50 protein-coding genes, 1 tRNA gene and 2 pseudogenes (2 of these 53 only partly in view) are annotated in these 56,631 nt (G+C 70.5%); 31 read left to right on the plus strand and 22 right to left on the minus strand.

Annotated features, from left to right (window positions below; genetic code table 11):
• Nucleotides 1-1,317 (minus strand): annotated as a pseudogene (locus tag AB0B29_RS03405) (polymorphic toxin-type HINT domain-containing protein) (its annotated part extends 348 nt beyond the left edge of the window); the annotation flags it as partial.
• 46 nt (nt 1,318-1,363) lie between these two features.
• Here AB0B29_RS03405 and AB0B29_RS03410 point away from each other — a divergent pair.
• The 7 genes from AB0B29_RS03410 (at nt 1,364) to AB0B29_RS03440 (ending at nt 9,688) form a co-directional block, all read left to right on the plus strand.
• Nucleotides 1,364-2,218, plus strand: coding sequence for a hypothetical protein (locus AB0B29_RS03410; protein WP_436845785.1), 855 nt, complete (start codon nt 1,364-1,366; stop codon nt 2,216-2,218).
• Between the two features lie 198 nt (nt 2,219-2,416).
• Nucleotides 2,417-3,460, plus strand: coding sequence for an ABC transporter substrate-binding protein (locus AB0B29_RS03415; RefSeq protein WP_362233320.1), 1,044 nt, complete (start codon nt 2,417-2,419; stop codon nt 3,458-3,460).
• A gap of 174 nt (nt 3,461-3,634) precedes the next feature.
• Nucleotides 3,635-4,489: a siderophore-interacting protein gene (locus tag AB0B29_RS03420; protein ID WP_362233323.1), complete on the plus strand. Its 855-nt coding sequence runs from the start codon at nt 3,635-3,637 to the stop codon at nt 4,487-4,489.
• 157 nt (nt 4,490-4,646) lie between these two features.
• Entirely contained in the window at nt 4,647-6,113 is a 1,467-nt protein-coding gene (gene desA / locus AB0B29_RS03425; protein ID WP_362233325.1) for a lysine decarboxylase DesA, read from the plus strand.
• Nucleotides 6,097-7,374: a lysine N(6)-hydroxylase/L-ornithine N(5)-oxygenase family protein gene (locus AB0B29_RS03430; protein WP_362233328.1), complete on the plus strand. Its 1,278-nt coding sequence runs from the start codon at nt 6,097-6,099 to the stop codon at nt 7,372-7,374. The genes desA and AB0B29_RS03430 overlap by 17 nt, the downstream gene beginning before the upstream one ends.
• Nucleotides 7,371-7,922, plus strand: a complete 552-nt coding sequence (locus AB0B29_RS03435; RefSeq protein WP_362233331.1) for a GNAT family N-acetyltransferase — start codon at nt 7,371-7,373, stop codon at nt 7,920-7,922. Before AB0B29_RS03430 ends, AB0B29_RS03435 begins: the two co-directional genes overlap by 4 nt.
• Entirely contained in the window at nt 7,919-9,688 is a 1,770-nt protein-coding gene (locus AB0B29_RS03440) for an IucA/IucC family protein (protein ID WP_362233333.1), read from the plus strand. Before AB0B29_RS03435 ends, AB0B29_RS03440 begins: the two co-directional genes overlap by 4 nt.
• A gap of 112 nt (nt 9,689-9,800) precedes the next feature.
• On the opposite strand, the gene AB0B29_RS03445 is transcribed toward AB0B29_RS03440, so the two are convergent.
• Nucleotides 9,801-11,366 (minus strand): purple acid phosphatase family protein, encoded by a 1,566-nt coding sequence (locus AB0B29_RS03445; protein ID WP_362233336.1) that lies wholly within the window; start codon nt 11,364-11,366, stop codon nt 9,801-9,803.
• A gap of 186 nt (nt 11,367-11,552) precedes the next feature.
• Here AB0B29_RS03445 and AB0B29_RS03450 point away from each other — a divergent pair, with 186 nt between their 5' ends.
• Together AB0B29_RS03450 and glmS are read left to right on the plus strand one after the other, a co-directional pair.
• Nucleotides 11,553-11,810 carry a hypothetical protein gene (locus tag AB0B29_RS03450; RefSeq protein ID WP_352098058.1) on the plus strand — a complete coding sequence of 86 codons (258 nt, stop codon included), beginning with the start codon at nt 11,553-11,555 and terminating at the stop codon, nt 11,808-11,810.
• A 12-nt stretch (nt 11,811-11,822) separates the two neighbouring features.
• Nucleotides 11,823-13,640 (plus strand): glutamine--fructose-6-phosphate transaminase (isomerizing), encoded by a 1,818-nt coding sequence (glmS, locus tag AB0B29_RS03455; protein ID WP_362233340.1) that lies wholly within the window; start codon nt 11,823-11,825, stop codon nt 13,638-13,640.
• Between the two features lie 176 nt (nt 13,641-13,816).
• Here glmS and AB0B29_RS03460 read toward each other — a convergent pair whose 3' ends face one another.
• Nucleotides 13,817-14,377 carry a GPR1/FUN34/YaaH family transporter gene (locus AB0B29_RS03460; protein ID WP_362233342.1) on the minus strand — a complete coding sequence of 187 codons (561 nt, stop codon included), beginning with the start codon at nt 14,375-14,377 and terminating at the stop codon, nt 13,817-13,819.
• A gap of 115 nt (nt 14,378-14,492) precedes the next feature.
• Nucleotides 14,493-15,020, minus strand: a complete 528-nt coding sequence (locus AB0B29_RS03465) for a universal stress protein (protein ID WP_104779789.1) — start codon at nt 15,018-15,020, stop codon at nt 14,493-14,495.
• A 314-nt stretch (nt 15,021-15,334) separates the two neighbouring features.
• Here AB0B29_RS03465 and AB0B29_RS03470 point away from each other — a divergent pair, with 314 nt between their 5' ends.
• The 6 genes from AB0B29_RS03470 (at nt 15,335) to AB0B29_RS03495 (ending at nt 20,043) form a co-directional block, all read left to right on the plus strand.
• A complete protein-coding gene (locus AB0B29_RS03470) occupies nt 15,335-15,667 on the plus strand; it encodes a hypothetical protein (RefSeq protein WP_189588726.1) in 333 nt (110 codons plus the stop codon).
• 377 nt (nt 15,668-16,044) lie between these two features.
• Nucleotides 16,045-17,289, plus strand: coding sequence for a helix-turn-helix domain-containing protein (locus tag AB0B29_RS03475; protein WP_362233346.1), 1,245 nt, complete (start codon nt 16,045-16,047; stop codon nt 17,287-17,289).
• A 103-nt stretch (nt 17,290-17,392) separates the two neighbouring features.
• Nucleotides 17,393-17,995: an oligoribonuclease gene (gene orn, locus AB0B29_RS03480; protein ID WP_362233349.1), complete on the plus strand. Its 603-nt coding sequence runs from the start codon at nt 17,393-17,395 to the stop codon at nt 17,993-17,995.
• A gap of 138 nt (nt 17,996-18,133) precedes the next feature.
• A tRNA-His gene (locus tag AB0B29_RS03485) sits at nt 18,134-18,206 on the plus strand.
• A 97-nt stretch (nt 18,207-18,303) separates the two neighbouring features.
• Nucleotides 18,304-19,494: an MFS transporter gene (locus AB0B29_RS03490; protein ID WP_362233352.1), complete on the plus strand. Its 1,191-nt coding sequence runs from the start codon at nt 18,304-18,306 to the stop codon at nt 19,492-19,494.
• 21 nt (nt 19,495-19,515) lie between these two features.
• Nucleotides 19,516-20,043: an NUDIX hydrolase gene (locus AB0B29_RS03495; RefSeq protein ID WP_362233354.1), complete on the plus strand. Its 528-nt coding sequence runs from the start codon at nt 19,516-19,518 to the stop codon at nt 20,041-20,043.
• A 126-nt stretch (nt 20,044-20,169) separates the two neighbouring features.
• Here the strand turns inward: AB0B29_RS03495 and AB0B29_RS03500 are convergent, their stop codons facing one another.
• The gene (locus AB0B29_RS03500; RefSeq protein WP_362233356.1) at nt 20,170-21,225 is read right to left on the minus strand and encodes a LacI family DNA-binding transcriptional regulator; all 1,056 of its coding nucleotides are present in this window, start codon (nt 21,223-21,225) and stop codon (nt 20,170-20,172) included.
• Between the two features lie 402 nt (nt 21,226-21,627).
• Between AB0B29_RS03500 and AB0B29_RS03505 the strand changes: the two genes are divergently transcribed.
• From AB0B29_RS03505 to AB0B29_RS03520, 4 genes are all read left to right on the plus strand, one after another.
• Entirely contained in the window at nt 21,628-22,947 is a 1,320-nt protein-coding gene (locus tag AB0B29_RS03505) for an ABC transporter substrate-binding protein (protein WP_362233359.1), read from the plus strand.
• A gap of 5 nt (nt 22,948-22,952) precedes the next feature.
• Nucleotides 22,953-23,969, plus strand: a complete 1,017-nt coding sequence (locus AB0B29_RS03510; RefSeq protein WP_362233362.1) for a carbohydrate ABC transporter permease — start codon at nt 22,953-22,955, stop codon at nt 23,967-23,969.
• 12 nt (nt 23,970-23,981) lie between these two features.
• Nucleotides 23,982-24,887, plus strand: a complete 906-nt coding sequence (locus AB0B29_RS03515) for a carbohydrate ABC transporter permease (protein WP_362233365.1) — start codon at nt 23,982-23,984, stop codon at nt 24,885-24,887.
• Nucleotides 24,888-24,988: 101 nt separating this feature from the next.
• Nucleotides 24,989-26,425: a GH1 family beta-glucosidase gene (locus AB0B29_RS03520; RefSeq protein ID WP_362233368.1), complete on the plus strand. Its 1,437-nt coding sequence runs from the start codon at nt 24,989-24,991 to the stop codon at nt 26,423-26,425.
• Nucleotides 26,426-26,497: 72 nt separating this feature from the next.
• Here the strand turns inward: AB0B29_RS03520 and AB0B29_RS03525 are convergent, their stop codons facing one another.
• From AB0B29_RS03525 to AB0B29_RS03560, 8 genes are all read right to left on the minus strand, one after another.
• Nucleotides 26,498-27,526: an endonuclease/exonuclease/phosphatase family protein gene (locus AB0B29_RS03525; RefSeq protein WP_362233371.1), complete on the minus strand. Its 1,029-nt coding sequence runs from the start codon at nt 27,524-27,526 to the stop codon at nt 26,498-26,500.
• The gene (locus AB0B29_RS03530) at nt 27,523-28,554 is read right to left on the minus strand and encodes a glycosyltransferase family 2 protein (RefSeq protein WP_362233374.1); all 1,032 of its coding nucleotides are present in this window, start codon (nt 28,552-28,554) and stop codon (nt 27,523-27,525) included. The genes AB0B29_RS03525 and AB0B29_RS03530 overlap by 4 nt, the downstream gene beginning before the upstream one ends.
• Complete coding sequence (locus AB0B29_RS03535; protein WP_362233376.1) at nt 28,547-29,659, minus strand: NAD-dependent epimerase/dehydratase family protein; 1,113 nt, start codon at nt 29,657-29,659, stop codon at nt 28,547-28,549. Before AB0B29_RS03535 ends, AB0B29_RS03530 begins: the two co-directional genes overlap by 8 nt.
• Nucleotides 29,659-31,089, minus strand: a complete 1,431-nt coding sequence (locus AB0B29_RS03540) for an aspartate aminotransferase family protein (RefSeq protein WP_362233379.1) — start codon at nt 31,087-31,089, stop codon at nt 29,659-29,661. The genes AB0B29_RS03535 and AB0B29_RS03540 overlap by 1 nt, the downstream gene beginning before the upstream one ends.
• Nucleotides 31,086-32,108, minus strand: coding sequence for a lysylphosphatidylglycerol synthase domain-containing protein (locus AB0B29_RS03545; RefSeq protein ID WP_362233382.1), 1,023 nt, complete (start codon nt 32,106-32,108; stop codon nt 31,086-31,088). Before AB0B29_RS03545 ends, AB0B29_RS03540 begins: the two co-directional genes overlap by 4 nt.
• Nucleotides 32,105-33,124 (minus strand): glycosyltransferase family 2 protein, encoded by a 1,020-nt coding sequence (locus AB0B29_RS03550; protein WP_362233385.1) that lies wholly within the window; start codon nt 33,122-33,124, stop codon nt 32,105-32,107. The genes AB0B29_RS03545 and AB0B29_RS03550 overlap by 4 nt, the downstream gene beginning before the upstream one ends.
• A gap of 35 nt (nt 33,125-33,159) precedes the next feature.
• Nucleotides 33,160-34,113, minus strand: a complete 954-nt coding sequence (locus AB0B29_RS03555) for a UbiA prenyltransferase family protein (protein ID WP_362233387.1) — start codon at nt 34,111-34,113, stop codon at nt 33,160-33,162.
• Nucleotides 34,114-34,757: 644 nt separating this feature from the next.
• Nucleotides 34,758-35,720 (minus strand): aldo/keto reductase, encoded by a 963-nt coding sequence (locus tag AB0B29_RS03560; RefSeq protein WP_362233390.1) that lies wholly within the window; start codon nt 35,718-35,720, stop codon nt 34,758-34,760.
• Nucleotides 35,721-36,355: 635 nt separating this feature from the next.
• On the opposite strand from AB0B29_RS03560, the pseudogene AB0B29_RS03565 reads away from it, so the two are divergent.
• From AB0B29_RS03565 to AB0B29_RS03605, 9 genes and pseudogenes are all read left to right on the plus strand, one after another.
• Nucleotides 36,356-36,520: pseudogene (locus tag AB0B29_RS03565) on the plus strand (winged helix-turn-helix domain-containing protein); the annotation flags it as partial.
• Nucleotides 36,521-37,120, plus strand: a complete 600-nt coding sequence (locus tag AB0B29_RS03570; protein WP_362233910.1) for an AfsR/SARP family transcriptional regulator — start codon at nt 36,521-36,523, stop codon at nt 37,118-37,120. It abuts the pseudogene before it with no gap.
• Nucleotides 37,107-38,051, plus strand: a complete 945-nt coding sequence (locus AB0B29_RS03575; RefSeq protein WP_436845772.1) for a UTP--glucose-1-phosphate uridylyltransferase — start codon at nt 37,107-37,109, stop codon at nt 38,049-38,051. The genes AB0B29_RS03570 and AB0B29_RS03575 overlap by 14 nt, the downstream gene beginning before the upstream one ends.
• 5 nt (nt 38,052-38,056) lie before the next feature.
• Entirely contained in the window at nt 38,057-40,000 is a 1,944-nt protein-coding gene (locus AB0B29_RS03580; protein WP_362233916.1) for a thiamine pyrophosphate-binding protein, read from the plus strand.
• A gap of 20 nt (nt 40,001-40,020) precedes the next feature.
• Nucleotides 40,021-41,223 carry an MFS transporter gene (locus AB0B29_RS03585; RefSeq protein WP_362233393.1) on the plus strand — a complete coding sequence of 401 codons (1,203 nt, stop codon included), beginning with the start codon at nt 40,021-40,023 and terminating at the stop codon, nt 41,221-41,223.
• Nucleotides 41,224-41,245: 22 nt separating this feature from the next.
• Nucleotides 41,246-42,451, plus strand: coding sequence for a glycosyltransferase (locus tag AB0B29_RS03590; protein WP_362233395.1), 1,206 nt, complete (start codon nt 41,246-41,248; stop codon nt 42,449-42,451).
• Nucleotides 42,448-43,326 (plus strand): RNase adapter RapZ, encoded by an 879-nt coding sequence (gene rapZ / locus AB0B29_RS03595; protein ID WP_362233397.1) that lies wholly within the window; start codon nt 42,448-42,450, stop codon nt 43,324-43,326. Before AB0B29_RS03590 ends, rapZ begins: the two co-directional genes overlap by 4 nt.
• Entirely contained in the window at nt 43,323-44,225 is a 903-nt protein-coding gene (locus tag AB0B29_RS03600) for a gluconeogenesis factor YvcK family protein (RefSeq protein WP_362233399.1), read from the plus strand. Before rapZ ends, AB0B29_RS03600 begins: the two co-directional genes overlap by 4 nt.
• 18 nt (nt 44,226-44,243) lie before the next feature.
• On the plus strand, nt 44,244-45,020 hold the full coding sequence (locus AB0B29_RS03605) for a hypothetical protein (RefSeq protein WP_362233402.1): 777 nt from the start codon (nt 44,244-44,246) through the stop codon (nt 45,018-45,020).
• Nucleotides 45,021-45,038: 18 nt separating this feature from the next.
• Here AB0B29_RS03605 and AB0B29_RS03610 read toward each other — a convergent pair whose 3' ends face one another.
• The 6 genes from AB0B29_RS03610 to AB0B29_RS03635 form a co-directional block, all read right to left on the minus strand.
• Nucleotides 45,039-46,139 (minus strand): endonuclease/exonuclease/phosphatase family protein, encoded by a 1,101-nt coding sequence (locus AB0B29_RS03610; RefSeq protein ID WP_362233405.1) that lies wholly within the window; start codon nt 46,137-46,139, stop codon nt 45,039-45,041.
• A 170-nt stretch (nt 46,140-46,309) separates the two neighbouring features.
• Nucleotides 46,310-47,197: a carbohydrate ABC transporter permease gene (locus AB0B29_RS03615; protein ID WP_362233406.1), complete on the minus strand. Its 888-nt coding sequence runs from the start codon at nt 47,195-47,197 to the stop codon at nt 46,310-46,312.
• Entirely contained in the window at nt 47,194-48,177 is a 984-nt protein-coding gene (locus tag AB0B29_RS03620) for a carbohydrate ABC transporter permease (RefSeq protein WP_362233409.1), read from the minus strand. Before AB0B29_RS03620 ends, AB0B29_RS03615 begins: the two co-directional genes overlap by 4 nt.
• Before the next feature lie 32 nt (nt 48,178-48,209).
• Nucleotides 48,210-49,523: an ABC transporter substrate-binding protein gene (locus AB0B29_RS03625; protein WP_362233412.1), complete on the minus strand. Its 1,314-nt coding sequence runs from the start codon at nt 49,521-49,523 to the stop codon at nt 48,210-48,212.
• A gap of 187 nt (nt 49,524-49,710) precedes the next feature.
• Complete coding sequence (locus tag AB0B29_RS03630; protein WP_362233415.1) at nt 49,711-51,108, minus strand: sensor histidine kinase; 1,398 nt, start codon at nt 51,106-51,108, stop codon at nt 49,711-49,713.
• A complete protein-coding gene (locus AB0B29_RS03635; RefSeq protein ID WP_362233418.1) occupies nt 51,105-51,803 on the minus strand; it encodes a response regulator transcription factor in 699 nt (232 codons plus the stop codon). The genes AB0B29_RS03630 and AB0B29_RS03635 overlap by 4 nt, the downstream gene beginning before the upstream one ends.
• 131 nt (nt 51,804-51,934) lie before the next feature.
• On the opposite strand from AB0B29_RS03635, the gene AB0B29_RS03640 reads away from it, so the two are divergent.
• A complete protein-coding gene (locus AB0B29_RS03640) occupies nt 51,935-52,459 on the plus strand; it encodes a hypothetical protein (RefSeq protein ID WP_362233421.1) in 525 nt (174 codons plus the stop codon).
• Between the two features lie 132 nt (nt 52,460-52,591).
• Here the strand turns inward: AB0B29_RS03640 and AB0B29_RS03645 are convergent, their stop codons facing one another.
• Together AB0B29_RS03645 and AB0B29_RS03650 are read right to left on the minus strand one after the other, a co-directional pair.
• Nucleotides 52,592-53,461 (minus strand): spermidine synthase, encoded by an 870-nt coding sequence (locus tag AB0B29_RS03645; RefSeq protein ID WP_362233424.1) that lies wholly within the window; start codon nt 53,459-53,461, stop codon nt 52,592-52,594.
• Between the two features lie 150 nt (nt 53,462-53,611).
• Complete coding sequence (locus AB0B29_RS03650; protein ID WP_362233426.1) at nt 53,612-54,007, minus strand: hypothetical protein; 396 nt, start codon at nt 54,005-54,007, stop codon at nt 53,612-53,614.
• Between the two features lie 297 nt (nt 54,008-54,304).
• Between AB0B29_RS03650 and AB0B29_RS03655 the strand changes: the two genes are divergently transcribed.
• Nucleotides 54,305-55,768 (plus strand): hypothetical protein, encoded by a 1,464-nt coding sequence (locus AB0B29_RS03655; protein WP_362233429.1) that lies wholly within the window; start codon nt 54,305-54,307, stop codon nt 55,766-55,768.
• A gap of 3 nt (nt 55,769-55,771) precedes the next feature.
• Here the strand turns inward: AB0B29_RS03655 and AB0B29_RS03660 are convergent, their stop codons facing one another.
• The gene (locus tag AB0B29_RS03660) at nt 55,772-56,365 is read right to left on the minus strand and encodes a histidine phosphatase family protein (RefSeq protein ID WP_362233432.1); all 594 of its coding nucleotides are present in this window, start codon (nt 56,363-56,365) and stop codon (nt 55,772-55,774) included.
• A 201-nt stretch (nt 56,366-56,566) separates the two neighbouring features.
• Between AB0B29_RS03660 and AB0B29_RS03665 the strand changes: the two genes are divergently transcribed.
• Nucleotides 56,567-56,631 carry the start of a phosphatase PAP2 family protein gene (locus AB0B29_RS03665; RefSeq protein ID WP_362233434.1) on the plus strand. The gene runs 946 nt beyond the window's last position, so 65 of the gene's 1,011 nt are visible here — the first part of the coding sequence; it begins with the start codon at nt 56,567-56,569; its stop codon lies beyond the right edge, outside the window.

A 56,631-nucleotide genomic window follows, 5' to 3' on the forward strand; every position in this document is an offset into this window, starting at 1 on the left:
GTCGGTCGCCAAGACCTTGTCGCCGATGTCGACGTCCTTGATCGGTTTTGTCGAACCGTCGGCCATCAACACCTTGGTACCGGGCGTGAAGCTGTTGCCCACCTTGCAGGTAATGGCCTCCGTCGCCTCGTCCGCCGCCTTGCTGCTCTTGCGCCAGTCCTGGAAGCTGTCCCACAGCCTGCGGCTCAGGCCTCCGATGCGCTTGATCAAGGCCCAGGCCTTGTCCAGCTTGTTCCAGTACTTCGCCGCCAGCCGTGACAGCGGTCCGCCGGCGACGAGTGACGACACCACGTTGAGTGCCGTGGCTCCGCAGGAGCCCAACGCGCCCGTGGTGAAGCAGTCCAGCGCGTCCGTGATGCCCAGCTCGTCCGCGACGATCTTCGCCAGTTCCTTGGCGACGGCGATCGCCCGCTGCTTTGCCGCGTCCGCCTGTGCCCTCTGCTGGCGCGCCCGGTGTTGCGCCGGCGACTCCTTCGGCTTCTTGACCCCGTAGTACGTGTAGTACGTGTCGGTCGCCTTGACCTCCCACCCGCCGTCACGCTCCAGGGTGCAGGTGATGCCGACGTTCACGCAGTCGTCGGGCTTGAGGCCGCTCGGGTCGGAGAAGGTGACCGGGTTGTTGTTGCTGTACGAGTAGCCGTTGATCTGCTGGGGGTCGGTGTAGTCGATGATCGGGTCCGCCGAAATGAAGCGGCCCGTGTCGGAGTCGTATTCGCGTGCCCCGAGAGTGGTCAGGCCCGTGGACTTCTGGACCGTGCCGCCGACGAAGCCCTTGTCGCTCACCCAGGCACGAGACGAGGACGTCGACGTGGACTCGTCACGCGGGTTACCGAAGGGGTCGGTGCGGCGGCGCGTCGTCTCGCCCGTCTTGGCGTTGATCGCCAGTTGGGCCGTCCCCTGGTGGTCCGACGCCAGGAAGTGGACACCGGACGCATCGCGCATGGCGATCTGCATGGCGCCGAACGCGTAGTAACGAGTCGTCGTCACCTTGGACGTCGACTTGTCCAGGTGCAGCTCCATGCCCGGCAGGTAGAACGTCTTCTCCTTGGAGGTGTCCCGCAGGATCCGCTCGCCCGACGCGTCGTACGTGTACTGCGTCGCCGTGCCGTCGGCGTTGGTGACCTTGGTCAGCTCACCCTGCTTGTCCCAGTCCAGGGACTGGGTGTCCCCGTTGAGAACACGGGTCTTGGTGTTGCCGGTCACGTCGTAGGTGTAGGTGTCCTGAGCTGTGACCTCGGGCGTCGTGCTCGTGGCCGCCGTCTTCTCCACGACCGAAGACAGTGTGTGCGGACCGGAGTTCGTGCCGTTGGGACCGGAACTCGGGGTACGGCACCGGGTGACCCGCGCCGAACTGCACGGCACCGTGCTGCATCTTGCCGGACACGGTTACCTGCACCGCGTCGCCACCGAAGACGTGTCCACCGAGCTGGTGCTGCGCGAGCGGGACAGCGGGACCGAGCACCGGCTTGCCGTCACGCACACGGCGACACCCGGGCTGGGCGAGGAAGAGGACGAAGGGCGGTACTGCTACGACACGGCCGGTTTCGAGGCCGCCGTCGACATCACCACCGCCGCCGACGGCGAACCCCTGCCCGACGGCCTCTGGGACGTCTTCCTCGCCGTCGGCGCCCAGGGGGTGTCCCGCGAGGTCCGGATCGGCAGCCGGAGACACAGAGAGGTCTCCGGCGCTCCGGCGACGCACCTCGTGGGCAGTGGTGAGGCGCTCCGGGCCGTGACGCTCTACGCCACCAGACCCCACGGCAACTTCACGCTCGACATCGGCGAGCGCAAGCACGAGGTCCTGCCCCACTTGAGTCTCGACGGCGTCCGGTGGGCTCCCGGCTCCCCCGCGGAACTGGAGGTGACCGGTCGCTGCACACTCGCCGCCCTCCCCGACGGCGCTCTCACCGTCCACCTGGCGGACGACAGCGGCAGGACCGCCGTCTTCGCCGCCGGCCCCGGCTCACCAGCCGGTGGCCCCTTCACCGTGCGCGCGCCGGTCACCGCGCTCACGGCCGGAACGTGGACGGGACGACTGCGCCTCGGGCCGTGGGCGCTGAGCCTGCCACCGCTTCCCCACGATCTTCCGCCCGCCAAGTGGCGCCGCCGTGGCCTCCCTTGGTACGCGAAACCGGCGCCCAGTCGCGGTCAGGACTTCGTGCTGCAGGTCGCCCGCACCGATCTGGTCCGAGCCGTGACCGGCCGTTTCACGTCGTAGGGGACGCGCCGAGCGGAACCTCAGCCCCCTCGTGACTCGGATCACTGCGCGCCTTCGCATCCCCACCATCACCCCTGGGCACACATCCCCCGACCCCCTGGACAAGATCTCAGGTTAGGCTAACCTAAGGTCGATCTCAGCCACGGGGCTGTCGGCCCTGCCCGCAGTGGCTCCGTACGCACGAAAGCAGACCCAGTCATGTCGAACGCCAGAACCGCCCGTTTCTCCCGCCGCGGCCTGCTCGCCGCCGGTGGTGCTCTCGGGCTCGGCGCCCTCGTGACCGCGTGTGGCAGTGAGGACTCCAAGGACAGCGGCTCGGGCGCGAAGGGTGCCGCGGGGTCCGGCCCCTGGTCCTTCAAGGACGACCGCGGCAAGACCGTGAGCCTGGACCACGTCCCCACGAAGATCGTCGCGTTCACCGGCGTCGCCGCCGCCCTGTACGACTACGGCATCGAGGTCAAGGGCGTCTTCGGCCCGACCAAGACCAAGGACGGCAAGGCCGACGTCCAGGCCGGCGACATGGACGTCAGCAAGCTGACCGTCTTCGGCAACCGCTTCGACCAGTTCAACGTCGAGCAGTACGCGGCCTTCCAGCCCGAGGTGCTCCTCACCACCACCTTCGACGCCGCCGGCTCCCTCTGGTACGTCCCCGAGGCGTCCAAGGACAAGATCGCCAAGCTCGCCCCGAGCGTTGCGATCTCGGTCTTCGACCGTCAGCTGCCCAAGCCGCTGCAGCGCATGGCCGAGCTCGCCGAGTCCCTCGGCGCCGACCTGAAGGCCGCGAAGGCCGTCGAGGCGAAGAAGCGTTTCGAGGCCGCCTCCGAGCGGCTGCGCAAGGCCGCCAAGTCGCGCCCCGAGATCAAGGTGCTGGCCGGCTCCGCCTCGGACGCCATCTTCTACGTCTCGGGCTCCAACTTCTCCATCGACCTGGAGTACTTCAAGGCCCTCGGCGTGAACCTCGTCGAGCCCCCGGAGAAGGCCAAGAAGGCCAACGGCGGCTGGTTCGAGAACCTCAGCTGGGAGAACGTCGACAAGTACCCGGCCGACATCATCATGATGGACGACCGCGCCTCGACCATCCAGCCGGCCGACATCACCGAGGCGACCTGGAAGAAGCTCCCCGCGGTCAAGGCCGGCCAGGTCATCGCGCGTTCGCCCGAGCCGATCCTGTCGTACGACAAGTGCACGCCCCTGGTCGAGAACCTCGCCAAGGCGATCGAGAGCGCGAAGAAGGTCTCCTGACGCGCCACCCGCGGAGCGCTCGAGGAGGCGTCGCGGGCGCGGGCCGGATGCGGCCGGCCGCGCCCGCGCGGCGGAGCCATGTGTCGACACGGCCCCGCACTGATGGCCGCCCGGCCCGCCGGTCTCGCCCCCTGAGTGCCTCCACTCACCCCTGACGACGAATCAGGAGTCACCATGACGACCGCCGTAGCCGCCCCGTTCCGTTTCTTCTCCCTCCAGGTCCTGCGGACGAGGCGGCTCGGGCCGTCCCTGGTCCGTGTCACCTTCGGCGGGCCCGATCTGCACGCCTTCCACTCCGACGGGCGCGACCAGTCCCTGTCGCTGTTCCTGCCGCACCCGGGTCAGCCCGAGCCGGTCGTCCCGCTCGAACTCGGGGACGGCTGGTGGCAGGGCTGGCGTGAACTCCCGGACGACGTACGGGCCGTGATGCGCTCCTACACCCTGCGCGACCTGCGCCGGGACCCGGACGAGATCGACATCGACTTCGCCCTGCACGGCATCGGACCGGGCGCCTGCGTCCAGGCCGGCCCGGCCTCCCGCTGGGCCGCCCGGGCCACCGCCGGGGACCGGGTCCTGCTGCTCGGCCCGGCCATCGCCGACAACCGGGCGATCCGGTTCCGGCCGCCCGGGGACACCGACCTCGTCGTCGTCTGGGGCGACGAGACCGCCGTGCCCGCCGCCTCCGCCATCGTCGAGTCGCTTCCCGCCGGCACCCGCGCCCGGGTCTGGCTGGAGGTCCCGCACGCCGACGACATCCAGGACCTGGCGACCGAGGCCGACGCCGAGATCACCTGGCTGGTGAGGGAGGAGGGGAGCGCCGAGGGCTCCCCCATGGCCCTCGACGCCCTCCGCAACGCCCCGCTGCCATCCGCCGAGCGGCCGTACGTCTGGATCGCCGGCGAGTCGGGGTGCGTGAAGGAGCTGCGCCGGCACTTCGTGCGCGAGCTCGGGATCGACCGCCGCAGGGTGACGTTCGTCGGCTACTGGCGGCGTGGTGTGAGCGAGGAACAGTTGCGGGCGGAGGCATGACCGCGGCTCACCGGCACTGACGTGACAGGAGTGACCACCGTCACGGCAGGGGCTGCCCACTCCTCGATCAACTTAGGTTAGGCTTACCTAAGTTCTGGACGCCGGAGACCAGCCCACCCCGTCCCACACCGGACTGTCCCCACCGGAGGACCCCCACATGCGCTCGCACCTGCTCAACGACACCACCGCGGAGCAGTACCGCCGCTCCGTGACCGACGGAGTCGAGCGGGTGGCCGCCAAACTCGCCGCCACCGAACGGCCGTTCACCGGCATCAGCGTCGACGCCCTCTCCCCCCGCATCGACGAGATCGACCTCGACCAGCCGCTGCACGACACCTCCGCGGTGCTCGACGAGCTGGAGGACGTCTACCTCCGGGACGCGATCTACTTCCACCACCCCCGCTACCTGGCCCATCTGAACTGCCCGGTCGTCATCCCGGCCGTGCTCGGCGAGGCCGTCCTGTCCGCCGTGAACTCCTCCCTCGACACCTGGGACCAGTCGGCCGGCGGCACGCTCATCGAGCGGAAACTGATCGACTGGACGACCGAGCGCATCGGCCTCGGCCCCGCCGCCGACGGCGTGTTCACCTCCGGCGGCACCCAGTCCAACCTCCAGGCGCTGCTGCTCGCCCGCGAGGAGGCCAAGCCGGGGCGGAACGGGTGGGAAGGTCCTGCCGGCCTCGCCGACCTGCGCATCTTCGCCTCCGAGGTCAGCCACTTCAGCGTGAAGAAGTCCGCGAAACTCCTCGGGCTCGGCCCGGACGCCGTGGTCTCCATACCCGTCGACCACGACAAGCGCATGCAGACCGTCGCGCTCGCCCGCGAGCTGGAGCGCTGCACGAAGGACGGCCTCGTCCCCATGGCCGTCGTCGCCACCGCCGGCACCACCGACTTCGGCTCCATCGACCCGCTGCCCGAGATCGCCGAGCTGTGCGAGCAGTTCGGCACCTGGATGCACGTCGACGCCGCCTACGGCTGCGGCCTGCTGGCCTCCCTGAAGCACCGGGACCGCATCAGCGGCATCGAGCGCGCCGACTCGGTCACCGTCGACTACCACAAGTCCTTCTTCCAGCCGGTGAGTTCCTCGGCCGTGCTCGTGCGGGACGCCGCCACGCTGCGCCACGCCACCTACCACGCCGAGTACCTCAACCCGCGGCGCATGGTGGAGGAGCGCATCCCCAACCAGGTCGACAAGTCCCTGCAGACCACCCGACGCTTCGACGCCCTGAAGCTGTGGATGACCCTGCGGACCATGGGCGCCGACGGCATCGGTCAGCTCTTCGACGAGGTGTGCGAACTGGCCCGGGAGGGCTGGCGCCTGCTGGCCGCCGACCCGCGCTTCGACGTCGTCGTGGAGCCGAGCCTGTCCACGCTGGTCTTCCGGTACATCCCGGTGGCCGTCACCGACCCCGCCGAGATCGACCGCGCCAACTTCTACGCCCGCAAGGCCCTGTTCGCCTCCGGTGACGCCATCGTCGCGGGCACCAAGGTCGGCGGCCGCCACTACCTGAAGTTCACCCTGCTCAACCCCGAGACGCAGGCGTCCGACATCGCCGCCGTCCTCGACCTGATCGCCGGCCACGCCGAGCAGTACCTGGGAGAGTCCCTTGACCGCGCGTCCTGAACACCCCGCCACACCCCATGACTTCGTGGGCATCGGGCTCGGCCCCTTCAACCTCGGCCTGGCCTGCCTGACCGAGCCGATCGACCAGCTCGACGGCGTCTTCCTGGAGTCGAAGCCCGACTTCGAGTGGCACGCCGGCATGTTCCTGGACGGCGCCCACCTCCAGACCCCGTTCATGTCGGACCTGGTCACCCTCGCCGATCCGACGTCCCCGTACTCCTTCCTGAACTACCTGAAGGAGAAGGGCCGGCTGTACTCGTTCTACATCCGCGAGAACTTCTACCCGCTGCGTGTCGAGTACGACGACTACTGCCGCTGGGCCGCGAACAAACTGAGCAGCATCCGCTTCGGCACGACGGTGGCGGAGGTGACGTACGAGGACGAGCTGTACGTCGTGCGGACCACCGCCGGGGACACCTACCGGGCCCGTCACCTGGTCCTCGGCACCGGCACCCCGCCCCACATACCCGAGGCCTGCCAGGGCCTGGGCGGCGACTTCCTCCACAACTCCCGCTACCTGGACAACAAGGCGGAGCTGCAGAAGAAGGACTCGATCACGCTGGTCGGCTCGGGCCAGTCGGCCGCCGAGATCTACCACGACCTGCTCGGCGAGATCGACGTCCACGGCTACCGGCTGAACTGGGTCACCCGCTCGCCGCGCTTCTTCCCGCTGGAGTACACCAAGCTCACGCTGGAGATGACGTCCCCCGAGTACGTCGACTACTTCCGCGAGCTGCCCGAGGCGACCCGCTACCGCCTCACGGCCGAGCAGAAGGGCCTGTTCAAGGGCATCGACGGCGACCTCATCAACGAGATCTTCGACCTGCTCTACCAGAAGAACCTCGGCGGCCCCGTCCCCACCCGGCTGCTCACCAACTCCTCACTGCGCAGCGCCCGGTACGACAACGGCACCTACACGCTCGGCTTCCGCCAGGAGGAGCAGGGCAAGGACTTCGAGCTTCAGTCGCAGGGCCTGGTCCTGGCGACCGGCTACAAGTACGCCGAGCCGGAGTTCCTGGCCCCCGTCAAGGACCGCCTGGTCTACGACTCGCAGGGCAACTTCGACGTCGCCCGCAACTACGCGATCGACGTCACCGGCCGGGGGATCTTCCTGCAGAACGCGGGGGTCCACACGCACAGCATCACCAGCCCGGACCTCGGCATGGGCCCCTACCGGAACGCGTACATCATCCGTGAGCTGCTCGGCAGCGAGTACTACCCGGTGGAGAAGACGATCGCCTTCCAGGAGTTCGCCGTATGAGCGCCGCCACCGGTATCGGAACGCTCACCGTCCGCCCGCTCGACCCGCTGAAGGACGCCGAGCTGCTGCACTCCTGGGTCACCCACCCCAAGGCGGCCTACTGGATGATGCAGGACGCCGACCTCCAGGACGTCGAGCGCGAGTACATGCGGATCGCCGCGCACGAGCACCACGACGCCTTCATCGGCCTGCACGAGGGCCGGCCGGCGTTCCTGATGGAGAAGTACGACCCCCGGTACGTGGAGCTGGTCGGCCTGTACGACCCGGAGCCCGGCGACGTCGGCATGCACTTCCTGGTCGCGCCGACCGACCGGCCGATCCACGGCTTCACCAGGGCCGTCATCACCACCGTGATGGACGAGCTGTTCGCCGACCCGCGCACCCGCCGGGTCGTGGTGGAGCCCGACGTCGACAACAAGGCAGTACACGCGTTGAACGAGACCGTCGGCTTCGTGGCCGAGCGCGAGATCGACAAGCCGGAGAAGCGCGCGCTGCTCAGCTTCTGCACCCGCGCACAGTTCCTGGCCGCCCGAGGAGTAGCCGTATGACCCTGTCCGACGCCGTGGCGCACCTGTCCCCCCACCGCTGGGCGCGGGCCAACCGCCTCCTGATCCGCAAGGCCCTCGCCGAGTTCGCGCACGAGCGGCTGATCACCCCCGAGCAGGACGGTCAGGGTTACGTCGTCCGCAGCGACGACGGCCTGACGAGCTACCGCTTCACCGCGACCCGCCGGGCCCTGGACCACTGGCAGGTCGACGCCGAGTCGATCACCCGCCACCGGGACGGCACCGAACTCGAGCTCGCCGCGCTGGACTTCTTCATCGAACTGCGGAAGTCCCTGGGCCTGAGCGACGACATCCTGCCGGTCTACCTGGAGGAGATCTCCTCCACGCTGTCCGGCACCTGCTACAAGCTCGCCAAGCCGAGGACCACGGCGGCCGAACTGGCCCGCGGCGACTTCCAGGCCATCGAGACGGGGATGACCGAGGGCCACCCCTGCTTCGTCGCCAACAACGGCCGGCTCGGCTTCGGCATCCACGAGTACCTGTCGTACGCGCCGGAGACCGCGAGCCCGGTCCGCCTGGTCTGGCTCGCCGCCCACCGCTCGCGCGCCGCGTTCACGGCCGGTGTCGGCATCGAGTACGAGTCGTTCCTGCGCGGGGAACTCGGCGCCGAGACCGTCGACCGCTTCCACGGTGTCCTGCGCGATCAGGACCTGGACCCCGCCGACTACCTGCTGATCCCGGTCCACCCCTGGCAGTGGTGGAACAAGCTCAGCGTCACCTTCGCCGCCGAGGTGGCCCGCCGGCACCTGGTGTGCCTGGGTGAGGGCGACGACGAGTACCTCGCCCAGCAGTCCATCCGGACCTTCTTCAACCGCACCAGCCCCGAGAAGCACTACGTCAAAACAGCCCTGTCGGTCATCAACATGGGCTTCATGCGGGGCCTGTCGGCGGCCTACATGGAGGCCACCCCGGCGATCAACGACTGGCTGGCCCGGCTCATCGAGGGCGACCCGGTGCTCAAGGCCACCGGCCTGTCGATCATCCGGGAGCGGGCGGCCGTCGGCTACCGGCACCTGGAGTACGAGCAGGCGACGGACCGCTACTCGCCGTACCGCAAGATGCTCGCCGCGCTGTGGCGGGAGAGCCCGGTGCCGTCCCTGGACGAGGGCGAGTCCCTGGCCACCATGGCGTCCCTGGTGCACGTCGACCACGAGGGCGCGTCCGTCGCGGGCGCACTGATCGAGCGGTCGGGCCTCACCCCGAAGGAGTGGCTGCGCCGCTACCTCCAGGCCTACTTCACGCCCCTCCTGCACAGCTTCTACGCCTACGACCTGGTGTTCATGCCACACGGCGAGAACGTCATCCTGGTGCTGAAGGACGGGGTCGTGCAGCGCGCGATCTACAAGGACATCGCCGAGGAGATCGCGGTCATGGACCCGGACGCGGTGCTGCCGCCCACGGTCGAGCGGCTGCGTGTGGAGGTCCCGGAGGACAAGAAACTCCTGTCGATCTTCACGGACGTCTTCGACTGCTTCTTCCGCTTCCTCGCGGCGAACCTCGCCTCGGAGGGCATCCTGGAGGAGGCCGACTTCTGGCGCACGGTCGCGGAGGTCACCCGCGCTTACCAGGAGTCGACGCCCGAACTCGCCGACAGGTTCAAGCAGTACGACATGTTCGCCCCCGAGTTCGCCCTCTCCTGCCTCAACCGCCTCCAACTCCGCAACAACGAACAGATGGTGGACCTGTCGGACCCGTCGGGCGCCCTCCAGCTGGTGGGCAACCTGAGGAACCCGATCGCGGACTTCTGACCACCCCACATGCAGACGGACACCCCGGAGTACGGTCCTCCGGGGTGCCCGTCATCGTTGCTTCGGGAGGCGCCCCGTCAGGGGCGCGGGGAACCGCGCGACAAGCCCCCACTCACTTCGCCCGGCGCGCCACCGTGAAGTGGTCGACCTGGTCACCGCTCTCGGCGATGCCGCGCACCGTCAGTGTGGCCAGGCGACCCTTCGGCGCGGGGGCGACGTCCACGCGCAGGAACGAGTAGTCGAGGTAGCGCACCCGGGACCAGGCGACGGTCTCGTTCTGCTTGCCGCCCTTGACGTTGACGAACGAGGCGACGGAGTCCACGTCGTGCTCGTTGCCCTCGTACGACAGCGGGGCGCTGAACGCGTAGAGGCTGCGCCCGGCCGCACCGGCCGTCACGTAGACCACGCCCTCGGTCTCGGGGTAGGCCGTGCCGCCGATGGGGAGCTTCTTGGCGACCTTGTTGCCCTTGATCACGTCGGTGCGCTCGTACTGGTGGTTGTGGCCGTTGATGACCAGGTCCACGGTGTACTTCTCGAACAGCGGCACCCACTCCTGCCGGACCCCGCCCTCGGAGGCGTGGGAGGTGGAGGTGCAGTAGGCGCAGTGGTGGAAGAACACCACGATGAAGTCGACGTCGTGGGAGGCCCGGTACTTCTTGAGCTGCGCCTCCAGCCACTTGGTCTGGGTGCCGCCGGAGATGCCGAGGTTGGCCGGGATCTCGAAGGAGATGTCGTTGGCGTCGAGCGAGATGATCGCCGTGTTGCCGTGGACGAAGGAGTAGACGCCCGGCAGGTTCTTCTTGTCGGGGCCGTTGCCGGGCAGGGTCCAGCGGGCCTCCTCGCCGCCGTAGCCGTTGGGCGAGTACCAGGCCTCCATGTCGTGGTTGCCGTAGGCGGGCATCCACGGGACGGACTTGGCGACGGACTCGGTCTGGGCGAGGAACTGGTCCCAGATCCGGGAGTCGAAGCCGGTGTCGGAGGTCTGGCCGGAGCCGGAGGGGTCGGCGTAGGCGATGTCGCCGGCGTGCAGGTGGAAGGCCGGGTTCTGGCCGAGCAGCAGGCTGTTGTTGGCGAGGCCGTGGTAGCTGACGCCCTCGTCGCCGAAGGCCGTGAAGGTGAACGGCGCCTTGTGCGCGGGGGCGGTGGTGAAGGTGCCGAGGGTGCCCAACAGGTGCGGTGCGGCCGGGTCGAAGCCCTGGTGGCCGACGCCGTAGTAGTACGTCCGGCCCGGCTTCAGGTGGCTCAGCTTGGCGTGGACGTAGTACTGGGTGTGGTTGCCGCTCGCGCCGACTCCGGCGGGCGTGAAGAGGGTGCGGACCTCGGCGTCGATCTTGCGGGAGAGGTCCGTGGGGTGGGCGCCGATCCGGATGAAGGGCTTCTTGACGGCGACGGGGACCTGCCAGGAGACGGTCATCTCCGTGCGCGGGTCGGTGCCGTACGCGAGGTGGCGGCCGAAGGGGGCGACGAGGGCGCCGTCGACGGACGCGGTCGCCGGGGCGGTGCGGGCCGTCGGCACGGCGGCCTGTGCGGTGGCGCCGGGCACGAACGCGCCACCCGCGACGGCGCCGAGCGTGACGGCCCCGCCTCTGATCATCGTGCGACGGGAAAACCTGGCGCGCAGGTACTCGTGCTGCTCGGCCATGCTCATGCGCTCGGCGAGCCGCTCCGGTACGCCCATACGAGGAGTGTCCATGGCGTCCAAAAATCGACGCCTCGGGCAACGGGATCCCGGACGTCCGGTGGACGGATCACGAACAGGCACTCATGACACGTTCAACGTTCCCCCAAAAGCTCCCCACCAGGGCTTGCCCGAAATCGGGCAGGATTCTTGCGAAAGCGTCGCCGGTGCCCCAAGATCTAGCGAGTGCACGACGAACTGGTTGATCACCTGACGCGGTCCACCGCCCTCGGCCGGGGCGAGGCGCTGCGCGTGATCCAGGACGTGCTCGCCTACTTCGACGAGACGACCGAGGAATACGTCCGTCGCCGCCACCGCGAGCTCCAGGCCCAGGGCCTGGTCAACGCGGAGATCTTCGAACGGATCGGGGCGGACCTCAAATACCGCGCGGTGGCCCCGCCGGAGCTCTCGCTCCGGCAGCTGCGGCGCATCGTCTACGGCTAGGAATACGTATCCATGTGCGGAATCGTCGGTTACATCGGCAAGCGTGACGTCGCGCCCCTCCTCCTGGAGGGCCTCCAGCGCCTGGAGTACCGCGGCTACGACTCCGCGGGCATCGTCGTCACCACCCCGTCGAGCGGCCGCCTGAAGATGGTCAAGGCCAAGGGGCGGGTCCGCGACCTGGAGGCGAAGGTCCCGGCCCGCTTCAAGGGCACGACCGGCATCGCCCACACCCGCTGGGCCACCCACGGCGCCCCCTCCGACGTCAACGCCCACCCGCACCTGGACGCCGAGGGCAAGGTCGCCGTCGTCCACAACGGCATCATCGACAACGCCTCCGACCTGCGCCGCAAGCTGGAGGCGGACGGCGTCGAGTTCCTCTCCGAGACCGACACCGAGGTCCTGGTCCACCTCATCGCCCGCTCGCAGGCGACCAAGCTGGAGGACAAGGTCCGCGAGACCCTCCGGGTCATCGAGGGCACGTACGGCATCGCCGTCATGCACGCCGACTTCCCCGACCGGATCGTCGTCGCCCGCAACGGCTCCCCGGTCGTCCTGGGCATCGGCGAGAAGGAGATGTTCGTCGCCTCCGACATCGCCGCGCTGGTCTCCCACACCCGCCAGATCGTCACCCTCGACGACGGCGAGATGGCCACCCTCAAGGCCGACGACTTCCGCACCTACACCACCGAGGGCACCCGCACCACCGCCGAGCCCACCACCGTGGAGTGGGAGGCCGCCTCCTACGACATGGGCGGCCACGACACGTACATGCACAAGGAGATCCACGAGCAGGCCGACGCCGTGGACCGCGTGCTGCGCGGCCGCATCGACGACCGCTTCTCCACCGTGCACCTGGGCGGCCTGAACCTGGACGCCCGCGAGGCCCGCCGCATCCGCCGTGTGAAGATCCTCGGCTGCGGCACCTCGTACCACGCGGGCATGATCGGCGCCCAGATGATCGAGCAGCTGGCCCGCATCCCCGCCGACGCCGAGCCGGCCTCGGAGTTCCGCTACCGCAACGCGGTCGTCGACCCCGACACCCTCTACGTCGCCGTCTCCCAGTCCGGTGAGACCTACGACGTGCTGGCCGCCGTGCAGGAGCTCAAGCGCAAGGGCGCGCGCGTCCTGGGCGTGGTGAACGTGGTCGGCTCGGCCATCGCCCGTGAGGCGGACGGCGGCATCTACGTGCACGCCGGCCCCGAGGTCTGCGTCGTCTCCACCAAGTGCTTCACCAACACCACGGTCGCCTTCGCCCTCCTCGCCCTCCACCTCGGCCGCACCCGCGACCTGTCGGTCCGGGACGGCAAGCGGATCATCGAGGGCCTGCGCAAGCTGCCCGCGCAGATCGCCGAGATCATGAAGGGCGAGGAGGACGTCAAGAAGCTGGCCCAGCAGTACGCCGACGCCCGCTCGATGCTCTTCATCGGCCGCGTCCGGGGCTACCCCGTGGCCCGCGAGGCCTCCCTGAAGCTCAAGGAGATCTCCTACATCCACGCCGAGGCCTACCCCGCCTCGGAGCTCAAGCACGGCCCGCTGGCCCTGATCGAGCCGGCCCTGCCGACGGTCGCGATCGTCCCCGACGACGATCTCCTGGAGAAGAACCGCGCCGCCATGGAGGAGATCAAGGCCCGCAGCGGCAAGATCCTCGCCGTGGCCCACCAGCCCCAGGAGAAGGCCGACGAGACGATCGTCGTCCCCAAGAACGAGGACGAGCTGGACCCGATCCTGATGGGCATCCCGCTCCAACTCCTGGCGTACCACGTGGCCCTGGTCCTGGGCCGCGACATCGACAAGCCGAGGAACCTGGCGAAGTCGGTAACGGTGGAATAGGAAAGTCTGACCACCGAAGCGAAGATTGAGGACCCCCGCGGCGAGCAACCACGTCCGCGAGAGCGGCGCCGGTTCAGGCGCAAAAGAGGGACGGACCCCCACGTGCTGCCACCTGCACGGGGGGGTCCGTTTTCATCGCCGGGAAGCCGCCCAACTCCCCGGCATCGGCTGCCGATTCAGCCGGTGGCCGTCACGCCCCGGCCGGCAGCCCGCCGCGAAAGCGCCGCAGGCCAGTGCGCCAGCGCCGCGGTCGCCGCATACCAGGCAACCGCTCCCGCGGCCACGGCGAACCAGCCGCCCACCTTGGTGAGCCCGTCGCCGCCGGCGAACTCGGCCACCGCCATGAGCAACAGGGCGACGAAGAACAGCCCGTACGTCACCTGACCGAGCTGATCTCCGCCCGCGAGCGTCAGAGACAGCGTCACCAGGGCGAACAACAGCAGGAACAGACCTGCCCCGTTGCCGGAGGCGCCGTCGGACACGGCCCACGTGAACCACAGCGCCCCGAGCACCGAGAACGCCGTACCACCGGCGGCGTCACCCTCCCGCAGGGCCACCAGCCCCGCGACGAAGAGCGCGATGCCGCCCACGTACTGGGCGATTGACGCGGCGTCAGCGGCTGACACACCGTCGATCAGAGCGGTGTGCCCCAGCCCGAAGGCCAACAGGGTGATTCCGAGGGCGAGTCGACCGGCCACGGTCGTGATTCCGCTTCCCGCGGAGACGTCTTTGTCCACGGCGGGCTCCCTTCGTGCAGGTGCAGTTGTGCGGTGTTCCGTATATGCCCTTCACAAAGGCACAAACACCTCTGCGCGCGAGGAGATTCGCGCGTGGCACCAAGGGAGTCGGAGCTCAGGGAATGACGATCACGGGCCGCTGCGCCCGCTTGGCGAGGCGCCCGGCGACGGAGCCGAAGATGCGCCCCACGAGACCATGGGTGGAGCCGACGACGATCGCGTCGGCCTCGTACTCCCGGCCGACCTCTTCGAGTTCGTGGCAGATGTCACCGCCGCGCTCGACCAGGATCCAGGGCACCTCGGCGAGATAGTCCGCACAGGCCAGCTCGAGTCCGAGCACCTCGGTGCGGTGGTCCGGCACGTCCACGAACACCGGCGGCTCGCAACCGGCCCACACCGTGGTCGGCAGCCGGTTGGCGACGTGGACGATGATCAGACCCGACCCGGAACGATGCGCCATGCCGATGGCGTAGGCCAGGGCGCGCTCGCTGGACGTGGAGCCGTCGAAGCCGACGACGACCCCGTGCTTGAAGGCGGGATCGCAGGAATGGCGTGGCTCTTTCGCCGCCAGGGGCTCGGCCGCCGTGGGATCGGCGACGGGCCGCTTGCGGTCCGCGGGTTCGAAGAATTCGTGACCGGCCATGGCTGTCTCGGCGTTGTGATCCTTGTATGGGAGGGACAACAGTGTGCGGCGGAGCTGTGTCCGGGAATGGTCTTCCCAACCCCATACCCTCAAGGGTACGGCGCCACGCCTCCTTAGCCCAGATCCCGCTCACGGTGCGTGCGGGTTCCAGGGAGCATGCACGAGGCACCGCCCGTAACGCAATGGTTGCTGCGCTGTACAGGCGGTTTGCACGGGATTCACTGACCCGTGGGGCACGTGGGGCGAAGCGGGCGGCCAGTGACCGACGCCCCGGACGCGCGTTGAACCCCGTGAGTCACGCCACAGGGAGCACCATGTCCGCACCACGCCCCGCCGCCGAGGCGGACCGCGCGACCCCGCCGCCGCGGGACACCGCGACGGATGTGGTTCGCTGGGCTGCCTTCAGCTGCCTGCTCGTCCCGGTGGTGCTCCTCGGCTACGGCGCCTCTCTCGCCGGTGCCGCCGGCACGGCCCTCGGGCTCGCGGCCGTCACGGGCGCCTGCCGCGTCCTGCTGCGCCAGTCCGAGCGCGGCGCGGCCCGGCTGGCGGCCGAGGACCGGGCACCCCACCGGGGCCGGCGGCACCGCACCGGAACGGGGTCGCACCGCGGCGGACGGCACACCGGCGGAGATACACCGGTCGGCTGACCGGTTTCCGCGCACGCACACGGCGCTTTTCAGCCAACTTCCGGTACCTGCCCATCCCCCCGTCCAACCACCCCCCAACCCCCGTTCGACCTGCACGGAAAGGGCCTCAGGGGGTCCGCGCACCCTACGTGGATTGGCCACTGCGACGAGGCGCACTTCCCTGCACGCCCCACGAGTGCAACGCTTCGTGATCGAATGCTTTACGCCAAGTTGCCAAGTCGACAATGTGCCGAGTGGTGAACCGGCCACTTCGGTACGACGGCACACAGTAGATTCGATCTTGACTGTCTACGGCGGGGGACTCGTGCAGGACCGAGGGGAAACGTGCAGGAGCGACACAACCGAGGAGCCGCGACCACCGAGGGGGGCTTAGCAGTATGAGCCACGACTCCACTGCCGCGCCGGAAGCCGCGGCCCGGAAGCTTTCCGGGCGACGCCGCAAGGAGATCGTCGCGGTGCTGCTGTTCAGCGGCGGCCCCATCTTCGAGAGTTCCATACCGTTGTCGGTGTTCGGGGTTGACCGCCAGGACGCCGGCGTACCGCGCTACCGACTACTGGTGTGCGGGGGCGAGGAAGGTCCGCTACGGACCACAGGAGGACTCGAACTCACCGCACCACATGGCCTGGAAGCGATCTCGCGCGCGGGCACGGTCGTCGTACCGGCCTGGCGTTCGATCACTTCTCCGCCACCGGAGGAGGCGCTGGACGCGCTGCGCCGCGCCCACGAGGAGGGCGCCCGCATCGTCGGGCTGTGCACCGGCGCCTTCGTGCTCGCGGCGGCCGGCCTGCTGGACGGCCGTCCCGCGACGACGCACTGGATGTACGCACCGACGTTGGCCAAGCGCTATCCGTCGGTGCACGTGGACCCGCGGGAGCTGTTCGTCGACGACGGCGACGTGCTGACGTCGGCGGGCACCGCGGCGGGCATCGACCTGTGCCTGCACATCGTGCGCACGGACCACGGGAACGAGGCGGCCGGGGCCCTGGCCAGGCGGCTCGTCGTGCCACCGCGCCGCAGTGGCGGGCAGGAGCGCTACCTCGACAGGTCTTTACCCGAGGAGATCGGCGCCGACCCGCTCGCCGAGGTCGTCGCCTGGGCGCTGGAGCACCTCCACGAACAGTTCGACGTGGAGACACTGGCGGCACGCGCGTACATGAGCAGGCGTACGTTCGACCGCCGCTTCCGCTCGCTGACCGGGAGCGCTCCGCTGCAGTGGCTGATCACGCAGCGGGTCCTCCAGGCGCAGCGTCTGCTGGAGACGTCGGACTACTCGGTGGACGAGGTGGCGGGGCGCTGCGGCTTCCGGTCGCCGGTCGCCCTGCGTGGGCACTTCCGCCGCCAGCTGGGTTCGTCCCCGGCCGCGTACCGGGCGGCGTACCGTGCCCGGCGTCCGCAGGGCGAGCGGCCCCAGGAGAGCGAGAGCGCACCGGGCGGCCACGGGTCCGGCATGCCGGGCCATCCGGGCCACGCCGGGCACCCGGGCCAGCCGGGCCAGGCACCGGCCGCACTGCACCCGGAGCACCCGGTGCCGCTGCAGTCGCGTCGTACGGCGGCGGCGAGCGCGGTCGGCCAGTCCCCGGCCCTGTCGGGGAGCCTGCCCGGGCAGCGCAGCGCGCAGTGAACAGGTAGCCGCAGGGCCCGCGAGGAGCATGCCTCCCGCGGGCCCTGCGGCTTTCCCGGTACGGGCGGCCCGGCCGGGGGCGGCGGGCCGTAAGGTTAGACACATGAACGATCGCATGGTGTGGATCGACTGCGAGATGACCGGCCTCTCGCTGTCGGACGACGCGCTCATCGAGGTGGCCGCCCTCGTGACCGACTCCGAGCTGAACGTGCTCGGGGAAGGCGTGGACATCGTCATCCGGCCGCCGGACCGGGCGCTGGAGACGATGCCGGACGTGGTGCGTCAGATGCACACCGCCTCCGGTCTGCTCGAGGAGCTCGCCGCCGGGACCACCCTCGAGGACGCCGAGGACCAGGTCCTGACGTACGTGAGGGAGTTCGTCAAGGAGCCCGGCAAGGCCCCGCTGTGCGGGAACTCCGTCGGCACGGACCGCGGTTTCCTGCTGCGTGACATGCCGACGCTGGAGAACTACCTCCACTACCGGATCGTCGACGTGTCGTCGGTCAAGGAGCTGGCGCGCCGCTGGTACCCGCGGGCCTACTTCAACAGTCCGCAGAAGAACGGCAACCACCGTGCGCTCGCCGACATCCGCGAGTCGATCGCGGAGCTGCGGTACTACCGCGAGGCCGTGTTCGTCCCGCAGCCCGGGCCCGACTCGGACACCGCGAAGACGATCGCGGCGAAGCACGTCCTGCCCGCTCAGTAGGCGGGGCGTGGCCCGTCGGGGGCGGCGCGTGGGCCCCGTCGGCGCGGCGCGGGAAAAGCCGTGCGCGAGCACCCCTTCGGACCCTGTACACTTTTTCTCGGCCGGTCAGGGAAGTCACTGACCTCCAAGCCGGTCATGGTGGGTGTAGCTCAGCTGGTAGAGCACCTGGTTGTGGTCCAGGATGCCGCGGGTTCAAGTCCCGTCACTCACCCTGAGTAATCAGCCGGTGGCTTCGTGAAGAAGCCACCGGCTGAAGCTTTTTGCGCGCCTGCCCGGAGTGGCGCGGCGGGCTGGTTACCGTCGGCGGCATGGACGGTCGACGCCCGGGATGGCTCGCGTGTGTGCTCAGCGGGGCGGTGTTCGCCGTCTGCATGGCCGGCACCACGCTGCCGACTCCCCTCTACCCCCTCTACCAGGACAAGTTCGGCTTCTCCGAGCTGACGGTCACGGTGGTGTACGCCCTGTACGCCTTCGCGGTGATCGGTGTGCTGCTCCTGGTCGGCAACGCCTCGGACGCCGTGGGCAGGCGCCCGGTGCTGCTGTGCGGCCTTGGTTTCGCGGCGTTGAGCGCCGTCTGTTTCCTCAGTGCCACCGGCCTCGGCTGGCTCTACGCCGGGCGGCTGCTGTCGGGGCTGTCCGCCGGGCTGTTCACCGGCGCGGCCACGGCGTACGTGATGGAGCTGGCGCCCGAGGGCGGTGCCGCCCGGGCCACGTTCGTGGCGACCGCCGCCAACATGGGCGGGCTGGGCTGCGGTCCCCTGCTCTCCGGGCTTCTCGCGCAGTACGCACCCTGGCCGCTGTATCTGCCGTTCGTCACCCACCTCGCACTGGTGGCCGCCTCGGCCGCCGTGCTGCTGTGGCTCGCGGAGACGGTAGCGGACCGGCAGCCGCTGAGCGCCGTACGCCCGCAGCGGCCCGCGCTGCCCCCGCAGGTGCGGGCGGTGTTCGGTCCCGCTGCCACCGCCTCCTTCGTCGGATTCGCCCTGTTCGGGGTGTTCACCTCGGTCAGCCCGGCCTTCCTCGTGGAGTCCCTGGACGTGGACGACCACGCCGTGAGCGGGCTGATCGTCGCGCTGGCCTTCTTCTCGTCGACGGCCGGGCAACTCGCGGTCGGCCGGGTCGGCGTACGGCGCTCCCTGCCGCTGGGGTGCGCCGGGCTCCTCGCCGGCCTTGCGCTGCTCGCCGGTGCGCTGCGGTGGGACCGGATGGCCCTGCTCATCGCGAGCGCGCTCATCGGCGGCATCGGCCAGGGCCTGGCGTTCCGCGGCGCTCTGTCCGACGTGGCCGGGGCCTCCCCCGCACACATGCGCGCCGCGGTGATCTCGACCCTGTTCGTGGTGGCCTACGCGGGCATCTCCCTCCCGGTGATCGGCGTCGGTCTGCTGACCGGTCCGATCGGTCTGGAGGGTGCGGGGCTGGTGTTCATCGCGTGCATGGCGGTGCTGGTCGTGACGGCGGCGGTGTACCTGGTGCGCCGGCCGGCCCCGGCGCGGGTATGAGGGCGTGCGATCGTGAGGCCCATGGGCGAGCTGGTGGAACGGGTCGACGAGCAGGACCGGGTCGTCGGGGTGGTCGACCGGGACGAGGCGGTCCGCAAGGGCTGGCTGCACCGGGTCGCGACGACGGTCTGCCGGGACGCGCGGGGGCGGGTCCTGGTGCACCGCAGGCCGGAACATGTGTCCCGCTTCCCGGGCCACCACGACTGGCTGATCGGCGGTGGCGTCGCGGTCGGCGAGTCGTACGAGGAGGCGGCGGTCCGGGAGCTGGCGGAGGAGCTGGGTGTCCGGGCGGGGGTGCGGTTCGTGTTCTCGTTCCTCTGCCGTGGGGCGATCAGCCCCTACTGGCTCGCGGTGCACGAGGCCGTCGTCCCCGAGCGCCTCACCCCCGACCCGTCCGAGATCGCCTGGCACGGCTGGTTCAGCGAAGCGGCATTCCGGGAGGTCAGCCGGGAGCGGCTGTTCGTGCCCGACGGCCTGGACGCCCTGCGACGCCACCCCGGCCTCACGTCACCGACCGCCACGCCGCCACCAACTCCTCCACACCGCTGAACCGTTCACCCGGATCATCCCGAACGGCCCGCCCGACCACCGCCAGTTGCTCCCCTGTGCCGTGCCAGGGGCCCAGGTGGAACGCGCCGAAAGCGAACAGTCGGAGCACGGCGGTCCCGAGTTCGCTCACGACGACGAGCGGGACACCAGTTCCGTGGCCAGGACCATCTGGCGGCGGTCCAGGCCCCGGGACGCCAGCGGGCGGCGGTCGGCGACCTCGGTGAGCAGGAGGTCTATCATCCGGCGGCCCATCTCCTCGATGGGCTGGCGGACGCTGGTCAGGGGCGGCTCCATGTGGCGGGCGATGGCGGAGTCGTCGTAGCCGACGAGCGCCACGTCCTCCGGGATGCGGCGGCCCGCCTCGCGCAGCGCCCGGCGGGCTCCGGACGCGGTGACGTCGGAGGCGGCGAAGACCGCGTCGATGTCGGGGTGGCGCTCCAGCAGGACCTCCATGGCCCGGTGGCCGCCCTCCTCCGTGAAGTCCCCCGCCTCGATCAGCCCCTCGTCCACCCCGAGGCCGGCGTCGCTCATGGCCTCGCGGTAGCCGTCGACTCGGCGCTGGGCACCGTAGACGTCGAGGCGGCCGGTGATGTGGGCCACCCGGCTGCGGCCCCGGGACAGCAGGTGCTCGACGGCCTGGCGGGCACCGCCGTAGTTGTCCGAGTCGACCGAGGGCAGCGTCTCCGCCGCCGAGCGCGGACCGCTGATCACCGCCGGGATCTCCAGCTGGGCCAGCAGGTCGGGCAGGGGGTCGTCGGCGTGCACCGAGACCAGCAGGACGCCGTCCACACGGTGGGCCGCCAGGTACTGGGCGAGGCGGGCGCGTTCGCGGTCACTGCCCGCGAAGATCAGCAGCAGCTGCATCTCCGTGTCGGACAGCGCCGCCCCGACGCCCTTCAGCATGTCCGAGAAGTACGGCTCCGCGAAGAACCGGGCTTCCGGCTCGGGCACGACCAGGGCGATCGAGTCCGTGCGATTGGCGGCCAGGGCCCGGGCGGCCGGGTTCGGTACGTAGCCGAGCTCGGCGACCGCCGCCTCGACGGCGGCGCGGGTCACGTCGCTGACCCGGGGCGAGCCGTTGATCACTCGGGATACCGTGCCGCGGCCGACGCCGGCACGCGCCGCCACCTCCTCGAGGGTGGGCCGGCCCCCGCTCCGGCCCCGCGCTGCGTGGCTTGCCATGGGCTCCGCCTTCCGTCGTATGTCCCGCTGGCTGGAATCTAACAGCCGTGTCAGAGGTGGTGGCCGCTGCCGGAGCGCCGCCGGCCGGGCGCCTCCGCTTCAGCCCCTACGGCACTGCGGGCGAGCACCCACCGGCCGAATCGAGTCATCGCCGGCAGCGGTCCTGCGGCGCCTCAAGTCCAGTTAACAGCCCGATAACTGAACACATCTCTCCGCGTCTCGTCCCTTGACACCCCCGCCCCGACCGGCGAACCTTCAACACATCACCGGTGGGAGCGCTCCCACAGTACCTGACTCATACACAACCCGCACGTTCCCCGCCCGAGCCGAAGCGAGCGAAAACGGGCCCAAGCAGTGCAGTTGGCCGGGGGGTCGGCACGTCAGGGCAACAGGAGGACCTCAATGCGAGCACCTACCCGCGCCGCCCGCAAGGCGGCAGTGCTGGCGGCCGTGACGTCGCTCGGCATCGGGCTGCTGGCCGGCTGTGCCGACGATGGCGGCAAGGACTCGGACTCACCGGGTGGCAGTGACGGCAAGACCGTCGTCAGCCTTGGCCTCTTCGGCACTTTCGGCTACAAGGAGGCCGGTCTCTACGCCGAGTACGAGAAGCTCCACCCGAACATCAAGATCCAGGAGAACGTCACCCAGCGGAACGAGAACTACTACCCGGCGCTGGTCAACCACCTCACCACCAACGCGGGCCTGATGGACATCCAGGCCGTCGAGGTCGGCAACATCGCCGAGGTGGTCAACACGCAGGCGGACAAGCTGGAGGACGTCTCGAAGGCGCCGGGGGTGAAGCCGGACACCTGGCTGGACTGGAAGTGGCAGCAGGCCACCGCGAAGGACGGCCGGACGATAGGTCTCGGCACCGACGTGGGGCCGGTGGCGATCTGCTACCGCAAGGACCTATTCGAGAAGGCCGGGCTGCCGACCGACCCCGAAGAGCTGGCCCAGCGGTGGGCGGGCGACTGGCAGAAGCTGATCGAGGTCGGCAAGGAGTACAAGAAGAAGGCCCCCGAGGGCACCACCTTCATGGACTCCCCCGGTGGTCTGATGGACGCCGTTCTCGGCAGTGAGAAGATCAGGTTCTACGACGAGTCCGGCAAGGTCATCTACAAGACGAACCCGGCCGTCAAGGACTCCTTCATGAAGACCGCGCAGGCCACCAAGGACGGCCTGGTCGGCGCCCAGACCCAGTTCCAGCCGGACTGGAACACCTCGGTCGCCAACAGCAAGTTCGCCGCGATCGCCTGCCCGCCCTGGATGCTCGGCACGCTCAAGGAACACTCGAAGCCGGAGGCCAAGGGCAAGTGGGGCGTCGCCGTCGCACCGAAGTCCGGCAACTGGGGCGGAGCCTTCCTCACCGTCCCCAAGAGCGGCAAGAACGTGCAGGAGGCCCTGAAGCTGGCCGCCTGGCTGACCGCCCCGGAGCAGCAGACGAAGCTGTTCAAGGTGCAGGGCAACTTCCCGAGCGCACCGTCCACGTACACCACGCCCGAGGTGCTGAACTCGAAGAACGAGATGACCGGTGACGCGCCGGTCGGCAAGGTCTTCGCCGAGGCCGCCAAGACGACGCCGGTCCAGGTGATCGGCCCCAAGGACCAGGTCATCCTGTCGGGTCTGAACGACAACGGCCTCATCCTGATGACGAAGGGCAAGTCGCCGGAGGAGGCCTGGAACACGGCGGTCAAGACCATCGACAACAACCTGGACCAGTGACCGGTATGGCCACCCGTCACGACACCGCCGCGCCCCCTTCCGAGGAGGGGGGCGCGGCCCCGGCCCGCCCCGGCTGGGGCGGGGCGTCCGCCTCCGTGGACGAGCGCCGCCGGGCCCGGCTGTCCCGCCGCTGGCAGCGGGACGTGCGCTGGAGCCCGTACGCCTTCGTCTCGCCGTTCTTCTTGCTGTTCATCGCGTTCGGCCTGTTCCCGCTGATCTACACGGGCTGGGCGTCGCTGCACCAGGTCGAACTGACGGCTCCCACCGACATGCACTGGGTGGGGCTGCACAACTACACCCGCATCTTCGACGACGACTTCTTCTGGAACGCCGCGAAGAACACGTTGCTCATCGGGATCATCTCCACCGTTCCGCAGCTGGCGATGGCCATGGGCATCGCCCACATCCTCAATTACAAGCTGCGTGGCTCCACCTTCTACCGGGTCATCATGCTCGCGCCGTACGCCACCTCGATCGCGGCCGCCTCGTTGGTCTTCGTGCTGCTCTTCGGCCGTGACTACGGCATGATCAACTGGGCGCTGGGCCAGGCCGGCATCGACCACGTCGACTGGCAGAACGACACGTGGGCCTCGAAGATCGCCGTCTCGACGATCATCATCTGGCGCTGGACCGGCTACAACGCCCTGATCTACCTGGCGGCGATGCAGGCCATCCCGAGTGACCTGTACGAGTCGGCGGCCCTGGACGGGGCCAACCGCTGGCAGCAGTTCCTCCATGTGACGCTGCCGTCGCTGCGGCCGACGATCCTGTTCACCTGCGTCGTGTCGACCATCGGCGCCAGCCAGGTCTTCGGTGAGCCCCTGCTGTTCGACGCCTCCAAGGGCGCCTCCGGCGGTGCGGAGCACCAGTTCCAGACGCTGGGTCTGTATCTGTACGAGCAGGGCTGGGTGAACCAGCACCTGGGCCGGGCCTCGGCGATCGCGTGGACGATGTTCCTGATCCTGATCGTCATCGGCATCGTCAACTACGTCCTCTCGCGCCGGCTGCGCGCCAGTAGTTAAGGAGTTGTGGCCGTGACGACGACTGTGACACCCCCCGACACGACGTCCGCCAAGGAGCAGAAGCGCTCCCGCCTGCCGAAGTCCGCGCGGGCCGGCGGGACGCTGCACGCCGGGCCGGTCGCCTACGTGATCCTGGCCCTGTTCACCGTCGGCTCGCTGTTCCCGCTGGTGTTCACGGCGATCGCCGCCTCCCGTGACAACAGCCGGCTGGCGCAGTCCCCACCGCCGTTCTGGTTCGGCTCGGGCCTCTTCGACAAACTGGAGATCGCCTGGACGGACGCCAACCTCGGTGAGGCCTTCTTCAACACCACGATCGTGGCGGGTACGTCCGCGGCGACCATCGTGTTCCTCTCGACGGTCGCCGGGTTCGCCTTCGCCAAGCTGCGGTTCAAGGGCCGCAACGCCATGATGCTGATCGTGATCGGCACGATGATGGTGCCGCCACAGCTCAGCGTGATCCCGCTCTACATGATGGTCGCCAAGCTGGACTGGACCGACCAGCTGCAGGCGGTGATCTTCCCTTCGCTGGTCAGCGCGTTCGGCGTGTTCTTCATGCGCCAGTATCTGATCCAGGCGCTGCCGGACGAGATCATCGAGGCCGCCCGCGTGGACGGCGCGAGCAGCTGGCGGGTGATGTGGCATGTGGTCTTCCCCGCCGCGCGGCCCGCGATGGCCGTGCTGGGCATGCTGACGTTCGTGCAGACCTGGAACGACTTCCTGTGGCCGTTCCTCGTCCTCACCCAGATGGGCAACCCGACCGTGCAGGTCGCGATAGCCGGCCTGGGCCGCGGCTACACCCCCGACCAGTCCCTGATCATGGCGGGCGCGCTGCTCGGCACGCTGCCGCTGCTGCTGGTCTTCGCGATCTTCGGCAAGCAGATCGTGGGCGGCATCATGCAGGGCGCCGTCAAGGGCTGACGCCCGGGTCCGTTCTCCCGAGAACCGGGTCACAGCCGCCCCGGCCTCCTTCCTCCTTCCTCCACCACGTCGGTCTCACGACCCCCGACAGGAGCGCTTCCATGCCTGACTCCGAAAAGCCGGCCTCCCCGGTGACCTTTCCTCCCACCTTCCTCTGGGGCGCGGCGACCTCCGCGTACCAGATCGAGGGCGCTGTGCGGGAGGACGGCCGTACCCCGTCCATCTGGGACACCTTCAGCCACACGCCCGGCAAGACGACCGACGGTGACCACGGTGACATCGCTGTCGACCACTACCACCGCTACCGCGACGACGTGGCGCTGATGGCCGAGCTGGGCCTGAGTGCCTACCGCTTCTCCATCTCCTGGTCGCGGGTCCAGCCGACGGGCCGGGGCCCGGCCGTGCAGAAGGGCCTGGACTTCTACCGGCGCCTGGTCGACGAGTTGCTGACCCACGGCATCAAGCCGGCGATCACCCTCTACCACTGGGACCTCCCGCAGCATCTGGAGGACGCGGGCGGCTGGCCGGCGCGCGACACGGCGTACCGCTTCGCCGAGTACGCGCGGATCGTCGGCGAGGCGCTCGGCGACCGGGTGGAGCAGTGGATCACGCTCAACGAGCCGTGGTGCGTGGCCTTCCTGGGCTACGCCTCCGGGGTCCACGCCCCGGGACGCACGGAACCGGAGTCGGCCCTGAAGGCGGCGCACCACCTGAACCTGGCGCACGGCCTCGGCGCCTCGGCGCTGCGGTCGGTGATGCCGGCCCGCAACACGGTCGCGGTGAGCCTCAACTCCTCCGCGGTGCGCACCGTTTCGCAGGATCCGGCGGACCTGGCGGCCGGCCGGAAGATCGACGACCTGGCCAACGGCGTCTTCCACGGCCCGATGCTGCACGGCGCCTACCCGGAGTCGCTGTTCGAGGCGACGGCGTCGGTCACGGACTGGTCGTACGTGCTGGACGGTGACCTGGCGCTGATCAACCAGCCGCTGGACGCGCTGGGCCTCAACTACTACACGCCGGCTCTGGTCTCGGCCGCCGCGAAGGAGGCGTCCGGCCCGCGTGCGGACGGGCACGGGGCGAGCTCGCACTCGCCGTGGCCGGGCGCGGACGACGTGATGTTCCACCAGACGCCCGGGGAGCGCACGCAGATGGGCTGGACGATCGATCCGACCGGCCTGCACGACCTGCTCATGCGCTACACGCGCGAGGCGCCGGGTCTGCCGTTGTACATCACCGAGAACGGCGCGGCCTACGACGACAAGCCCGACCCCGACGGCCGCGTCGTCGACGCGGAGCGGGTCGCCTACCTGCACGGTCACCTGGCGGAGTTGCGCCGTGCCATCGACGACGGCGCGGACGTCCGGGGCTACTTCCTGTGGTCGCTGATGGACAACTTCGAGTGGTCGTTCGGCTACGCCAAGCGGTTCGGCGCGGTGTACGTGGACTACGCCACGCTGGCCCGGACGCCGAAGTCGAGCGCCCACTGGTACGCGCGGATGGCACGCACCGGAACGCTGCCCCCCGTGGCGGAGGACTGACCTCCGCCCCTACGCGGCACGGGGCGCGGCACCCGCAGGGGGTGTCCCGCGCCCCGGGAGCCGAGGGGGTGGTCAGATCGGTTCGCGGACGTCCACGCGCAGCTCCTGGACCGCGTGGTCCGAGAGGTTCTCGGGATCGCGGAAGCGGTAGCGGTGGACGTGGGCGCCCTGGGTGGTGAAGGCCAGGTCGAGGCGCCACCAGCGGAGCCAACGCTTGCCCCGGTGCCAGCTGACGGGGTAGAGGGAGCGGGTGGCGCACAGGGCGTCCGTGGCCACGGCCGACAGGCGCGCGATGTCGCCGAGGGCGCGGCTGAGGTTGAAGTCGCCGGCGACGAGCGCGGGGTGTTCGTTGCCGCGGACGTCCGCGATCAGCTGGTCCAGTTGGCGGTTCCGGCTCAGTACCCGTTCCTTGATCTCCTGGTAGAGACCGAGCCTGAAGGGGTTCTCCAGGAACACGTGCACCGGCAGGTGCACGTTGTACGTGGACAGCACGGGGGAGCCGGGGGCGGAGTCGACGCGCAGGTCCACCCGGAACACCTCGGGGGCCCCGATGTCGGGTGTCGCGACGACGGGGAAGCGGGTCATCGTGACGAACTGCCCCCGGACCAGGACGTGGTGGCCGGGGAACTCACGGATCAGGCGTTGCCGGAAGTCCACCGGGACCGGCGGAGCGTGCACGCCGGCGTCGTAGATGTGCTCCTGGAGGAGGTAGACGTCGGCGTCGAGCCGTCGGAGGAAGGCATAGAAGGCCTCCGTGTCGACGTTCTCGTCCCAGTGCTGCGTGTTCCAGCAGACGAGGCGGACCCCTTCCGCGGAACGGCCGGCGCGCAGGATGTTCCGCGGTGCGCGCGGCGCCAGCCCGGAGTGCCGCAGGCCCAGGGCGAGCGCGAGCACCGCCGCGGCGGCGGTCCACCAGCGCGGACCGCCGCTCGTGGCCGCCGCGCCCGCCAGCAGCATCGCCGGGAGGAGGACCTGGACGGGCGGCGGCAGTACGTCCGTCGTCGCCCACCACCACCGCCGATTGGTCAGCAGCCGGTCCGCCACCTGGAAGAGCAGCCACCCCACGGCACCGGCCGTCAGGACGGCGTCGAGCGTCGTCATGCTGAAGCTGTCACCCCCGAGCCCAGGGCGGCGTCGTAGACCTCACGGAACCGGCGGGAGACCACACACCGCAGGCCGCCGGCCAGTACCCCGACCCCCACGGTGAGGTTCACCAGGACGTTGACCGCCATGAAGTACGGGAGGAAGCCCCACCCCTTGTGCCGCACGACGCAACGGTACAGCCCGCTGTCGCAGGCGAGCCCGGCGCCGAGCAGCAGCAGCGGGGCGACGGCCCAGGCCGCGCCCAGCAGCAGCGGCAGCAGAGTTGCGGCCACGGCCAGCAGGCAGACCGCGCTGGCCCAGGCGCGGGGCCCGGAGGCGTACCCGCCGGGGAGTCCGCGCCGGCGCAGGTACAGCGGCATGGCGAGGTAGATGCGCTGGTAGACCTTGCGGAGCACCAGTCTCAGCGTGTCGTCGTTGTCGTGCCGGCCCACCACGTCCGAGGTGCTGAGCGCCCCGTAGCGCATGGCGAGGCGCAGGCCGAAGTCCTGGTCCTCGGTGTGGCGCAGCAGGGGGTTGAATCCGCCGAGTTCGGCGAAGACGTCGGCGCGGATGGCGAAGGTGTTGGTGTGGACGGTGCTGATCCGCCCTTCGGAGCTGACCAGTGCGTAGTACTGCTGGAGGCAGCGGTACTCCTCGATGCGGCTGTCCCTGATGAGCGGGTCCGGGTCGTAGATCCCGCAGACGGCTCCCAGGCCCGGGTCGGCGCGCAGCAGGCGGACCGACTGCGACACGGCGTCCGGGGCGAGGGCCACGTCGGAGTCGACGAAGAGCAGGATCTCCCCCCGGGCGTGCGCGGCGCCCAGGTTGCGGGCCACCGAGACACCGCCGTTGGTGCCGGTGCTGATGGCCCTGATGCCGAGGCCGGCCGCGACGCTCACGGAGTCGTCGGTGCTGCAGTCGTCGATCAGGACGATCTCGAGGGCGGGGTAGTCCTGTCTCTGGATCGCCTCCAGGCACAGGCCGAGTGACTTGGCGTAGTTGTAGTTCGGCACGATGACCGACACCAGGGGCTGGCGGTCAGACATGGTTTCCCCTTCGGAGCGGCGGCCGGAAGAAGACCTTGGCGAGGGAGAGCGCCCCCTGCCGCCAGGGTTCGACGCTGGTGACACCACCGGCCGCGGGCCGGTGTGCGGTGTGCGCGGCGCGCTGCCGCTGTTCCCGCCACCAGGCGTAGGTGCGCAGGATGGAGTCCTCGTTGGAGTAGCGGGGGGTGAAGCCCAGTTGCTCCCGGGCGCGGTCGGTGCTGACGAAGGAGTCGTCGAGCAGCTTGTGCAGCAGCCGGCCGTAGACGGGGGAGAGCCGGGTGCGCTCCAGCAGGCCCAGGGCGGTGACGGCCGGCCTGGCCGGGACCGACACGACCCGCCGCCCGTGGCCGGCGGCGTCCAGCACGGCCTGGAAGTTCTCCCGGATCGTGCCGAAGGAGGTCGCGCCGAGGTTGAAGGTGCCGTCGGCCTTCTCGGGTGGGGCGTGCAGCGTGGTGATCACGGCGTCGACGAGGTCGTTGACGTCGAACATCTGGATGCGTACGTCGCCCCGGCCCAGCACCGGGAAGTTGCGTCCCTCCTCGGCCCACTCGAAGAGCATCGCGAACAGGCCCATGCGGCCCGGGCCGAGGAAGGTCTTGGGGCGCAGGATGGGCAGGCACGTCGCGCCGCCGCGGTAACGCTCGCAGACCTCCTCCGCCTCGGCCTTGGCGGCGCTGTAGGTGTCCACGGGCCGGCGTGGGTACTCCTCGGTGGTCGGCACGACCGTGGGCAGGCCGTAGACAGCGGTCGAGGAGATGTGCACGAACCGGGGGATCCGGTGGGCCGCGGCGGTATCGAGCATGTTCCGGGTGCCGTCGACGATGACCGAACGTATCTGGTCGGTCGGGTAGCTGGGCAGCGCGGCGGCGCAGTGCACCACCGCGTCGGCGTCGGCGAGCGCCCGTTTCATCGCCGCGCCGTCGCGGACGTCGGCGACGGTGACGTCGAGTCGCTCCGGCCGTTCACCGCCCGGGCGGGAGCCGGTGAAGTGGGCGGGGTCGGGTTCACGGAGGTCCACGCAGTGGACGTGGTGTCCCTCGTCGAGCAGTTTCCCGGTCAGGGTGGAGCCCAGCATTCCGGCTCCGCCCGTCACCACTACGTTCATCACCACAGCGACGACACCTTCTCCGAGACGAACTTGGTGAGCAGCCGCGGGAGTCCCTTGGCCAGGGTGTGGTCCAGCGCGTCCAGGAAGCGCTCGACCTCGGGTTGTTCCACGATCAGGGGCGGGGCGGCGACCAGCGGGTTGCGCCCGTTGAGCGTGTAGTACGCGTAGACGTCGTGGTCGCGGTAGAGCGCGTTCACCACCGACGAGGTGATCAGCTTGGTGAGGAAGCGGGGGTCCTTGGTCATCCCGCCGGGCACCAGCTTGGCCGCGAGTTCCAGCACCTTGGGCCCTTGCCGCAGGAAGACGCCGTGCAGGGCGCCCGCGCCGCGTACCTCCGCGACGGTCTCGGAGTGTTCCTTCGCGATGCGTTCCAGCCCCGGTGCGAGGATCCGCTCGATGGCGCGGGCGCGCGCGGGGTAGTCGTCCTCCACCACGATGTTGACCGCCTCGATGGCGGTGGCCGTCTCCTCGCCGAAGCCGTAGTACGTGGTGCTCGTGCTCTGCAGGAGGGCGTCCATCATGTTGTCGTAGGCCCGGCGGAAGACGGGCCGGCGGGCGACGTAGGCCGAGATGGACGACTTGCCGCCGCCGAAGGACTTGGAGGTCGTCACCACGTCCGGTACGAGGTCCGGGTAGCGCATGAAGTAGAAGAGACTGCCGGTCTTCCCCCAGCCGGTGTAGATCTCGTCGAAGATCAGGACGATGTCCTCCCGCGTGCACAGGTCGCGCAGGCCGCGCAGGAACTCCTCCGAGCACCACTGCATGGTGGAGGCACTGAAGGGTTCGACGAGGATCGCGTAGACGTCGCTCTCGCCCTTCGAGGTACGGGAGTTGGCGACTTCCGCTCGGATGGCGTCGAGATCGCCGTAGGGGTAGGCGACGACTCCGTCGATGCCGGGGAACCGGAACGTCTCCTGTGCCTGGCCGGTGAGGCTTCCCGAGCCGAGCAGCTTGCCGTGGAAGGCGATGTCGGCGCGCAGGACGCGGTTGCGGGAGCCGCCGTGGTACTTGTACGCGAGTTTCACTGCGCCCTCGACCGCCTCCGCGCCGGAGTTCGGGAAGAAGGCCATGTCGAGGTCGCCGGGCAGCAGCTGCGCCAGGTTGTGGCCCAGGGCGGCGACGTAGGGCGAGAAGTAGGTCTTGTGCACCTCCATCCGCTGCTCCTCCTGGAACCGACGACGGGCGGCCAGGATCCTCGGGTGGTTGTGTCCGTGGTTGAGGACGCCGACGCCGCCGGTGAAGTCGAGGATGCGGCGGCCGTCGCGCTGGTACAGGTAGGCGCCCTCGGCCCGGTCGACCAGTTCCCGGCCGAATCCGAAGGACGTCATCAGGGACACCTGGCTCTTGTTGACGTGCTGCCGGTACAGGTCGTGCACCTGCTTCGTCGTCAGGGCCTGGGTGTCGTCGAGGGTCAACAGCTTGGTCATGAGGTGCCCGTCCTAGGTGTGTCGTACGGTGCGGAAGTCGAGCGGGAGGGGGGAGGGGCCGCCTTGCCGGGTCCGCGGGGGGCACCGCGGCGGGCGAGCAGCAGCGCGCCGCCGGCGACCGTGACCTCGCTCGCGGTGCAGACGATGCGGCTGGCCACTGCGACCGCTCCGGCGGCCGGCCAGGGCAGCAGGCTCGAGAGCACCACCATGAGGATCGCCTCGCGGGCACCCCAGCCGTCCGGCAGGACGACGGCCAGGCTGCTGAGGGCGGTGGCCAGCGCGAACCCGCCGACGCACAGCGGCAGCGCCTTCAGCGCGTCGGCACCGAACAGGACCGCCAGCGACCACAGGTGAAGTCCGGACACCAGCCACGAGACGGCGGCCGCCGCCATGCCCCGGCGCAGTCCGGAGGCGGTCGACAGGTGGGTGGGAGGTGACCTGCGGGCCAGCCGGGCCGCTTTCCGCACCATCGCGGTGAGCAGTGCGGGGCGGGCGAGCAGAGCGCCCACGGCAGCGGCCGGCAGCAGCAGCCACGGCGCCCGGCCGCCGAGCAGGCCCGGGCCGCAGACCAGGCCCAGGGCGAGCCCGGTCAGCGTGCCGACCGCGAGGTTGAGCAGGAAGACCCCGGACATGGCCGAGGCCGAGTAGCCGGCTTCCCTGCCCAGGCGGAGCTGGGCGAGCAGGCCGAAGACGCGGCCGGGGACGTACTTGCCGAGGAACGACGTGAAGTAGATCCGGGCGGCGGTACGGCGGTCCACCACGGGCTGGAGCCCGTCCAGGAGGGCCCGCCACGCCACCAGGGAGACGGCCACTCCCACCGCGTTGGCGGCGAAGGCGGCGGCCAGGTAGGGGACCGCCCGGGGGCGCAGCGCGAGGTCCGTGAACGCGCCGGTCCGGCCGTGCAGCGACAGCCACAGTCCGGCCAGCACCGCCAGGGCGAACGCGCCGGACAGTGCTCCGCGCCGGCGGCTGCGCCCCTGCGCCCGGACGTCCGGCGCGGTCCCTGTGCCGGCCGTCACCGCGCCGAGGCCTCGGTGGGAGGCCCGATCCGGCCGGCGTCCGGGCGGCCGAAGCGACGGTCCGTCAGCATCCGCAGGCCGCCCCATGCGGCGCCCACGACGATCGACGCCTGGACCAGGAGGTGCACCCCGGTGAAGTAGGCGAGGAAGCCGGGGCCCCTCTCGCGCAGCACGAAGCGGGAGAGACCGGGGTCCGACGCGGCGGCGACCAGGAGGCACAGCGCCGGGACGAGGGGGGCCAGCGGTATCAGGGGCAGGGTCGCCATGGTCAGGGCGACCGCGAGCACACCGGTCATGCTGTGGGCCCGCACCGCGTTGTGCTGGGCCCGGTGTGCCGCCGCGAACGGGATCAGCAGCTGGGCCCGCCTGGCCTGTTCGCGCAGGAGGGCGCGCAGGCTGTCGGCGTCGTCGTGCCGGCCGGTGATGGTGTCCGTCAGGCGGATGCGGCAGCGGCCGCGCAGCCGGTTGCTGTACTCCAGGTCCTCCGAGTCGCGCAGCCGCTCGTTCAGTGGGCCGACGGTCTCGAAGACCTCGCGCCGGACGGCGCCCAGCGCGAAGAAGGCCGAGGCCACGACGCCGACGCTGCGGCGGTGGAAGTAGTGGGCGTGCAGCACCCGGTAGCGCTCGACGGGGCCGTCGTCGAAGAGCGGCTGGGTGGCCGGAACGCCGTGGACGAAGCCGCAGTCGGGATCGTCGGTGAGGACGCGGACGGCGTTCTCCAGCGCGTCGGGCGCGAGGGCCACGTCGGAGTCGACGAAGAAGAGGATGTCGCCCCGGCTCGCGGCGGCGCCGCGGTTGCGGACCGCCGAGACACCGCTGTTGCCCGGGTTCTCGATCAGTCGGCACGGATAGCCGCGGATGATCTCCCTGGAGCGGTCCGTGCTGGCGTCGTCGACCACGATGACCTCCAGCGGCTGGAGCGTCTGGGCGAAGACGGCGTCCAGGCACGCGGGCAGTGTCTTCTCGTAGTTGTAGTTGGGGATGATGACCGACACGGTCGGTGCGTCAGGTGTCATGCGGCTGTCCTCAGGGGCTTCCCACAGATCGTCGGTCATCGGCTCGGCAGTCCGCTCACGAGTCCCGGATGGCCGGCCAGCACCGAGGTGAAGGCGAGACAGCCCAGGCACAGCAGTGCGCTGGTGACGACCCGCCGGTCGCGCAGCAGGGTCGCCGTGGGGTCCCCGCCGCCCCCTTCCGTGATCAGGATCTGCAGGTAGCGGAACAGGCCGTACAGCACGAACGGCATCGTCAGCAGGAGCGCCACCTGGCCGAAGGGCTGGGCCGCGTCGCTGCGCAGGAACCCGGAGTACGCGAACACCGCGACGACGGCGGTGACGATCACCATCTGGTCGACGAACGGCCGCGAATAGGCCTCGAGCGTGGGACGGTGCCGGTCGGCGACCGCCCCCAGACCGAGCTCCTGCCGCCGCTTGCCCAGACTGATCATGACGGAGGCCGCGTAGACGGCCATGACCAGCCACACCGACAGCGGGATGCCGCCGGCCAGGGACCCCAGGATGACCCGCAGCGCGAAGCCGGCCGCGACGACGAAGACGTCGACCAGGGCGATGTGCTTGAGCAACTGGCTGTAGAACAGGTTGAGCACGAGGTAGACGGCCACAGGCCAGGCGAGCCGCCAAGGCCCCAGTGCGCCCAGTGCGCCCAGCGCCGCGGTGAGCAGCACGGCGCAGCAGACGGCCACCGGGACGGAGACCCGCCCGGAGGCGATCGGCCGGGCGCGTTTCACCGGGTGCAGGCGGTCCCGCTCCCGGTCGGCCATGTCGTTGATCACGTAGACGACCGAGGCGGCGAGGGTGAACAGGACGACCGCCCAGGCCATCCGGGACAGCGTGTGCCAGTTCCAGTGCGCTCCGCCGGCCAGCGAGAGGGGCACGGCCACCAGATTCTTCGGCCACTGGCGGGGCCGTACCAGGAGCAGGAGGTCCTTCGCCCGCAGTCCCGGGGGGACGGAGTGCTCGCGCAGGCGCGGTTCCGTGACCGTCATGTCGTCTCTCCCCCGGGAGCGAGGCTGCGGGGACGGGGACGCCCCGGGCCCGGGTGCCGGCGTCTTCTGCCCTGCGCGGGCGGACGTCCCGTGCCACCTGGGCGCGGGACGGTCGAGAGGGGGCGGTGCGTCGTCATGTCTCTCCTTCAGGTGGCGCAGTGAGACCGGGTGCGACAGTTCGTGATGAACAAAGCGCGCAGGTACGACCGGAGTTGACGCCTTCTGCGGGGGTTCCCGCTCATGTCCCGACAGGCAGGCCGAGAGTGCCCCGTGACGCCAGTGGCGGCAAGGCCGGTATGCCGTACCCGGGTTCCGCCGCACCTTCCGGACCGCACGCCCGCGAAGCCCCACCGGTCCGCACCCGGCGGCGCGAACGCGCCGGTCAGTGCGGTGGTGCCGGGCCGTGCGGCGACCGTGGCACTACCTCGCCCTGAGAGGACTTCTGGCGGTTCTCCTGCCAGGTGCGTGCTGCGGCTCTGGAGAGGTTGCCGCCGGAGTGCACCGTCCCTGCCCACTTCGCCGAGCCCGCCTCTTGCGAGACGCCAGCGATCCTCGGCAGGGCGGCGACCAGGAACAGCGGAGCCCGGCCCCGGTGCCGGGAGGGCATCGGGGCCGGGCTCGTCGGACGGCGCGGCGGCCGCGGGTCAGGCGGTGTTCAGCCGCTCCAGCTGGCCGGCCTCCAGCTCGAGGTCGACCGCGGCCAGGCAGTCCTCCAGCTGCTTCACCGAACTCACCCCGATGACCGGGAGCACGCTGGGTGAGCCGTGCATGTGCCAGGCCAGCGCCACCTGGTTCGGCGAGGCGCCGAGCTCGTCCGCGACCTGGCGCAGCACGGACAGCCGGCCCGGCGTGCCGGGGTGGTCGTACTGCTGCGGGACCTCGCGGTCCGCGCGGCTCAGCGCTCCGCCCAGCAGGGTCGAGTAACCGAGCAGCGTCAGGTCCGGCTCGGAGCGCACGTAGTCGAGGAGTTCGCCGCTGACATGGGGGTTGGCGCCGAAGTCCGCGCCGGGCCTCGGCTGGAGGTAGGTGGCGCGCTGCTGGACACAGGAGTAGCCGGCGACGCCGAGCTGCCGCGCGAGGGCACGAGCCTGTTCGATCCGCCAGGCCGCGTGGTTGCTGCATCCGAGCAGCCGGACGGTGCCGTGCTCGACCAGTTCCCCGAAGGCGGCGACCGTCTCCTCCAGGGGGGTGCGCCGATCCTCGATATGGGCGTAGTACACGTCGATGAGGTCGATGCCCAGCCGGTCCAGGCTGGCCTTGACCTGGCGCTCTATCACCTGCTTCGACAGCCCCTCGGCGGCCTCCGGCCACGGGGCGTCCAGGGGCACGGGAAGTGCTCCCACCTTGGTCGCCAGCTTGACCTGGTCACGTACGCCGCGGCTGCGCAGCCACCGGCCGATCAGCGCCTCGCTCTCCTCGCCCGTGCCGCCCTCGACCCAGAACGCGTACGTGTTCGCGGTGTCGATGAAGGTGCCACCGGCCTCGAGGAACCGGTCGAGGACGGCGAATGCCGTCGCCTCGTCGGTACTGGTGCCGAAGTGCATGGCGCCTAAGCACAGGGCACTGGTGTCGAAGCCGGACGGGCCGCCGATTCGCCGTTGCTTCATTCGATGTTCTCCTTTTGATCATGGTGTGAAACGGTCTGGAGGCGACACCCGGACTCACCCGGCCGATATCCCCGGAGTCGCCGCGAGTGCACCGGCGTCCGGACTGTAGGGGAAGAGTCCGCCCTGGGCGACGTCGCGTTCGCGGCGCAGGGGGAAGGATTCCCTCCGGGGTGGCCGAACCCGATCGGCGCCGCTCGGGCCGCCGGCCGCGCCAGGACGGGCCGGGGAACGGTCGCGTGCCCACACGAAGCCTGCGCGCTGCGGGCCGGGAGGACGGCCGCGGGCATGCCCCGCCATTCGATCGAATAACTGATTCGACATGATCGATCCGGAACCTGATCCGGGTACTCGCATGCCCGGTAATCACAATTCCGGTATCCGTTCCACCTGGAATCGGAATACTGCATTCCGAAGGTGCACCGTCAGGATTGCCCCGCCTTGCACCATTGGCGAGCCTCACAGGCGGGTGCATTTCAGGCCATCCTGTGCCGTCAGGAAGTGAAAGAATATCTGGCTCCGCAGGTCACAGCGTGATACCTTCTGTTCGTTCGTTTTTCGAGCAACGGGGAGAGTGCTTCATGGAAGTCGCTGCAAATACCCTGGGGGACCTGACCCTTCTTGCCGCACAGCGGAACATGACTCCGACCGCCCCAAAACAACGCCAGGTACTGGCTCTCCTTTCAGCCCGCGCAAACCAGCTGATACTCACCGAGGATTTCTACCGTGAACTGTGGGGTGCCCGGCCCCCGCGCACTGCTGCTTCGACCCTGCACACATACGTCGGTCAATTGCGGCGCTCCATGGCCGAGGCCTTGGCGGTCACCCCTCAGGCCGTTTCCGAGCGATTACTGATCACCCAGCCCGGCGGTTACCTCCTGCGGGTCACCCCCGAGCGCTACGACATCGCCCGTTACCACCGGCTGCTGGAGAAGGCGGACGAGGCCCGCCGCACCCAGCGGACGGAGGAGGCCGTGCTGCACTACCGCGCGGCGCTGAGCCTGTGGCGAGGCCCGGCCCTGGCCGACATCAGCTGCGGGCCTGTCCTGCGGGTGTGGGCGGACGGCGCCAACGAGTCCCGCTTGAACGCAACGGAGAAGCTCTTCGCGCTCGAACTGCAGCTCGGCAACCCTCTGGAGGTGCTGAGCGAACTGCGTGAGCTGGCGGCCCGCCATCCGTTGCACGAGAACCTGCACGGACAGCTGATGGTGGCCCTCTCCCAGGCCGGCCGGAGAAATGAGGCCCTGGAGGCATACCACTCCCTGCGGAAGCGGATCGTGGGTGAACTCGGCCTCGAACCGTCCGCGCGTCTGGCACTCCTCCAGCAGCAGATCATCACGTCACAGGTGCACGGACCGGAGCGATTCGACCACCGCGGCGTGAAATCCAGTGCAGCGATCTGAGCCCCTCCAGAAAACAGAATCAGCAAGCTTACCGACCCTGAGCAAAGCCGTCATTCCGGCCGCAGGTCTGGGAACTCGTTTCCTGCCTGCCACCAAGGCTCTTCCCAAGGAAATGCTGCCGGTCATCGACAAGCCGGCCATCCAGTACGTGGTGGAAGAAGCGGTCGCCGCCGGTCTCGATAACATCCTCGTCGTCACCGGTCGCAACAAGAGACTGCTGGAAGACCATTTCGACCGCAATCTCGAAATCGAAGAAGCCCTGGCCCGCAAGGGCGATGAAGCATACGCGGACCAGGTGCGTGAACCCAGTGAGCCCGTGGCACTGCACTACATTCGCCAGGGCACCCCCAAAGGAGTCGGCCACGCCATCCTGTGCGCACGAGCGCATGTGGGGAACGAACCGTTCGCCGTCCTGCTCGGCGACGACCTCATCGACCCCCGTGATCGGCTTCTCGACCGCATGACCGCCGTACAGCGACAGCTGGGCGGCAGCGTCGTGGCGCTCATGGAGGTCGACCCGCACGACATCCACCTGTACGGATGCGCCGCCATCGCCCCCACCGAGGAGGGCGACGTCGTACGCATCACCGGCCTGGTGGAAAAGCCCGGCCCCGGCGAGGCACCCAGCGCCTGCGCCGTCATCGGCCGGTTCGTGCTCCACCCCGGCATATTCGACGTGCTCCACGGCATCCCGCCCGGACACGGCGGAGAGATCCAGCTCACCGACGCGCTGGACAGCCTGGCCCGCAGCCGCTCAGCCCGTGCGCCGGTCCACGGCGTGCTCTTCTCCGGCCGCCGCTACGACACCGGCGACCGGGCCGACTACCTGCGTTCGATCGTCCGTCTGGCCTGCGAGCACGACGATCTCGGACCGGACTTCCGGGCATGGCTGACCGCATTCGTCTCGCACCACCTCCAGGAAACGAGTTGACCGACATGCCCTCCGACTCCGTCCAGGACCCGCGGTTCCCCGACTCCACGCCCGCTTGCGACCCCCTGTCCCTGGCACGGGAGTTACTCGCCGGCCACACCCGGGCAGCAGGGACCCCCGTACCGGCGGCCGCCGGCAACGGCCCCGGGGAGCCGCCGCTGCTGACCGGCGCGGAGGCCGTCGCGGCACTGCTGGCCGACGGCGGCGTCCGCAACGTCTTCGTCTACGCCGGAACCTCGGAACTCGCGCTCTGCGACGCGCTGGACCGCAGCGACGGCATCCAACTGTCCAACGGGCGCGGTGACAAGGAGTCCGCCTTCATGGCGGCGGGCGCCTCCCTGATGTCACCGGGCCGGGGCGCGGCCGTACTGCACGGGGCGCGCGGGCTCACCAACGCCGCCGGAGCAGTCGCCGACGCCCGGCGCAACGAGGCGGGGACCCTGTTCCTCGTCGGCCTGCCTTCCAGCGGGTCCGCCCGCTTCCTCCCGCCGCACGGCGAACACGGCCTGCTCGACGGCATCGGCCGGTTCGCCGACTGGTCCTGGGAGGCCCCCGCGGTGCCCGAGCGGCCCGGCGAACGCCGGGCTGCGGCCGAGCAGTTCGTGGCACGGCTCCGGGAGGCCCTGGCCTTCTGCACCGCCCCGCCGAACCGGCCGGCCGTCCTGGGCATTCCCCAGGACGTCGCCGAGAAGCGCTGGATCCCGCTCGACACGCTGCTCACCGCTCCCCCCGCCACGCGGTCCACCGACCTGAGCCAGCCGGCGCTGGACGCGCTGCTGAGCGATCTGCGGCGGGCCGAACGCCCGCTGTTCCTCGTCGACGACTACGCCCTGCACGACCCCGGGCTGCGCCCCGCGCTCGACCGGCTGAGCGCCCTGGCCGGGGCGGCCGTGGCCCAGCTTCGGTACCGCAGGGGCCCGATGCTCTTCGAGCGGCTGCGCGACGAGGAGGTCTCGAACTTCGTCGGCTGGCTCAACCCCTTCGCTCCGGCGCACCGCGCCCTGCTGGCCGATTGCGACCTCCTGGTGACGGTGGAGGACCGCAACATCTACGAACGCGTCGTCGGCCCCTTGCCCGGCTGTCGCAGAGCTGCCGTCAACACCGACGCCTCCAAGGTCCTCAAGAACGAGTACCTGCGCGAGGACGAGCCGCTGGTCGTCGGTGAGCCGGCCCTGATCCTCGCGGAGCTGGCCGACCGGCTCGAAACCTCCGGGGAACCGGCGCGCGAGCCCTGGTTCCCGGCCGCGGCCCGCGCCGGGCACCTGGTGAGTCCCGAGCGGGCCACCGCCGCCGTCGAGGACGGACGCCGTGCCGTCGCCCAGGCGCTCGCGGACACGCTCGCGTCCTGGGAGCGGCCGGCGCTCGTGGACGACAGCCAGATGTTCGGCGGTCTGCTGTCCGAGCACTACGACGGCTTCCCCCCGGGGCTCAGGGTCTTCGGTGACCACGGGGCGTTCGTCGGCGGCGGGCTGGCGTACGCGACGGGTCTGGCCGTGGGGGAGCCGGACGCCCGGGTGATGTGCACGCTGGGCGACCAGGCGTTCACCAACTCCTTCCAGGGGCTGGTGGCCGCCGTGCAGGACCAGGCGCGGGTGCTCTTCGTCGTGTGCAACAACGGTGAGTCCGTCTCGCTGAAGAAGCAGGCCGCCGCCTCCTACGGCGCCACGGACCGCGCGTACCTCGCGAACGTCACCCGCCTGTCCTACCACCAGGTCGCCGACGCGCTCGGCGTGCCCGCCCAGCAGGTCGTCGTCCCCGTCGGCGACGATCCCGCGACGGTCCAGGCGGCGGTGTCCCAGCTGGCGACCGCGCTGGAGAAGAGCGCCGCCGAGGAGGGGCCCAGCCTGGTCGAGGTCGTCCTGCCGTCCGACCCCGACGTGTGGAAGGGCATCTGGCTCACCCAGGGCTTCGAGGAGATGCCACCGGCGAACCCCGTGACTCCGGCGTGACGCAGGGACCGGTGCCCGCCGTGGCGCGTCCGCGGCGGGCCAGGGCCGCCCTGAGCGTGGTGTTCTTCGTCAACGGGGCCCTGTTCGGCAACTGGGTGCTGCGCATCCCCACCGTCAAGGACCACACGCAGGCGGACACCGGTCCCCTCGGGCTGGCGCTGCTCGGCCTGGCCGTCGGGGCGCTGCTGTCCAAGCAGGTCTCCGGACAGCTCGTCGCCCGGTACGGCAGCCGCCCCGTCACCCGGATCGGCATCACGCTGAGCTGTCTGGCGGTGATGCTCCCGGCGCTGGCCGGCAACGTCGTCACGCTCGGGCTCGCCCTCGTCTGCTTCGGCGCGGCGATGGGCGTCGTCGACGTGGCGATGAACGCCCACGGCGTCGCCGTGCAGGACCGTCTGGGCCGTCCGGTGCTGTCCTCGCTGCACGGCGTGTACAGCATCGGCGGGCTCCTCGGCTCGCTGACCGGCGGGGCCGCCGAGGCCCGGGGGCTGTCCCCGCTGGTGCACCTGGCGCTCGTCGGAGCCGTGCTGGGCTGCGTCGCACTGGCCGCCTCGGCCTGGCTGCTGCCGGCGAACAGCGATGTGGCGCCGAAGCGCGCCGAAGGGGGCTGGGCCAGGCTGCCCGCGGGCCGGAGGCTGCCGCTGGTGCTGCTGGGTTTCGTCGGTCTGTGCGGTATGGCGGGTGAGGGCGCGGTCGGCGACTGGGGCGCCATCTATCTGCGCGACAGCCTCGACGCCAGCGCCCAGTTCGCCGCCCTGGGCTACTCCGCGTACTCCGTCGCCATGGCGGCCGGGCGCTTCCTCGGCGACCGGTTCCTGGCCCGCTGGGGTGACGTTCGGGTGGTCACCTGGGCGGTGACGGGCGCGGGCTGCGCCTTCGCCGCGGGACTGCTGGCCCGGCATCCGGCCGCGGCCGTGTGCGGGTTCGCGGCCCTGGGGACGGGACTGTCCATCGTCATGCCCGCCGTCTTCTCGATGGCCGGCCGGATGAGCGGGCAGACCGTCGGCCCGGCCATCACCGTCGTCTCCAGCATCGCCGGCACCGGCTTCCTGGCCGGGCCTCCCCTGATCGGCTTCCTCGCGCAACTGACCGGACTGCCCGCGGCGCTCGGCGTGGTCAGCGTGCTCGCGGTGGGTGCCGCGGTACTGCTGCGCTTCGCCACGTCCGGGCAGCAGGCAGCGGTCGGCCCGCCGCCCGCCCGCGCCGCCGACCCCCTCATCTGACCGCAGCTCGAAGGGAATCCACATGCCACAGCTCCGTCCGGACGACCCCGAGGTCCTGGCCACCGCCGTCGTCGACAGCATCGTCGTCGCCTCGGACCCCGACGCCCGCCGCTCGGGCCTCTTCTACTGGGAGATGGCCCGCCCGTGGACCGAGGCCGTCGTCGCCGCGGTCAAGAAGGCCGAGGACCCCGGGATCCGCTCCCTGGGCGAGCGCCTCGCCCAGGACCCGGCCGTTCCCGACCACTACCACGAGCTGCGTGCCGCCCTCCTCGACCAGGCCGACGTGCCCTCCACCGCCCCCCTGTTCGACGCCGCCTGGGAGACGGAGTGCAACTCGCGCATCGGCTTCCACCTCGGCGCGCTGCACACGCGGGAGGCCGAGCCGGTCTCCGTCGAGGAGCTCCGTGTCCTCCCGCCGGGGCCGGCGCTGCCCGCCGGAGCGGACCCCGAGGTACTGATCGTCATCCCGTTCCGGGACCGCGACACCGGCGGCGCCCGGCTGCGCAACCTGCTGGCATGCCTGCTCGCTCTGCGCGACCAGTCCTACCCGCGCGAGCGGTACCAGGTCACCGTGGTCGAGTCCGACGACTCCCCGCGCCACCGCGAGGCGATCACGCCCTTGACCGACCACTACCTGTTCGCCCCCAAGGCCGGCCTGTTCAACAAGTCGTGGGCGGTCAACGCGGGTGTGGCCAACACCCCCGGCCGCAACGAGGTGCTCTGCATCCTCGACGCCGACGTGCTGGCCGACCGGGACTTCGTCGCCCGCAACGCCGAACGCTTCCGCTCCCCCGGCGTCGGCGGCCATATGACGTACCGGAAGATGAGCTGCCTGGACGGTCCCACCACCGCATGGGCCATCCGTGAGCGGGTCCAGCGACGCGGCGTCGAGGCCTCCGCCGACCATCTGCGCGCCTTCCAGCTGCGCCGCCCGCCGGGCTGCTGCCTGTGGGTGCGCACCGGGATCTTCCACCGGGTGGGCGGCATGGACGAGCGGTACGAGGGGTGGGGCGGCGAGGACAACGACTTCGTCTACCGCTTCGACATCGCCGCTCCCTTCTTCAACCACGACGACTGGATGCTCCACATGCAGCACCCCCCGGCGTCGCTGCTGCGCGAGGACGGCGAACTCGTCAACGCCCACATCCCACCGCTCAGCTGGCGGCCCGAGGGGCCCATCGGGCAGCTGGACCGTTTCGCCACCGAGACCCCGGGAAGCCGGCCGTGACGCTCTTCCCCGGACCCGAGAGCGAGTTCGTCGTCATCACTGGTCTGTCCGGGGCCGGCCGCAGCCTGGCGGCCGACCACCTGGAGGACCTCGGCTGGTTCACCATCGACAACCTGCCGCCCAGGCTGGTGCCCAAGGTGGCCGAACTGGCCGGCGCCCCGAAGTCCTCCATCACCCGGGTCGCCCTGGCGGTCGGCACCGCGCCGTACCAGGACGACGTCCTGCCCATGCTGTCCTGGCTGCGCTCCTCGGGGGCGCGGGTACGGGTGCTGTTCCTGGAGGCGGCCACCGACGTCCTGGTACGCCGCTTCGACCACACCCGTCGCCGCCATCCGCTGGCCGACGGCGACAAACAACGCCTGGTCGCCGCCATCGACCAGGAACGGGAACTGCTCGCGCCCGTGCGCGACGAGGCCGACATGGTGCTCGACACCAGCACGCTCAACCGCCACGAGCTGCGCCGCAGGCTCGGCACCTTCTTCGCGGGTACGCGGACCACGAAGGACGTGCAGATGACGCTGCTGTCCTTCGGCTACAAGCACGGCCTGCCCCTCGACGCCGACCTCGTCTTCGACTGCCGGTTCCTGCCCAACCCGCACTGGGTCGAGGAGCTGCGCGAACTGACCGGTCTGCAACCGCAGGTCAGCGACTACGTCCTCGCCCAGCCCGCCGCGCAGTCGTTCCTCCGGGACGCCGAGCGGATGCTCGGCCGGCTGCTGCCCGCCTACACCGAGGAGGGACGGGCGTACCTCACCATCGCGCTGGGCTGCACCGGCGGTCAGCACCGTTCGGTCGCGATGGCCGAGCAACTGGCGGTCGTCCTGCGGCAGCTGGGCTTCACGCCCGGCGTCCTGCACCGGGACGTCCACAAGTGAGCGCCCGGGCCGAGCACCCTCGCGTCGTGGCCATGGGCGGCGGACGCGGGCTGACGGCCACACTCCGGGCCACCCGCCGGTACGCCGCCCACACCACCGCGATCGTCGCCACAGCGGACGACAGCGGCTCCTCCGGGCGGCTGCGCAGCGCCTTGGCCATCCCCGCCCCCGGCGACCTGCGGCGCTGTCTGGCGGCGCTCGCCGGCGCCGAGGAGGAACCTCTCGGCCAGGCGATGGAGTACCGGTTCGGCGGCACCGACGTGGAGGGGCACGCCCTCGGCAACCTGCTGCTGGCCGGGCTCACCTCCGTCACGGGCGACTTCCTGACCGCGACCGAGAGCACCGCGGCGCTGCTCGGCCTGGACCCGGAGCGCGGCCGGGTGGTCCCCGCGACGGTGGAACCGGTCGACCTGAGTGCCGTCACGTCCGACGGCACCCGGATGAGCGGGCAGTACGCCATATCGAAGACGGCGGGCATCAGCCGTGTCGAGCTCGTCCCACCCGGGGTCAAAGCACCCGACGGCCTGGCCCGGGCGATCCACGCGGCGGACCAGGTGGTGCTGGGCCCCGGCTCGGTGTACACCTCCATCCTGGCGGCCGCCCTGGTCGACGATCTGCACGCCGCCCTCGCCACGACCCGCGCCCAGCGCGTCTACGTCTGCAACCTGGAGCCCGAGGTGGCCGAGACCCAGGGGTACGACGTCGCCGCGCATGTCGAGGCGCTGCGCGCCCACGGTGTGGAACCCGACCTGGTGCTGGTGCACGACGGCGGCCCGCTGCCGACCGGGCACCTCGACATCCCGGTCGTGCGCGCCGATCTCGTCCGCTCCGACCCCGCACACGGCACCGCTCACGACAGCGCCAAGCTGGCCGCCGCGCTCGCGGCGGTCCTCGCGTAACACCCGGAGGTATCCGTCATGGCTTTCTTCACCCTGGCCTGCGCCTTCCACAACACCGAACGGCTCCTCGGCAGGACACTGCCGTTGGCGATCCGTTCCCTCACCTACCCCACCCGGCACGATTTCGAAGTGATCCTGGTGGCGGAGCGGGCGTCCGAGGACGTCGTCGCCCGGCTGGTGCCCCGGCTGGCCGATCTCGGCGTGGACGAGCTGCGGTGGCGGCGTACCGACCGCAACTCCTTCTCCGGCGCGCCGTCGAACAACTTCCACGGCAACCACTTCACCACCACGAGTCCGTACCTGATCACGTTCACCGACGACACGTTCATCCACAAGACCGACGAGGACTTCGACGTCCTCGACGCCACCGCGCAGATCTTCGAGGCGAATCCCGAGGTGGCCCTCATCAGCAAGGTGGACGACCACGAGGAGTGGGACTGGCCGCTCGAGGACGTCGGACCGGAGATCGAGCCGGGGGTCCGCTCCGTCAACCGGGTGGTGGACCAGCTCATCGCCTACGACACCGCCCGCTTCGCCCCCGTCGCACGCCGGCTCGGCGCCTTCCACCGGGACACCTTCGTCAGCCACGCGGGCTTCGAGTACCAGTGGGAGAACCTCGCGAGCCACGTCGGGACCTCCGGCAACCGCAAGATCGCCTACCCGGAGCGGTGGCCGCTGCGGGTACGCCACAGCGACCTGCGCAACCAGCCGGGTTCCATGCACGGCACACAGGACGAGGACGTGAAGCTCAAGTGCTTCGAACGGCTGATGGAGAGCCAGGGGCTCACCAAGTGAGGTGATCAGTGCCCGGGCTCAGGTGGACAGAAAGAACTCCTGGGCCCGGTGCGAGGACAGCCCCTCCGGGTCCGTCAGCCGGTAGCCGTGGGCCTTCGCGCCCGTGGCGGAGAAGGCCCAGTCGAGGCGCCAGGCCTGGGGCTTTCCGACCCAGAACGACACCGGGTAGAGGCTGTCCGAGGAGTGCGCCGCGTCGGTCAGGCCGTCCAGCCACCGCAGTGCGCCGGAGCCGGGCACCAGGTTGAGCACCCCGGCCACGACCTTGGGGTTGTCGTTGTTCTCGATGTCCGCCCGCAGCGCTTTGAGCACCGCGGTCCGGCGGTGGTCCAGGTCGGCGACGATCCGGTAGAACTCCGCGGAGAACGGGCTGGCTCCCAGGTAGAACAGGTCCGGGAGATGCACGTTGTAGAAGGAGACCTCGGTACCGTCCACGACGATGTCGGTGCGCAGAACCCGGATGTCCCAGTAGTCGTCCCAGGACGTCTCCGGTTCGGGCAGTCGTGCCCGTACCACGGTCTGCTCCTCGATCGGGAACCGTGACATGGTGAGCAGTTCGCCGGCCATCGCGAAGTGGTAGCCGGGGAAGGAAGCGCGCAGCCGGTCCTCGTCGTCGACCGGCACCGGCTCCCCGTCCCCGATCTCCATGTACTCCTGAAGCAGGTAGACGTCCGCCCGGTGCTGCTTCAGGTAGCGGTGGAAGTGGCCGGGATCGTTGCCCTGCGCCCATTCCAGCGTGTCCCAGGACATGATCTTCAGCGCGCCCGGGGGTGGGGGCTCCTGCCCGCCGAGGGCCCGCAGGTTCAGCCCCGACTGCGGCACCGCGACGATCAGCGCCACCGCGGCGAGTCCCGTCAGCCACCGGCCTTCCCGGAGCAAGCCGCGCCGGGGCCGCAGCAGGAGGACCGCTCCCGCCGTCAGCAGCGCGAGCGGCACCACGACCAGGGCGAGGGGCGGCAGCAGGTCGATCAGCACCCACCACCAGACGCGGCCGCCCAGCAGCGGCCGCGCCGCGAGCAGTGACAGCCAGACCAGTGCCGTGCCGATCAGCGTCCGCGTCAGGAGAACGCGTCGTCGTGCCGTGCGTCCCGGCGCTGCCGGGGCGGTCTGAGAGCTGGACACCGGACCACCTTCCTCCCACACGGCGACGCCGGCCGGGTGACAAGGATGCGAGTCGGTGTTCCGGCAGCGCAACGATCTTCGTGCGGGAGTGCCCCGGCGCTGTTGCGGCTCTCCAGCCGTCCTCCAGCCGGCCTCTCGTGGCGCGGCACGGGTCGTCCGTCGAAGCGGGGTCAGCCCTTGTTGGCGCCGAGGGTGAGCCCGCTGACGAACTGGCGCTGGAGTGCGAAGTACACGATCAGGGTCGGGATCGCGGTGAGCAGGGCTCCTGCGGCGACCAGGTTGGGGTCGGTGAAGTACTGGCCGGAGAGGTTGTTCAGCGCCGAGGTGATCGGCATGTTCTCGCCGGTGGAGATCAGGACGATGGCCCAGAAGAAGTCGTTGTAGATCCAGATGGACAGCAGGGTCGCGAGGGCGGCCATCGCGGGCTTGCACAGCGGCAGCACGATCTGCCAGTACAGCCGCCAGACGGAGGCGCCGTCGACCAGGGCGGCCTCGGTGAGCTCGTGCGGCAGCGAGCGCATGTAGTTGCTCAGCACGAACGCGCAGAACCCGGACTGGAACGCCACGTGGATCAGCACCAGGCCGAGCGCGGAGTCGTAGAGCTTGCCGCTCATGGTGATGCCGGGCAGGTCGATCAGCAGGTACAGCCGGTACAGCGGAGTGATGATGACCTGCTGGGGCAGCAGGTTGCCGGCCGTGAACACCAGCAGCAGGAACAGGTTGAGCCGGAAGTCGAAGCGGCTGACGTAGAAGGCCACCATCGACGACAGCAGCAGCGTCAGCAGCACGGCCGGGACCGCGATGATCAGCGTGTTGCCGAAGTAGTGCAGCATGTCCGACTGCTGGAAGGCGTTGGTGAAGTTGTCGAAGGTGAGCTTGTCGGGCCAGGAGACGTAGCCCTTGGTGCTGGTCTCCGCGTACGGCCGCATCGCCGCGAGCAGGGCCCACAGCAGGGGCGCGAGCCAGGCCAGCGCCGTGACGACGAGGAAGGTGTGCAGCAGGATCCGGGCGGGGCGGATCGGGGTGCGCTGCTTGACCGGTGCGCTCAGGGTGGTCATGCGCGCCGCTCCTTCCGGAAGGTGGCGATCAGGTAGGGGATGATCACCGCGAGCGAGATGACCAGCAGGACGACGGCGATCGCGGAGCCGTATCCGATGCGGCTGGACTCGCCGATGATGTTGTTGGTCACCAGGATCGACAGCAGCTCGGTGCCCTGGGCGCCCTTGTTGAAGACGAAGACCAGGTCGAAGGCGCGCAGCGCCTCGATGATCGTGACGACCAGGACGACGGTGTTGGTCGGGCGCAGGGTCGGGAAGATGACGTTCTTGAACGTCTGCCACTCACTGGCGCCGTCCAGCGCGGAGGCCTCGCGCAGGGCCGGATCGACGCTCTTCAGGCCTGCCAGGTAGAGGATCATCATGTAGCCGGCGTGCCGCCAGGAGGCGGCGACGAGGATCGCCCAGAGGTTGAGGTCCGGGTCGCCGATCCAGTCGATGTAGTGGCCGGGTTTGTTGGCGCCGATGATGCTGTTGATCAGGCCGGTGTCGGGGTTGTAGATCAGCTGCCAGACGAAGCCGATGACCGCCAGCGACATCACGACCGGCAGGAAGAACGCGGTCTGGTAGACGCGGCTGAAGCGGATCTTCTTGTCCAGCTGCACGGCGAGGAACAGGCCGAAGGGCGTGGGCAGCAGGATGAGCACCACGAACCAGATGACGTTGTGCTCGACGGCGGGCCAGAACTGCGGGTTGCTGGTGAACAGCTCCTTGAAGTTCTGCAGTCCGACCCACTTGATGGAGTCGAAGCCGATGCCGTCCCAGGTGGTGAAGGCCAGCGCGATCGAGGCGAGGGCCGTCAGCCACACCAGGGCGACGTGCAGGACCGTCGGCACGCCGGCCATCAGGCCGAGTGTGAGGCGGTCCCGTCGGGTGAGCAGACGCCGGTGACCGTGGGGCGTCTTGGCGGGCGGGGGCGTGGGGGCGGGCCCCGGAGCCGGCGGGGCGGCCGGCTCCGGAGCCTTCGCGGGGGTGGCAGTCATGTCGTGATCCGAGTCGTCGAGGCTCCGTTCGGTCAGGAGGAGGCGAAGATCGTCTTCTTCTGGCGTTCGATCGACGAGAGGATGCTGTCGACGTTCTTCGGGTTGCGGATGAAGTTCTGCAGCGCCGGCTGCATCACCGTGGACGTGAAGTCCGGGCGGGAGTCGCGGTCCATGAACTGGGTGAGGCTCTTCGCGCCGGAGATCATCTCGAAGCTCTTCTTCTGCAGCGCGGTGTAGCTGGAGGTGTCGGCCTTTGTGGAGGCGGCCACCACGCTGGAGTCGGCCTTGAGGTAGATCTGCTCGGCCTCGGGCGTGCCCAGGTACTCCAGGAGCTTGACCGCGCCGTCGCGGTTCTTCGGGGCCTTGGAGAGCATGAAGCCGTCGGTGGGCGCCTCGACGGTGTCCTGCCCGAACTGCGGGTCGATCTCCGGGAAGGCGAAGAAGTCAAGGTCGTCCAGGTCGGCCTTGTTGGTGAACTGCTGACCGACGAACGTGCCCAGCAGGTACATGCCGGCCTTCTTGGCCACCAGCGACTGCGCCGCGTCCTGCCAGGTGCGGCCGACCGCGCCCTCCTGGTGGTAGGGCAGGATCTCCGTCCAGTGGTCGAAGACCTTGCGCACCTTGGGGTCGGTCCAGGAGGCCTTGCCCGCCATCAGGTCGACGTGGAAGTCGTAGCCGTTGGTGCGGAAGTTGATCTGGTCGAAGGTGCCCATCGCGGGCCAGGCGTCCTTGTCGCCGAAGGCGATCGGGACCAGCCCGTCCTTCTTCATCCGCTTGCACAGGGCGACGAAGTCGTCCCAGGTGGTGGGCACCTTGTAGCCGTGCTGCGCGAAGACGCTCTTGCGGTAGAAGACCGCCCACGGGTACGTGTACAGCGGCACGAAGTAGTACTTGCCGTCCTCGCCCTTGCTGAGCTTCTGCATCGCCGCCGGGAAGTTGCCGCCGATCTTCTGCCACACGTCGTCGATCGGGGACGCGAGCTTCTTCGCCGCGAAGAACTGCATGCGGTAGCCGGCGAACCAGGTGAACACGTCGTCGGGAGTGCCCTGCAGGTAGGAGTTGATCTGCTCCTGGAACGTGTTGTGGTCCTTGGTGTTCACGTCGACCTTGATGCCGGACTTCTTGGTGAAGGCGGCGTAGATCTCGGCGAACGCCTTCTTCGGCACGGCGTCGGACGAGTTGGAGCCGAGACTGACCGTCTTCGGGTCGGCGGACGAACCGCTGCCGCCGCAGGCGCTCAGCAGGGGTATTCCGGCACCGAGCAGGGCCGCGCCGCCCATGCCGCGCAGCAGGGTGCGGCGGCTGGGAGCGGAGAGGGAGAGACCGGAGGGAGAGAGGTCGTGCATGAACTGCTCCTGAAGGCAGGGTCCGGCCATGAGGGTGTGGCGTGAAATCCAGTCGCAATCGACCAGAAACCAACTTGACCGAACACGGTGGCGCAATGACAGCCGTATGTCCGGTATCTCGTCAAGAGCCGTTGCCTCCATTTGTCGAAACGTGACCGTCCCGTGAAGACGCGGTGTCGGGGAGGGGTCAGCGGGACCGGGAGCGGTTGTACACGGCGGCGAGCCTGCCGGGGCGGCGCCGCCGCAGCTGCCGGTGCCCGCGGCCGGCCGGGGCGCTGCCGGCCGGCTGGATCCAGATCCGCACCTCGGCCCCGCCGAGCACCGAGGAGCCGATCCGTACGTCCCCGCCGGTGGACTCCGCGAGCCGGCGCACGATGTCCAGGCCGAGCCCCGTCGAGCCGTCGCTCCCCGAGCCGCGGCCCCGCGCCATCGCCGTCTCCGGGTCGGGTATGCCCGGGCCCGCGTCGGAGACGAGGACGATCACCGCGTCCTCGCCGTTGTGCACGTCGACCGCGAAGGCGGTGCCCTCCGGGGTGTGCCGGAAGACGTTCCCGAGCAGCGCGTCGAGCGCGGCGGCCAGGTCGGCGCGGGCCACGGGTATGCGCACCGGCCGGTCGGCCCCGGCCACCCGCCACTTGCGGCCCTCGTCCTCCGCGAGCGCCGACCAGAACGCCATCCGCTCCCGGACCACCTCGGCCGCGTCGCATCCCGCGCCCGGACCGGCCGCGGCCGTCTGCGGCTTGGCCTCCCGGGCCGTACGGATGATGGTGTCGACCTCGCGCTCCAGCTGCTCGACCGCGGTCCGGGTCTGGTCGGCGGCCGGCCCCTCGCCGAGCGAGGCGGTGTTGAGCCGCAGCACGGTCAGGGGCGTGCGCAGCCGGTGGGACAGGTCGGCCGCCAGCTCCCGCTCGTTCGCCAGGAGCTGGACGACCTGGTCGGCCATCGAGTTGAACGCGACCGCCGCGAGCCGCAGCTCGCTCGGGCCCTCCTCGGGCACGCGGGCGCCGAGCCGGCCTTCTCCCAGGTCGTGCGCCCCCTCGACCAGGCGCTGCGCGGGCCGGACCATGCGCACGCCCAGCCGGTCGGCGACCGCGACCGAGCCGAGGATCAGCGCCACCCCGACCGCGGCGAGCACGGCCCAGGCCGTGCCCACGCCGTTGGTGACGTCGGACTCCGGCACGTAGACCTCGACGACCGCGATCTTGCCGGTGCTGAGCGCGACCGGCTGGAGGAGCGTCGAGCCGCCGGGGACTTCGGTGGTGGAGGCGCGGCCCAGCTCGCGCACGGCCGCGACGTCCTCGTCGGCGGCGCGCCGCCGCCCCAGTTCGAGGGCCTCCTTGCCGTCGCCCGCCGGGAGGTGCACGGCCATCCCGGCGTCGGAACCGGCGGCGGCGACGACCCGTTCGAGCTGGTCGCGGTCGGTGGTGATGGACAGGGCGGGGGCGACGGCGGCGGCCTCCCGCTCGGCGTTCGAGAAGGCGCGGTCGCGGGCCATCTCGCGGATGACGAGTCCGAGCGGCACGGCGAAGGCGACCACGACCATGGTGGTCACGGCCAGCGACACCTTGACCAGGGCCCACCTCATCGCGGCGCCCCCGGTGGTTCGAGCTTCACCCCGACGCCCCGAAGGGTGTGCAGATAGCGCGGGCTGGCCGCCGTCTCGCCCAACTTCCGCCGCAGCCAGGACAGATGGACATCGATGGTCTGGTCGTCGCCGTAGGACTGCTGCCACACCTCGGCGAGCAGTTCCCTGCGGGGGACGACGACGCCGGGCCGGCGGGCCAGGAAGGCGAGCAGGTCGAACTCGCGGCGGGTGAGGTCGAGTCGCGCACCGTCCAGCTCGGCCTGGCGGCGCAGCGGGTCGACGGTCAGGCCGCCGACCCGGATCGCGGGGGACGGCTCCCCTTCCGCGGGGCCGGAACGGGCGCGGCGCAGCACGGCCGCCATGCGGGCCGACAGGTGCTCCACCGAGAAGGGCTTGGTCAGGTAGTCGTCCGCCCCGGCGTTCAGCAGCCGGACGATCTCCGTCTCGTCGTCCCGGGCGGTGGCGACGATCACCGGCACGTCCGTGATCCCGCGCAGCATCTTCAGGGCCTCGGACCCGTCGAGGTCGGGCAGTCCGAGGTCCAGGATCACCACGTCGAAGCGGACATGGGCGACCTCGCGCAGCGCCTCCAGCGCCGTCCCGACACTGCGCACGGTGTGCGAGGCGTCGGTCAGGTGGCGGATCAGCGCCGAGCGTACGAACTGGTCGTCCTCGACCACGAGCACACTTGCCATGCGCCGCACCGTACGCCATCTCGAACAGCCGGGTGCGGGGCTGTGGACAACTCCCCGGCTGGGGACAACGGGGCTTTGCGGGACGCCTTTTGCGGGCCACGCGTGGGGCGCGTGAGGCAGTATGGCCCGCGATGCGCAGAGGACTCGTACACGTACTGGCCTGGCTGCTCGCCACGGGCGCGGCGGTCACGCTGTCGTGGTGGGGTGTCCACACGGTGATGGCGGGCACGGCCTACGATCCGCCGCGCGCCCTGCCCATCAAGGCCGCCGACACGTCGTCCACGCGGGAGCCGAAGGCGTCGGCCACGCCGCCGGAGCGGACGCCCGCACCCGAGCGGCGGCGGCCGAGCAGGCCTGCGGCAACCGGCAGCCCGAGCCCCTCCCCCACGCCGTCGGCCGGCACCGCAGCTCCCACCACCGCCCCGCCCGCCTCCGGTCGGATCAGGAGCTACGACACCGACGGCGGCCGGGCGGTCTTCGACCTCGGCAAGACGTCCGCCTCGCTGGTCTCGGCGACGCCCGGGGCGGGCTGGTCGATGCAGGTGTGGAAGACGCAGTCGTGGATCCGCGTGGAGTTCTCCTCGGGCGCGGACCGGGTGTCGGTGTTCTGCACCTGGCACGACGGACCGCCGCGGGTGGAGATCGGGACCTACTGAGTGCCGTGTGCGGCCGTCGGCACCCGTTGAGCGCCGTAGCCGGTCATCGCGCTCGCCGCTCGCCGCGGTGGGCCGGCGGCAGCACGGGGAGTGCCGTAGCCGGTCATCACGCCTGCTGAGCGGTGTGGCCCGTCATGTGAACACCGACGCGGGCGGCGCCGGTGACGCCACGGCCGCGCGGTCCGTGACGGGGGCGGCCCCGCCGGTGAAGTCGGTGAGGGTCCTGCCGTGTTCGACGCGGGCGGGGTGCGGGTCGGTGGCGGCGAGGCGGGTCAGCTCGGCGACGGGCAGCGGGTGGTCGGAGGCGACCAGGACGGCGTTGCCGAAGCGCTTGCCGCGCAGTACCGCCGGTTCCGCGACCAGCGCGAGCTGCTCGAAGCGGGCGGCGGCGGTGGCGATCTGGCCGCGCAGGTGGGCGAGCGGCGGTCCGTCGGCGAGGTTGGCGGCGTAGACACCGCCGGGCCTGAGCGCTCTGCGCACGTCGTCGAGGAACTCGGTCGAGGTCAGGTGGGCCGGTGTCCGGGCCCCGCTGAACACGTCGGTGATGACGAGGTCGGCCCAGCCGTCCGGCACCTTGGCGAGGCCCGCGCGGGCGTCGGCGGAGCGCACCCGTATGCGCGCGTTCGGATCCAGGGGCAGCTCGCGGCGGACCAGTTGGACGAGGGGGCCGTCGCGTTCGACGACCTGCTGGGTGGAACGCGGCCGGGTGGCGGCGACGTAGCGGGCGAGGGTGAGGGCGCCGCCGCCCAGGTGCACGGCGTGCAGGGGCCGTCCGGGCGGGGCGACCAGGTCGATCACATGGCCGAGGCGGCGCTGGTACTCGAAGGACAGGTACGCCGGGTCGTCCAGGTCGACGTGCGACTGCGGGGCTCCGTCGATCACCAGCGTCCAGCCCCGGGCCCGCTCGCGGTCGGGGATGAGCTCGGCGAGCCCGCCGTCGACGCTCTCGACGACGACTTCCGCACCGGCCTGTCTGCGCCGGCCGCCCTTGGACTTTCCCATGGGGTCATTATCGGGGTGAGCTGTGAGCGGGCGTACGGTCCGGGGGGGGCTACTGGGCGCGCAGTGCGATCCGGGGCTGTTGGAGGGCAGTACGCTCCGGCGGGGCCGCTGAGCAGGGCGTACGGTCCGGCCGCCCGGGGCCGAGGGGCCTCAGCGGCAGCTGTCCGCCGCTCTGATCATCCGGGCGGCCTCCCCCAGGGCTTCGCGCAGCACCGCGGGGTCGGTCGCGAGGTCCGCCTCGCCGGGCGGCAGCAGCCAGTCCGAGCCCTCGCCGGGAGGCTCGGGCGCCAGGACCGGTCCGCGTCCGTCGGTCCTGGTGCAGGTGCTCCCCGGTACGTCCCACGCCGCGGCCGTCCCCGGCGGCACCAGGAACCCCAGGGTGTCGCCGCCGTCGTCGTGCAGGACGGGCCCCACCGCGTCCGCCGGCCCCCGGCGCAGGATGTCGACCGCCTCCAGCCCCTGCCGGGCCGGCACGGTCACCACATCACAGCCGGCCGCCGGTGCACCCGGCGGCGTACGAGGATCGCTGATCCGGCTGGTCTCCATCCGGCCTCCACCACGAAAACCCCTGCTTGGACGAGCGGTCGGGAGGCAGGGGCCTCCCGGTCCGCGAGGTTCAACGCGGCCAGGCGTCAACGGCTACGGCGGAAGTCAGCCGCAAAGGATGGCACTTCATGGCAGATCACGGATGAGATATCCGGTTTGTAGCCAAACCCAGCGTGGCGACTCCATCACAGCAGGTACGTTCTTGCTCGCCGGACACGGAGCGGACCACGCGGACAACTCACCACAAGCCGCCCCGCACCCGGCATGGTTCGACGGTTCGCACGGGAGGACCCGGCCATGGCGTCGTCAACGGTGACCTCGTCTCAACCCAACAGGCCGCCACGGCCGAATCTCGCCTTCCGGCGACTGCGCGGACAGCGCTCGGCGGCCGAGTTCGCCGCGGCGATCCGCCGGGCCGGGCTCGAGATCGGCGAGCAGGTCAGCTGTGACGCGCGGTACATCGGCCGGGTCGAAGCGGGCGAGATCCGCTGCCCCAACTACGCGTACGAACGGGTGTTCCTGCACATGTTCCCAGGCCGCACACTCACCGACCTGGGGTTCGCGCCCCGCTCGTCCGTACGCGGACGCCGGGCGCGCGACACCGAGGACGCGCCCCTGCCGCGCACCGCGAACCGGGCGAACGCCACGAGTGAGACCAGCAGGGCGTGCGATCCGTATGAAACGCGGAACCCGTACGACCCGTACCACCCGCACGACACCTACGAGGAGAGCGACGTGCTACGTCGCGCGTTCATGACCGGCGGAGGCGCCACGGTGGCCGCCGCCTCACTGGGGCCTGTCGGCCTCGCCCGCGACGCCGCGGCGGCACAGCGCCCCGTGCACCGCCCTGTGCACCGCGCCGGGGCGAGCGACGCGGGTGCCCTGGAAGAAGCCGTCCGCCGGATCCGGCTGCTCGACGACCGGCACGGGGCGGACGGCCTCTACCGTCGCGCGGCCGCCCCGCTGCGTGCCGCCTACGCCCTGCTGGACGCCGGCGCGACCCGGCAGACCACGGCGGACCGGCTGTACTCGGGCGCCGGTGAACTGGCCATTTCCGTGGGCTGGCTGGCCCACGACTCGGGGCGCTTCGACGACGCCCGCTCGCACTACGCGGAGGCCCTCGCGACCGCCCGGATGACCGGGGATCCCGGACTGGAGGCGCACGCCTTCTGCAACACGGCGTTCCTCGCGCGCGACGCCGGCCGGCCGCGCGAGGCTGTCCGGGCGGCCCAGGCCGCACAGCGCGTCGCCCGGCCCGTGGGCTCGGCCCGGCTGATGTCGCTGCTCGCGCTGCGCGAGGCGGGCGGCTGGGCCGGACTCGCCGACCGCGTCGGCTGCGAACAGGCACTGGCCCGGGCGCAGGCCTTCTTCGAACGGGGCCCCTCGGACGCCGACCCCGAGTGGATGAGCTTCTACGGGGAGGCCGAACTGGAGGGCCTGGAGGCGCAGTGCTGGTCCACGCTGGGCGACTGGCCCCGGGCGGCCCGGCACGCGCGCCGGGCTGCCGAGCTGCAGGATCCGCACTTCACCCGGAACATCGCCCTGTACACGGCGGAGCTGGCCGACGACCTCGCGCGCGGCGGCAGGCCGGACGAGGCGGCGGTGGCGGGGATGCGGGTGCTGGATCTGCTGGAGGAGGTCCAGTCGTCCCGCGTCCAGACCATGCTGGCGGCGACGGCCCGGGTCCTTCGGCCGCATCGCCGCGCCACCGGGGTGACGGCGTTCCTGGAGAGGCACGCCTCGGCACCGCGCATGGCCTGAGAGCTACGCGAGGTGGCCCACGTCGTTCCAGCTCTCGATCGCCGGCTCTCCGTAGGCCCAGCCCAGCACCGACAGCGACGTCGGGTTCAGCCGTATCCGGGCCGCGAAGTCGATCGGGAGACCGAGCCACCGCGCCCCGATGGAGCGCAGGACGTGCCCGTGGGCGAAGACCAGGACGTCGCGGTCCTCGGAGCGGGCCCAGGAGACCACCTCGTCGGCCCGGGCCGTGATCTCGGTGAGCGACTCCCCGCCCGGCACGCCGTCGCGCCAGATCAGCCAACCGGGCCGGAGGGCCTGGATGTCCGCGGGGGTCATGCCCTCGTACGTCCCGTAGTCCCACTCCAGCAGCGCGTCCCAGGTACGCGCGCGGTCACCGAAGCCGGCCAGTTCGCAGGTCTCACGCGCGCGTACCAGCGGGCTGGTGCGCACCTCGACACCGGCCAAGCCGTCGTACGGCGCCCGGTGCAGCCGCTCGCCGAGCAGCTTGGCACCGCGCCGGCCCTCCTCGAGAAGCGGCACGTCGGTCCTGCCCGTGTGCTTGCCGGACAGGGACCACTCGGTCTGTCCGTGGCGGGCCAGGAGGATGCGCGCGGGCATGGGTCACCTTTCCGGAAGAACAACGCGAGAAGAACAGCGCAAGGGGAACTCCTCCATCATCGCGCACGTCCGCCGGGGGCAACCCGGGGGGCGATCTCTGCGTCTTCGAAGGCCCGAGGCGCACCCCCGAGCGTGTGCCCACGCCGTACAGTGGCACGGCCGAACGGGTTACGCGTGATGACGAAGGGGGAGGACGATCGGATGCCGCACACCGAGACACCGGGCACCGAGGCGGCCCCCGCGCCCAGGTTGCGCTGGTGGACCGA

The sequence above is a fragment of the Streptomyces tibetensis genome (assembly GCF_040647715.1).
Taxonomy (GTDB): domain Bacteria; phylum Actinomycetota; class Actinomycetes; order Streptomycetales; family Streptomycetaceae; genus Streptomyces; species Streptomyces tibetensis_A.

Excerpts from the sequence above, each read along its gene's own strand:
- AB0B29_RS03415 (WP_362233320.1), top strand. The coding sequence starts at position 2,417 with ATGTCGAACGCCAGAACCGCCCGTTTCTCCCGCCGCGGCCTGCTCGCC.
- AB0B29_RS03420 (WP_362233323.1), top strand. The coding sequence starts at position 3,635 with ATGACGACCGCCGTAGCCGCCCCGTTCCGTTTCTTCTCCCTCCAGGTC.
- desA (WP_362233325.1), top strand. The coding sequence starts at position 4,647 with ATGCGCTCGCACCTGCTCAACGACACCACCGCGGAGCAGTACCGCCGC.
- AB0B29_RS03435 (WP_362233331.1), top strand. The coding sequence starts at position 7,371 with ATGAGCGCCGCCACCGGTATCGGAACGCTCACCGTCCGCCCGCTCGAC.
- AB0B29_RS03440 (WP_362233333.1), top strand. The coding sequence starts at position 7,919 with ATGACCCTGTCCGACGCCGTGGCGCACCTGTCCCCCCACCGCTGGGCG.
- AB0B29_RS03445 (WP_362233336.1), bottom strand. The coding sequence starts at position 11,366 with ATGGGCGTACCGGAGCGGCTCGCCGAGCGCATGAGCATGGCCGAGCAG.
- glmS (WP_362233340.1), top strand. The coding sequence starts at position 11,823 with ATGTGCGGAATCGTCGGTTACATCGGCAAGCGTGACGTCGCGCCCCTC.
- AB0B29_RS03465 (WP_104779789.1), bottom strand. The coding sequence starts at position 15,020 with ATGGCCGGTCACGAATTCTTCGAACCCGCGGACCGCAAGCGGCCCGTC.
- AB0B29_RS03470 (WP_189588726.1), top strand. The coding sequence starts at position 15,335 with ATGTCCGCACCACGCCCCGCCGCCGAGGCGGACCGCGCGACCCCGCCG.
- AB0B29_RS03475 (WP_362233346.1), top strand. The coding sequence starts at position 16,045 with ATGAGCCACGACTCCACTGCCGCGCCGGAAGCCGCGGCCCGGAAGCTT.
- orn (WP_362233349.1), top strand. The coding sequence starts at position 17,393 with ATGAACGATCGCATGGTGTGGATCGACTGCGAGATGACCGGCCTCTCG.
- AB0B29_RS03490 (WP_362233352.1), top strand. The coding sequence starts at position 18,304 with ATGGACGGTCGACGCCCGGGATGGCTCGCGTGTGTGCTCAGCGGGGCG.
- AB0B29_RS03495 (WP_362233354.1), top strand. The coding sequence starts at position 19,516 with ATGGGCGAGCTGGTGGAACGGGTCGACGAGCAGGACCGGGTCGTCGGG.
- AB0B29_RS03500 (WP_362233356.1), bottom strand. The coding sequence starts at position 21,225 with ATGGCAAGCCACGCAGCGCGGGGCCGGAGCGGGGGCCGGCCCACCCTC.
- AB0B29_RS03505 (WP_362233359.1), top strand. The coding sequence starts at position 21,628 with ATGCGAGCACCTACCCGCGCCGCCCGCAAGGCGGCAGTGCTGGCGGCC.
- AB0B29_RS03510 (WP_362233362.1), top strand. The coding sequence starts at position 22,953 with ATGGCCACCCGTCACGACACCGCCGCGCCCCCTTCCGAGGAGGGGGGC.
- AB0B29_RS03520 (WP_362233368.1), top strand. The coding sequence starts at position 24,989 with ATGCCTGACTCCGAAAAGCCGGCCTCCCCGGTGACCTTTCCTCCCACC.
- AB0B29_RS03525 (WP_362233371.1), bottom strand. The coding sequence starts at position 27,526 with ATGACGACGCTCGACGCCGTCCTGACGGCCGGTGCCGTGGGGTGGCTG.
- AB0B29_RS03530 (WP_362233374.1), bottom strand. The coding sequence starts at position 28,554 with ATGTCTGACCGCCAGCCCCTGGTGTCGGTCATCGTGCCGAACTACAAC.
- AB0B29_RS03535 (WP_362233376.1), bottom strand. The coding sequence starts at position 29,659 with ATGAACGTAGTGGTGACGGGCGGAGCCGGAATGCTGGGCTCCACCCTG.
- AB0B29_RS03540 (WP_362233379.1), bottom strand. The coding sequence starts at position 31,089 with ATGACCAAGCTGTTGACCCTCGACGACACCCAGGCCCTGACGACGAAG.
- AB0B29_RS03550 (WP_362233385.1), bottom strand. The coding sequence starts at position 33,124 with ATGACACCTGACGCACCGACCGTGTCGGTCATCATCCCCAACTACAAC.
- AB0B29_RS03555 (WP_362233387.1), bottom strand. The coding sequence starts at position 34,113 with ATGACGGTCACGGAACCGCGCCTGCGCGAGCACTCCGTCCCCCCGGGA.
- AB0B29_RS03560 (WP_362233390.1), bottom strand. The coding sequence starts at position 35,720 with ATGAAGCAACGGCGAATCGGCGGCCCGTCCGGCTTCGACACCAGTGCC.
- AB0B29_RS03570 (WP_362233910.1), top strand. The coding sequence starts at position 36,521 with ATGGCCGAGGCCTTGGCGGTCACCCCTCAGGCCGTTTCCGAGCGATTA.
- AB0B29_RS03580 (WP_362233916.1), top strand. The coding sequence starts at position 38,057 with ATGCCCTCCGACTCCGTCCAGGACCCGCGGTTCCCCGACTCCACGCCC.
- AB0B29_RS03590 (WP_362233395.1), top strand. The coding sequence starts at position 41,246 with ATGCCACAGCTCCGTCCGGACGACCCCGAGGTCCTGGCCACCGCCGTC.
- AB0B29_RS03605 (WP_362233402.1), top strand. The coding sequence starts at position 44,244 with ATGGCTTTCTTCACCCTGGCCTGCGCCTTCCACAACACCGAACGGCTC.
- AB0B29_RS03615 (WP_362233406.1), bottom strand. The coding sequence starts at position 47,197 with ATGACCACCCTGAGCGCACCGGTCAAGCAGCGCACCCCGATCCGCCCC.
- AB0B29_RS03620 (WP_362233409.1), bottom strand. The coding sequence starts at position 48,177 with ATGACTGCCACCCCCGCGAAGGCTCCGGAGCCGGCCGCCCCGCCGGCT.
- AB0B29_RS03625 (WP_362233412.1), bottom strand. The coding sequence starts at position 49,523 with ATGCACGACCTCTCTCCCTCCGGTCTCTCCCTCTCCGCTCCCAGCCGC.
- AB0B29_RS03630 (WP_362233415.1), bottom strand. The coding sequence starts at position 51,108 with ATGAGGTGGGCCCTGGTCAAGGTGTCGCTGGCCGTGACCACCATGGTC.
- AB0B29_RS03635 (WP_362233418.1), bottom strand. The coding sequence starts at position 51,803 with ATGGCAAGTGTGCTCGTGGTCGAGGACGACCAGTTCGTACGCTCGGCG.
- AB0B29_RS03640 (WP_362233421.1), top strand. The coding sequence starts at position 51,935 with ATGCGCAGAGGACTCGTACACGTACTGGCCTGGCTGCTCGCCACGGGC.
- AB0B29_RS03645 (WP_362233424.1), bottom strand. The coding sequence starts at position 53,461 with ATGGGAAAGTCCAAGGGCGGCCGGCGCAGACAGGCCGGTGCGGAAGTC.
- AB0B29_RS03650 (WP_362233426.1), bottom strand. The coding sequence starts at position 54,007 with ATGGAGACCAGCCGGATCAGCGATCCTCGTACGCCGCCGGGTGCACCG.
- AB0B29_RS03655 (WP_362233429.1), top strand. The coding sequence starts at position 54,305 with ATGGCGTCGTCAACGGTGACCTCGTCTCAACCCAACAGGCCGCCACGG.
- AB0B29_RS03660 (WP_362233432.1), bottom strand. The coding sequence starts at position 56,365 with ATGCCCGCGCGCATCCTCCTGGCCCGCCACGGACAGACCGAGTGGTCC.